The following is a 40,915-nucleotide window of genomic DNA, read 5'->3' on the forward strand; positions in this document are numbered from 1 at the left end:
TTTTCTCTTCAACCGACCGGGTTAACTGTGAAGTGATTCACATCCGCCGTGTCGATGGAGGCGCATTATAGGGAGCTGCCGAGGAATGACAAGCGGAAATATGCATTTTTATTTCGACCGCTCACCTTTTCGCCAAAAAGGCTATTTCTGATGCTTTTTTATCTCTTTTGGCAGCTCTGCCAGACTATTAATCACCCAATCCGCTGCACTTTCTGCTTCTGGTGTTACGGGCTTACCGGTACGCACTAATATTTTGGTACCCACTCCCGCCGCTGCGGCCGCCTGCATATCTTCCAGCTTATCGCCCACCATATAAGAAGCAGCCATATCAATGTGCAAGAACTCCTGCGCAGAGTTAAACATGCCCGGATGCGGTTTACGGCAGTCGCAGGTCTGACGATACTCTTCTACCGTTCCCTGCGGGTGGTGCGGGCAGTAGTAAATGCCATCAAGATCGACCCCGCGATCGGCCAGCGACCAGTCCATCCACTCCGTCAGCGTCTCAAACTGCGCTTCGGTGAACTTACCACGCGCGATGCCGGACTGGTTCGTTACGACCACCAGCGCATAGCCCATCTCTTTTAGCTGGCGCATTGCCTCTATAACGCCGTCGATAAATTCGAATTCATCGATCTCATGCACATAACCGTGATCCACATTAATAGTGCCATCACGGTCGAGAAAAATTGCGGGTACTGATTTTGCCACCGGTTTGCTCCTGAAAAAGGCCTGTTGAGCTAGTATCTCATGAATCGCAGCGCAATAAAGTGCTCATCGTACAGAGTTGGATTGATTTAGACGTCTGGATGCCTTAACATCCGTTTTGTTTACGGTCATCACCCGTATCTGGCAGAAGAAAATGCCACGGCTAACTTACATACGATAAAAATAATCTAATGATTAAACTTTCCAATATCACCAAAGTGTTCCAGCAGGGGAACCGAACCATTCAGGCGCTGAACAACGTCAGCCTGCATGTTCCTGCTGGTCAAATTTATGGCGTCATTGGCGCATCGGGTGCGGGTAAAAGCACGCTGATCCGTTGTGTTAACCTGCTTGAGCGCCCAACCCAGGGCAGCGTAGAAGTTGGCGGTCAGGAACTTACCGCCCTTTCAGAAAAAGAACTCACCAAAGCGCGCCGTCAAATTGGCATGATCTTCCAGCACTTTAACCTGCTGGCTTCCCGCACGGTGTTCGGCAACGTCGCCTTACCGCTGGAGCTGGATAACACGCCGAAAGAAGAAGTGAAGCGTCGCGTTACCGAACTGCTCGACCTCGTGGGTCTGGGTGATAAGCATGATAGCTACCCGGCAAATCTGTCCGGTGGGCAGAAGCAGCGTGTTGCTATTGCCCGCGCGCTGGCCAGCAACCCAAAAGTACTGCTGTGCGACGAAGCTACCAGCGCACTGGATCCGGCCACCACGCGTTCTATTCTGGAACTGCTGAAGGACATTAACCGTCGCCTGGGCCTGACGATCCTCCTTATTACGCACGAGATGGACGTGGTGAAACGCATCTGCGACTGCGTGGCGGTCATTAGCAACGGTGAACTGATCGAGCAGGACACGGTAAGCGAAGTGTTTTCCCATCCGAAAACGCCGCTGGCGCAGCAGTTTATTCAGTCCACGCTGCATCTGGATATTCCAGAAGATTATCTGGAGCGTTTGAAAACCGAGGCAACGGTGGACAGCGTCCCGATGTTGCGTATGGAATTCACCGGTCAGTCCGTTGATGCCCCTCTGCTTTCCGAAACCGCGCGTCGCTTTAACGTGAACAACAACATTATTAGCGCGCAGATGGATTACGCCGGTGGCGTGAAGTTCGGCATCATGCTGACGGAAATGCACGGCACTCAAGAAGAAACCCAGGCCGCAATCGCCTGGCTGCAAGAACATCATGTAAAAGTAGAGGTACTGGGTTATGTCTGAGCCGATGATGTGGCTACTGGTTCGCGGCGTTTGGGAAACGCTGGCAATGACCTTTGTATCGGGTTTCTTTGGTTTTGTGATTGGCCTGCCGGTAGGCGTACTGCTGTACGTGACGCGTCCGGGTCAAATCATTGAGAACGCGAAGCTCTACCGTACGCTCTCCGCGCTGGTGAATATCTTCCGTTCCATCCCGTTTATTATTCTGCTGGTGTGGATGATTCCGTTTACCCGCGTGATCGTCGGCACATCGATTGGTCTGCAGGCGGCTATCGTTCCGCTGACCGTAGGCGCTGCGCCGTTTATCGCCCGTATGGTGGAGAACGCCCTGTTGGAGATCCCAACCGGTTTGATTGAAGCTTCTCGTGCAATGGGGGCAACACCTATGCAGATCGTCCGCAAGGTTCTGCTGCCTGAAGCACTGCCGGGCCTGGTGAACGCGGCAACGATTACGCTTATTACTCTGGTAGGGTATTCCGCGATGGGCGGTGCAGTTGGCGCTGGCGGTTTAGGACAGATTGGTTATCAGTACGGCTATATTGGATATAACGCTACCGTGATGAATACCGTTCTGGTATTGCTGGTTGTTCTGGTTTACTTAATCCAGTTCTCTGGCGATCGCATCGTCCGGGCTGTTACTCACAAATAACGTTACACACAACACAAACTCGATGAGTTAAGGATAAAACATGGCGTTTAAATTAAAGACCTTTGCAGCAGTAGGCGCGCTGATTGGATCTCTGGCACTGGTGGGTTGCGGTCAGGACGAAAAAGATCCAAACCATATTAAAGTGGGCGTTATCGTAGGTGCAGAACAGCAGGTTGCTGAAGTTGCTCAGAAAGTGGCGAAAGAAAAATACGGTCTGGACGTTGAGCTCGTAACCTTCAACGATTACGTTCTGCCGAACGAAGCGCTGAGCAAAGGCGATATCGACGCCAACGCCTTCCAGCATAAGCCATACCTGGATCAGCAGATCAAAGATCGCGGCTATAAGCTGGTTGGCGTGGGTAACACCTTCGTCTACCCGATTGCAGGCTACTCCAAGAAAATTAAATCGCTGGACGAACTGCAGCCGGGTTCTCAGGTAGCCGTGCCTAACGATCCAACCAACCTCGGACGCTCCCTGCTGCTGCTGCAGAAAGTGGGCCTGATCAAACTGAAAGACGGCGTTGGCCTGCTGCCAACCGTTCTGGATGTCACCGAGAACCCGAAAAATCTGAAAATTGTTGAACTGGAAGCACCGCAGCTGCCGCGTTCTCTGGACGATGCGCAGATCGCCCTGGCCGTTATCAACACCACTTACGCCAGCCAGATTGGCCTGACACCAGCGAAAGACGGTATCTTCGTTGAAGATAAAGACTCTCCGTACGTTAACCTGATCGTGACTCGCGAAGATAACAAAGACGCGGAAAACGTGAAGAAGTTCGTCCAGGCCTATCAGTCAGACGAAGTTTACCAGGAAGCCAACAAAGTGTTTAACGGCGGCGCTGTTAAAGGCTGGTAATCTCACCTCAGTGTAATATCATCAGGACGGGCTTATGCCCGTCTTGTCATTTGTGCAGTCACCTGATTCAATATCTGACGTTTTGATTATCCATTGAGGAATTATTATGCGTGCTTTACCGATCTGTCTTTTAGCACTCATGCTGAGCGGCTGTTCTATGCTAAGCAGATCTCCTGTTGAACCCGTTCAAAGCACGGCAACCCCGCCAAAAACAGAGCCTGCAAAACCGAAAGTGGTTCGCCCTGCGCCGGTTCGCATTATCACCAAGGCTGACGAACTGGTCGGCAAACCGTTCCGTGAACTGGGTGAAGTGAGCGGTGAATCCTGTCAGGCAACTAATCAGGACTCTCCACCGAATATCCCGACTGCGCGTAAACGCATGCAGATTAACGCCGCAAAAATGAAAGCTAACGCGGTGCTGCTGCACAGCTGCGAAGTCACCAGCGGCACGCCGGGCTGCTACCGTCAGGCGGTTTGCATCGGTTCTGCGCTGAACATTACGGCGAAATGAGTGCATTTCAGTTTGAGCAAATAGGCGTTATCCACTCTCCGTATAAAGAGAAGTTCGCCGTGCCCCGCCAGCCCGGTCTGGTCACCAGCGGCAGCGGCGAGCTTCATCTTCAGGCACCTTATAACCAGGCCGATGCGGTACGCGGGCTCGAGTCTTTCAGTCACTTATGGGTGGTATTTGTTTTTCACCAGACAATGGAAGGCGGCTGGCGTCCCACCGTGCGTCCCCCGCGCCTGGGCGGAAATGCGAGAATGGGCGTGTTTGCGACTCGTTCGACCTTCCGCCCCAATCCGATCGGGATGTCGCTGGTTGAACTGAAAGGCATACGTTGCCAGAAGGATCAGGTCATCCTTGAGCTGGGCAGCCTGGACCTGGTTGACGGCACGCCGGTTATCGACATTAAACCCTATTTGCCTTTCGCCGAATCCCTCCCGAATGCGCGTGCAAGCTACGCTCAGGACGCACCGCAGGCGGATATGCCAGTCTCGTTTACGCCTGAGATAGCCTTACAGCTGAGTCAGCTGGAGAAACGCTATCCTCGCTTACGGCATTTCATCACTGAAGTTCTGGCACAGGACCCCCGTCCGGCCTACCGTAAAGAAGAGGAAGCAGGAAAGACGTACGCCGTCTGGCTGCTGGATTTTAACGTGCGCTGGCGCGTCACTGGGGCAGGTTTCGAAGTGTTTGCCCTTGAACCCAGGTAATTTTGTTCTCCTCTCTTTTGGCATCTTTGCCACACTGGTAAACTAAACCACTTTTTTTGTGTCAGGCTGGCGTTTCAGCCTGTTCCAATCGTCGAAATGGAACCGTAACAACATGCGTACTAGCCAATATCTGCTCTCCACTCTGAAGGAGACACCTGCCGACGCCGAAGTGATCAGCCATCAGCTGATGCTGCGCGCCGGGATGATCCGCAAGCTGGCCTCCGGGTTATACACCTGGCTGCCGACCGGCGTGCGCGTCCTGAAAAAAGTCGAAAACATCGTGCGTGAAGAGATGAACAACGCCGGTGCTATCGAGGTGTCCATGCCCGTGGTTCAGCCCGCTGACCTGTGGCAGGAGAGCGGTCGTTGGGAGCAATATGGCCCAGAACTGCTGCGCTTCGTCGATCGCGGCGAGCGTCCGTTCGTTCTCGGTCCAACGCATGAAGAAGTCATTACCGATCTGATTCGTAACGAGCTGAGCTCTTACAAACAGCTGCCGCTGAACTTCTTCCAGATCCAGACCAAGTTCCGTGACGAAGTGCGCCCACGTTTCGGCGTGATGCGCTCTCGCGAATTCCTGATGAAAGATGCCTACTCTTTCCATACGTCACAGGAATCGCTGCAAGAGACTTACGACAAAATGTACGAGGCTTACAGCAAAATCTTCTCCCGCATGGGTCTGGATTTCCGCGCTGTGCAGGCTGATACCGGCTCCATCGGCGGTAGCGCGTCCCATGAGTTCCAGGTTCTGGCGCAGAGCGGTGAAGACGATGTGATCTTCTCTGACTCTTCAGACTACGCGGCGAACATCGAATTTGCAGAAGCGCTGGCACCAAAAGAACCTCGCGGCGCGGCAACGCAAGAGATGACGCTGGTTGATACGCCAAATGCGAAAACCATCGCCGAGCTGGTTGAGCAGTTCAGTCTGCCAGTCGAAAAAACCGTGAAAACGCTGCTGGTGAAATCCACCGAAGGCAGCGCTTACCCGCTGGTTGCCCTGCTGGTGCGTGGCGATCATGAACTGAACGAAGTGAAAGCGGAAAAGCTGCCGCAGGTCGCCAGCCCGCTGACGTTCGCCACGGAAGCGGAAATCCGCGCCGTCGTGAATGCCGGCCCAGGCTCTCTCGGTCCGGTGAATATGCCGGTTCCTGTCGTTATTGACCGCACGGTTGCTGCAATGAGCGACTTCTCCGCGGGTGCTAACATCGACGGTAAACATTACTTCGGCATCAACTGGGATCGCGACGTAGCGACACCAGAAGTGGCAGACATCCGTAACGTGGTTGCAGGCGACCCAAGCCCGGACGGCCAGGGTACGCTGATGATCAAGCGCGGTATTGAAGTGGGCCACATCTTCCAGCTGGGTGATAAATACTCTCGTGCGCTGAACGCCGCCGTTCAGGGTGAAGATGGCCGTAACCAGATCCTGACCATGGGCTGCTACGGTATCGGGGTAACGCGCGTGGTGGCTGCGGCCATCGAGCAGAACTACGACGAGCGCGGCATCGTCTGGCCGGACAATATCGCGCCGTTCCAGGTGGCCATTCTGCCAATGAACATGCACAAGTCTTACCGCGTGCAGGAGCTGGCCGAGAAGCTGTACGCCGAGCTGCGCGCTCAGGGTATCGAAGTGCTGATGGATGACCGTAAAGAGCGTCCGGGCGTGATGTTTGCCGATATGGAACTGATTGGTATCCCGCACACCGTCGTCATCGGCGACCGTAACCTCGACAGCGATGAGATTGAATACAAATACCGTCGCAGCGGCGAAAAACAGATGATCAAGACCGGCGATATTCTTGATTACCTGGTGAAAGCCATCAAAGGCTAAACAAAAAACCCCGCTCTGGCGGGGTTTTTTAATGGCTCAACGTCAATTTATTTACTGTTACAGTCTTTACCCGCGACAAACTTCGCGTCTTTATCTGCCACCAGCGTTTTCACCATCTCCCCGCTATCCGGGTTTGGCTCCAGCGTAAAGTGGCCATCAACCGTCAGCAATACCGGCTTGCTGTCATTGCCGCGCGCCACGGCGTAATCACGTTCAAGCTGCGCATTGTTTGCCACGCTGACTTTCTTACCGGTAGCGCAGTCGGTAAAGATCGCCGCATCCGCCATATAGAAATACATCCCCCGCATCGCCATTGGCGTGGCTGGCAGCGTCGCTTTCACCGGCGTCAGCGTGTAGTTGAGCTGGGATTCAATCGGATTGCCTTCCCGGTCGAGCATTTCCATGTTCTCACCTTTAGGGCGGAACCAGGTTTTGTCACCGGAGGTATCCGTCAGGACCAGCTTCTCCGCCGTACGCGCCCATGTCCCGTAGGTGGCAAATGAAGAGGGTTCTTTCGCGCCCTGGTAGCGCTGGTTCATCACCCAAGTACCGTCTTTTTGCAGGAACAGTGACGTTTCAATGCCTTCGCAGTCCGCGCAAGGCAATACGCCGCGCCAGCTCTGCTGCATTGGCTTTAACTCTTCATTCTGGGCTGGCTGCAAAACCTGCGTTTCAGAACGGTTGTTACACCCGAAAAGCGCAAACAATGTACTCACTGCCAGCGCTGAAAATAATGCTTTTTTCACAATGAATTCCTTATGAAAATTGTGTTCCCTTTCGTCACTCCATCGGGCGACGAACTTTACCGCGTAATGCTTTCACTGTGGATTTTTGGGCTTTCGAGGACAGCCGACGCTCTTTCGATGCGCGGGTTGGCCGCGTTGCCCGGCGGCTTTTTTGTACTGCCGTTAACTCTTTGATGACCGCCACCAGCCTGGCTAGCGCCGCTTCCCGGTTTAATTCCTGGCTGCGGTACTCCTGGGCTTTGATCACAATCACACCATCGCTGGTGATCAAGTGATGGCTGGCGGCAAGCAGACTTTCTTTATAATACTCTGGCAGGCTTGAGGCCCGAATGTCAAAACGCAAATGGATAGCCGTCGACGCCTTGTTGACGTGCTGCCCGCCCGCGCCCTGAGCACGGATGGCGGCGATCTCCAGCTCGCTATCAGGGATGCTGACGCTTCGGGACAAGACGATCATGGCGCAGGCTGCCAGGCTGTCAGATGAATTTCCAGATTATTCTGAGAATCAGAAAGCCAGATGGCTCCGTCCTGGATCGTTGCCTGCAGCGCCATCGTCCGGCTGGCGAACTCGCTCAGCTGCGCCAGCTGTTCATCATCCAGATACCAGACGGCGAGATTTTTAAACTGCGCGCATTTATTCTTATTTTGCTGCCACCAAATCTCCGCCGCGCGCTGGTTATAGGCGAATAACGCCACTTCCGCAGACTGAGTACACGCCTTTTTAATCCTGCGCTCGTCCGGCAGACCGAGTTCAATCCATAAATCGATCCCCAGATGGTCGTTGCGCAGCCAGGCTTCAGGCTCGTCTTCCGCGCTTAACCCACGGGTAAACTGCAGACGTTCATCAGCATACTTAATCCACGCCAGCAGGCGCAGCATCATACGCTCCTGTGTTTCGGAGGGGTGGCGTGCCAGCGTAAGCGACGCGTCCAGAAACTGGTTGCGATCAAGATCGGCCACGTTGACCACTGCTTTATAAATTGTCGCTTTCAGCGCCATGAGAGAACTCCATTCGAATCAGCCGCACATTGTAGCGAAAACGGAGGCAAAAGGCTGTTACCGAGTAATAAATACACCGCTATCAAGGCGCTGATATTGCTTAAATGAGTATGGTATAGTCACCTTGCTAAACCGAGTTTATCTTCGTAGGCTTAATGATATCTCACAGTAAGTCAGTGCGCTGGCGGGAGGGGATGTGAATAATTATTGTGAGTTAATTCGCAAACGGTATGCGGAAATCGCCAGCGGAGATCTGGGGTATGTCCCGGACGCGTTGGGCTGTGTATTGAAGGTGCTTAATGAAGTGGCCTCTGATGAGAGCCTTTCAGAGTCGGTCAGGGAAAAAGCAGCGTATGCTGCGGCGAATTTACTGGTGAGCGATTATGTCGATGAATGATACTTATCAACCCATCAATTGTGATGACTATGACAACCTCGAACTCGCCTGCCAGCATCATTTAATACTGACGCTGGAGCTAAAAGATGGCGAAGTGTTGAAGGCGAAGGCCAGCGATCTGCTTTCACGCAAGAATGTGGAATACCTGGTCGTGGAAGATGCCGGTGCGACGCGCGAGCTGCGTCTGGACAAAATAGCCAGCTTCAGCCACCCGCAAATCGGCACCGTCGTGGTGAGCGAATCCTGATGACATTAACGGGCAGCCGGGCTGCCCGTTACGCTTTCCGCCACTCGAAGCTGGCACCCTCTTCTGTCCACCCCTCTTCCGTGATGAACACCCCTGCAGCAGCAATCAGCGTTTCACCGTAGAACAGCAGCGGCGTGGTGTCGCGCAGCCACGGCGGCACGTTGTACTCCTGCCATATCTTTTTCAGCTTCCGTCCCCCGTTGCGTCCGACGATATGCAGCAAGCCGCCAGCCTTAAAGCGCACGCTGACGGGTTCTCCGGGCTTTGGCAGACGCACATGCCCAGTCGGCATCAGAGAGACACTCCCCGCGTCCCGGGGCAATATCAGCGGTGCCTCTGGTGAGGTCCAGTGAAGCACCACATCGGTCAGCGAGGGGGAGTATTTTACCCACCAGAGTTTGCCTTTATAGCGTCTGACCTCATATCCACTCAGGTGTACGCAGGGGGAAGCATCTTCCCGCGCCTGCGCGACTTCGTCCCAGATACGGCTAAGCATTGCCCGCGACGGCATCGCAGCATGATGAGTGGCGAGCCAGCGACGTAACAGCGCGGCCCGACGCGCCGGGCTTATCGCCTCCAGAGGCGCAATTGCCAGCGCACCGTCTTCTGAAATGAGGTCAGACAGCTCCTCGCTGAGTAACTCATCCAGCAGGCTTTCCTGTTCGGCACACAGCATGGCGCTTCTTGCCGTCGCGTCGGCGAAATGCGGCCAGCGCTCGCTTAAAAGCGGGAGGATGCGCAGACGCAGGAAGTTACGATCGTAGCTATCGTCCTGGTTGCTCTCATCTTCGATCCAGCTCAGCTGATGTTCCCGCGCCCAGGCTTCCAGCGACGCGCGTGTCTCGCCAAGCAACGGCCGTAATAATTGCGTTCCGGCAAAATCAGAACGCGCCGGCATGGCGGAAAGCCCCGCGGGTCCGCTGCCCCGCTTAAGCGCCAGCAAAAAGGTTTCGCACTGATCGTCCAGATGCTGCGCCGTGACCAGCGCTTCGCCGGGCAGCAATACGCCTGCAAAAGCGGTATAGCGGGCTTTACGCGCCTGCGCCTCAATACCCAATCCTTCATCAGCAAGCGTGACGCGCTCAACGATGAGCGGGATAGCCCACGCCTCACACAAGGCTTCACAGTGCGCCACCCACTCCTCTGCATGACGGCTTAGTCCGTGGTGGATATGTATAGCCCGAAGCTGGACGCCAGGGTCCCGGTCGCGCCAGAGCTTAAGGCGATGCAGCAACACGGTGGAATCCAGGCCACCGCTAAACCCCACCAGCAGCTGGCGGTACGGTGAAACGGCTTGTGCGATAGCAGGTAAGGTCATAGGAAATTACACATAAAAAATGCCCGAACTGAGCGGGCATTATCACACAGGACAAACATTACTGCTGGTAAAGCTCCAGCGGCAGGCCGTCCGGATCGTTGAAAAAGGTGAAACGCTTATCGGTAAACGGATCGACGCGAATCGCTTCACAGGCCACGCCGTGGGCTTCCAGATGTTTTACTGCGCTATCAAGGTCATCAACGCTGAAAGCCAGATGACGCAGGCCGCAAGCTTCCGGGCGGGACGGACGCGAAGGCGGGAAAGGAAAAGAGAACAGCTCAATCACATACTGCCCGTTTAGCGCGAGATCGCCCTTCCAGGAGTCACGCTCCTCGCGGTAGGCCTCGCTCATGAGCGTAAAGCCAAGAATGTCGCAGTAGAAGGCCTTACTTTTCGCATAATCGGTGGCGATGATCGCAATATGGTGAACCGCTTTTAAACCCAGCATAGCTTCTCCTTTTTATGATGCCTGAACGTTACAACCGAAAACCCACACCTGGCAAGCGGTCAACTTTATTTTAGGACTCGCACCCAGTACACGCCGTTTTCATCGCGTTTCGCGCCGTGGATATCCGTTTCAAAGCCTGGATAGTGACGTCCTACCGAACAGAGCATCAGCAGAAAATCGAGCACCGCCCGGCTCTCCTCGGTGATCATCTCACCCGGCATCAGCAGCGGCACGCCCGGCGGATACGGCAGGATCATGTTGGCCGATACCCGCCCGACCAGATTTTCCAGTTCAACGGTTTCGACTTCGCCTTTCACCTGCCGCTGCCAGGCCTTGTGCGGCGTCAGCTTCATGTCAGGCAGGACGTCAAACGCCTGGAGCATCAGGCGCGGCAGATCGTGCTGGCGGATCAGCCGGTGGATCCCCTGGGCCAGATCCTGAATGCGCATGTTGCGGTAAAAGTCAGGATCTTCCGCGTAGAGATCCGGCAGCATGTTCTTCACCCGCAGGTTGAGATCATAGGCGCGCTTGAACTCCATCAGCCCGCGGAGCAAACCCATCGCCCGTGTTTTATCGATCCCGATGCTGAACAGGAACAGCAGATTGTAAGGACCGGTTTTTTCCACCACCACGCCGCGCTCGTCAAGGAACTTCGCCACCAGTGCAGCAGGGATCCCCTCCTCGCCCATCACGCCCTGTTCGTCCATCCCCGGCGTCAGGATCGTCACCTTAACAGGATCGAGAAACATGTGGTCCGCATCGGCATCCCGGAAGCCGTGCCAGCTCTCTCCCGGCGCGACGGGCCAGCACTCCGCCTCGTCGATCTCTTCCGGCTGCCAGATATCGAAGAACCAGCCGTCGGCCTCATCCTTCAGCCGCTGGACCTCTTTACGGAAATGCAGCGCCCGTTCCACCGAGCGGTTAATCAGGCGTTTACCCGGATTGCCGCGCAGCATCGCCGCCGCCGTCTCGATAGAGGCCACCAGCGGATAGCTCGGTGAGGTGGTGGTGTGCATCATAAAGGCTTCGTTAAACGTATCCTCGTCGTACTCGCCTTTAATATGGATTAACGAAGCCTGCGAAAACGCGGCCAGCATTTTGTGCGTCGACTGCGTTTCGAAAAAGACCTTGCCCGGCACGCGCTCGCCGCTCATCCCGCTTTTGCCCGAGTAAATCGGGTGGAAGTTGGTATAGGGCACCCACGCGGAATCGAAGTGGATCGACGGTACGTCCAGCGTCTGCTTGATCCAGTTCGTGTTATACAGCAGACCGTCATAGGTGGAGTTGGTGATTACCGCATGGACAGGCCAGCTTGCGTCGGGGATCGCCGCAACCTTACTTTCGATGGCCTGGTGCGTGAACTCCCGGCGCGGAATGCCGCCGAGGATACCGAGCGCGTTACGCGTGGGTGACAGCCAGATCGGGACGACGTCGCTCATCATCAGCAGGTGCGCCAGCGATTTATGGCAGTTACGGTCAATCAGCAACGTGCTTCCGGTTGGCGCGGCGTACATCCCGACGATTTTGTTCGAGGTCGAGGTGCCGTTGGTCACCATATAGCTCTGCTCGGCGCCAAAGGTGCGGGCGATATACTCTTCGGCTTCAAGATGTGGGCCGGTGTGATCCAGCAGAGAACCCAGTTCTGTCACTGAAATCGACACGTCTGCTTTCAGGGTGTTTCCGCCGAAGAAATCGTAGAACAGGCACCCCACCGGGCTTTTTTGATAGGCCGTTCCGGCCATGTGTCCCGGCGTACAGAAGGTGTATTTCCCCTCTTTCACATAGGTGAACAGCGCGCGCGTAAACGGCGGCGTGATGTTATCCAGGTATTCACCGGTGTACTGCTGAATGCGGGTCGCAATGTCCTCGGCCACGCCGAGCGCGTATTCGAAGAACCATAGCGCCATGCGCATATCGTGCGCGCTGACGTCCATGGTCGAGTGAGTGTTGATAAAGGCGTAGAGCGGAAGGTATTCATTCAGCCTGTTGATCTCGCTGCACAACTCCATGTCGTATTCGTCCCAGTCGAATATCACGCCACAGATGCGCGGATTATGTTCGATAAATTTCAGCAGATCGGCGCTGTTTTGCGGCCAGATCAGCTGATATCCGCGTGCTTTAAGAGCTTGCTCCAGCTCCTTGATGGGCTCGTCTTTATAAAAGACGCCGTGTGGCCCCATGATGGCAATGATGTTCATGGTTTACCTCCTTGAAAAACATCAGATAAGTATAGTTAAGGTAAACGGCAGGTATAAAAAAAGCCGCAACAATGTGCGGCTTTTCAGATAATTGTGAAGCTTACGCGTAACCGTAGGTCATCAGACGCTGGTAACGACGGTTGAGCAGGTCTTCTTTGCTCAGGACGTCCAGATCGGCCAGGTCGGCCAGCAGCTGTGCTTTCAGGGAAGCAGCCATCACTTCCGGCTTACGATGCGCGCCGCCCAGAGGCTCCGGGATAACGGTGTCGATCAGCTTCAGCTCTTTCAGACGCGGCGCAATGATGCCCATCGCTTCCGCGGCCAGCGGCGCTTTGTCGGCGCTTTTCCACAGAATGGACGCACAGCCTTCCGGGGAGATAACGGAATAGGTGCTGTACTGCAGCATATTCACTTTATCGCCCACGCCAATCGCCAGCGCACCGCCGGAACCACCCTCACCGATAACGGTACAGATGACCGGTACCTTCAGACGAGACATCTCGCGCAGGTTGCGTGCGATAGCTTCAGACTGGCCGCGCTCTTCCGCGCCTACGCCTGGGTATGCACCCGGGGTGTCGATGAAGGTGATGATTGGCATGTTGAAACGCTCGGCCATCTCCATCAGACGCAGGGCTTTACGGTAACCTTCTGGTGCAGGCATACCGAAGTTACGACGGATCTTCTCTTTGGTTTCACGGCCTTTCTGATGACCAATGATCATCACCGGACGTCCATCCAGACGCGCGATGCCGCCGACGATAGCTTTGTCGTCAGCGTAAGCGCGATCGCCTGCCAGTTCGTCAAATTCGTCAAACGCCAGGCGGACGTAATCCAGGGTGTACGGACGCTGTGGGTGACGCGCCAGCTGGGCGATCTGCCATGCGCCGAGATCGGCAAAGATTTTGCGCGTCAGTTCTACGCTTTTTTCGCGCAGACGATGCACTTCTTCGTCGATGTTAATATCCAGTTTTTCATCCTGACGGCTTACCGCTGTCAGAGAATCGATTTTCGCTTCCAGCTCAGCAATCGGCTGTTCGAAATCAAGGAAATTCAGACTCATAGTATTCCTGTATTAGTCAAACTCCAGTTCCACCTGCTCCGAACCAATGAGGCCACGGAGATCGTTCAGTAAACGATCGCTCGGAGAGACACGCCACGTTGCACCAAAGCGCAACCGCGCACGTGCATCCGCCCTCTGATAGTAGAGATGTACTGGAATGGTCCCCGAGCGGTGGGGTTCCAGAGACTGACGGAGTCGGTTTAAAAGCTGGTCATCAATTTGCCTGTCCGTCAGCGAGATAGCAAGCCCGCGAGCATATTTTTCCCGGGCTTCGTCAATGTCCATCACTTCGCGGGCGGTCATTTTAAGCCCCCCGCTGAAGTCATCAAAGCTGACCTGTCCGCTGACGATAAGTATGCGGTCTTTTTCCAGCAATTGCTGGTATTTATCCAGCGCGTCGGTGAACAGCATCACCTCCAGACGCCCGGAACGGTCATCTAACGTACAGATGCCGATACGATTGCCGCGCTTGGTGACCATTACCCTTGCAGCAATCACGAGCCCCGCAGCCGTGGTGATCTTACCACGTTCTGTCGGATGCATGTCTTTAAGCCTGTGGCCGCCGACATAGCGCTCAATTTCTTTAAGATACTGGTTGATCGGGTGCCCCGTCAGGTACAGACCTAACGTTTCCCGCTCTCCATCCAGTACCACCTGTTCTGGCCACGGCTGGCAGTTGGAATAGGACTGCTCGATCTGCTCTGGCTCTTCCGCCAGCACGCCGAACATATCCGCCTGGCCAATGGCTTCCGCTTTTGCATGCTGATCGGCCGCCTTCAACGCATCGCCGAGCGAGTTCATCAGCGCGGCACGGTGTGGCCCCAGCCTGTCAAACGCGCCGGACATGATCAGTTTTTCCAGCACGCGGCGGTTCAGTTTTTTGGTATCGGTACGGGCGCACAGATCGAACAGCTCACGGAAGTAGCCGCCGTTATTACGCGCTTCGATGATCGCCTCGATCGGCCCCTCACCCACGCCTTTGATCGCGCCGATCCCGTAGACGATCTCCCCGTCATCGTTAACGTGGAAATGGTACAGACCCGAGTTAATATCCGGCGGCAGGATCTTCAGCCCCATGCGCCAGCACTCGTCCACCAGGCCAACCACCTTCTCGGTGTTGTCCATATCGGCGGTCATTACCGCCGCCATAAACTCAGCGGGATAGTGGGCCTTGAGCCACAGCGTTTGATACGAAACCAAAGCATAGGCGGCGGAGTGAGATTTGTTAAATCCGTACCCGGCGAATTTCTCCACCAGGTCGAAGATTTTCATCGCCAGTTCGCCATCGACGCCGTTTTTCTTCGCCCCATCTTCAAAGATGGAGCGCTGCTTGGCCATCTCTTCCGGCTTTTTCTTACCCATCGCACGACGCAGCATGTCCGCGCCGCCAAGGGTATAGCCGGAAAGTACCTGGGCGATCTGCATGACCTGTTCCTGATACAGGATGATGCCGTAGGTCGGCTCCAGCACCGGTTTCAGGCTTTCATGCTGCCACTGCACGTCCGGGTAGGAAATCTCTTCGCGCCCGTGTTTACGGTCGATAAAGTTATCCACCATCCCTGACTGCAGCGGGCCCGGACGGAACAGGGCCACCAGCGCGATCATATCTTCGAAGCAGTCGGGCTGCAGGCGTTTAATCAGATCTTTCATGCCGCGGGATTCAAGCTGGAAGACGGCTGTCGTCTCCGAGCGCTGCAGCATGTCGAAACTTTTCTTGTCATCCAGCGGGATGGCCGCGATATCCAGCGGCGGCTCGCCGTTCTTCTCGCGGCGGGCGTTTATCATCTCCAGCGCCCAGTTGATGATGGTCAGCGTGCGCAGGCCGAGGAAGTCGAACTTCACCAGCCCGGCGTATTCCACGTCGTTTTTATCGAACTGGGTGACCGGGTGCTGGCCCGCTTCGTCGCAGTAGAGCGGCGCAAAGTCGGTGATTTTGGTCGGGGCGATAACCACGCCCCCCGCATGCTTACCGGCGTTACGCGTCACGCCTTCCAGCTTGCGCGCCATGTCGATCAGCGCTTTTACCTCTTCATCAGCTTCGTAGATTTCCGGCAGCTGAGGTTCGGCTTCAAAGGCTTTTGCCAGCGTCATGCCCGGATCGGGCGGCACCAGCTTTGAAATACGATCGACAAAACCGTACGGGTGGCCCAGCACGCGGCCCACGTCGCGGATAACCGCTTTCGCCGCCATGGTACCGAAGGTAATGATCTGCGAAACCGCGTCACGACCGTACATATCGGCCACGTGCTCAATCACCTGGTCGCGTTTTTCCATGCAGAAGTCGACGTCGAAGTCGGGCATGGAGACACGTTCCGGGTTAAGGAAACGTTCGAACAGCAGGTCAAATTCCAGCGGATCTAGGTCGGTAATTTTCAGCGCATACGCCACCAGTGAGCCCGCACCCGAGCCACGGCCCGGACCTACCGGCACGCCGTTATCCTTCGACCACTGGATAAACTCCATTACAATCAGGAAGTAGCCCGGGAAGCCCATCTGGTTAATCACCTGGAGTTCAATATCCAGGCGTTCGTCATACTCCGGGCGACGTTTTTTACGCTCTTCTTCATCCGGGAACAGGAATTCGAGACGCTCTTCCAGACCTTCTTTCGATTTCATGACCAGGAAATCTTCCGTGGTCATGTCCCCGGTCGGGAACTGCGGCAGGAAGTATTCGCCGAGGCGCACAGTCACGTTACAGCGCTTGGCAATCTCTACGCTGTTTTCCAGCGCTTCCGGAATGTCGGAGAAGAGCTCGCACATCTCCTCTTCGCTGCGCATATACTGCTGCGATGAGTAGTTCCGCGGACGCTTTGGATCGTCGAGAGTGAAGCCGTCGTGGATAGCGACGCGAATTTCATGCGCGTCAAAATCGCCGGACTCCAGGAAACGCACGTCATTCGTTGCCACCACGGGCAAGCCGCGCTCTTCTGCCAGCGCGACAGCAGCGTGCAGATAGTTCTCTTCATCCTGGCGGCCGGTGCGAATCAGCTCCAGATAGTAACGATTCGGGAAGTACTCTTCATAGAACGAGACGCACTGATCCACCAGCGCGCTGTTACCGCGCAGCAGGGATTTACCGACATCGCCCATGCGGCCGCCGGAGATCAGCAGCAGCCCTTCGTTTAGCTCAGCCAGCCATTCCCTGTCAATCCACGGCCCCAGCGCCCCATAACCGCGCTGATAGGCTTTTGAGATAAGCAGAGTGAGGTTTTGGTAACCCGTATTGTTCATCGCCAACACGGAGATTTGCGTCAGTTCATCGCCGATGAGATCGCTCTGCACATGGAAATCCGCACCGACGATAGGCTTCATCCCCGCGCCATGCGCCGTCCCGTAGAACTTAACCAGGCCGCACAGGTTGGTAAAATCGGTGATCGCCAGCGCAGGCATGCCAAGCGAGGCCGCCTTTTTTACCAGCGGCCCGGTCTTTGCCAGCCCATCGATCATGGAGTAGTCGCTATGCACCCGCAGGTGTACGAAACGTGGTTCAGCCATCTTCAGATCCCGCGTTACTTAATTGCTTGCGTCTTGATTCAGGACACCAGTCCCAGCGCGCGCTTCACCGGGCCAAAGCTGCGCCGATGATGTTCAGTTGCGCCATGTTCAGCCAGCTTTTCCAGATGGAAAGCCGTTGGATATCCCTTATGCTGGGCGAAACCATACGCGGGATAAGTGAGGTCCAGCGCGGCCATTTCGGCGTCGCGCGTCACTTTGGCAATAATAGAAGCTGCACTGATCTCTGCGACGCGGCTGTCGCCTTTAACGACGGCCATCGAAGGCATCGGCAGCGCCGGGCAACGGTTACCGTCGATCAGCACATATTCAGGCACAACCTTCAGGCCAGCAACGGCTCGCTGCATTGCCAGCATCGTGGCGTGCAGAATATTCAGATCGTCGATTTCATTCGGCTCTGCGCGCCCTACGCTCCACGCCAGCGCCTTCTCTTTAATTTCATCGAACAGCGCCAGGCGGCGCTTCTCACTGAGTTTTTTTGAGTCGTTCAGACCCATAATCGGGCGCGTTGGATCGAGGATCACCGCCGCGGTCACCACGGCACCGACCAACGGGCCGCGCCCGACTTCATCCACTCCGGCAACAAGGTGCGTGTGGGGATAAGTAAATTCCATCATTTTGCTAACTCCAGCACTGCATCAGCCGCCTGCTCATCAGCATTACAGCGGATCTGCTGATGCAGTTCACGGAAAGTATCGTGCATCTGGTGGCTGGTCTTGCCGTTGGCCAGCAGCGGCAGCAGGGCATCCGCAAGCGCCTGCGGCTGGCACTCATCCTGCAACAGCTCTTTCACCAGCTCGCGCCCGGCAAGCAGGTTTGGCAGGGAGACATAATCCGTTTTCACCAGACGTTTTGCCAGCCAGAAGGTAAACGGCTTCATGCGATAACCGACCACCATCGGGCATTTCGCCAGCATACACTCCAGCGCTGCCGTGCCGGAAGCCAGCAGTGCGGCATCGCTTGCATACATGGCTTCCCGCCCTTTCCCGTCGAGAAGACGAACGTGAAGATCCGGGGCAACGTCGGCTTTGATACGCTCGAACTGCTCGCGGCGTTTGGCATTCACCAGCGGCACAACCACTTCAAGATCGGGCCAGGTCTGGCGAATAATTTGCGCGGTCTTCAGGAAATCAGCGCTCAGCATCTCGACCTCTGCGCCACGGCTGCCCGGCAGCAGCGCCAGACAGTGCACATCATGCGGGATACCCAGCACGTCGCGCGCCGCGTTTTTATCCGGATCCAGCGGCATCGCATCCGCCATGGTATGACCGATAAAACGGCACGGAACATTAAATCTGTCGTAAAACGCTTTTTCGAAAGGCAGGAAAGCCAGCACCAGGTTGGTGGACCGTCCGATTTTGAAAACGCGTTTCTGTCGCCACGCCCACACGGACGGACTGACATAGTGAATGGTTTTGATGCCCTGCTTTTTCAGGTTACCTTCGAGGGTAATGTTGAAATCAGGTGCATCGATACCGACAAACACATCGGGTTTGAGTTCGGTAAAGCGGCGGGTGAGATCGGCACGAATATGCAGCAGGCGTCGCAGGCGCCCCAGCACCTCGACGATGCCCATCACGGCCAGCTCTTCCATTTCATACCAGGCTTCACAGCCTTCGGCCTGCATCAGCGGGCCAGCCACGCCAACAAAGCGAGCATTGGGTACGCGCGCCTTAAGCGCCCGGATGAGACCTGCACCAAGAATATCGCCGGAGGTTTCTCCGGCGACCAGGGCTATCGTAAGCGGACGACTGTCGACCATTAACGAATCAGACCCCTCGTGGAACGGTCAAAGAATTCCATGAACGCGTTCACTTCAGGATGCTTATTCGCCAGCTCGGCAATTTCCGGCTTCGCCTCTTCCAGCGTTTTACCGCTACGGTACAGCAGCTTGTACGCGTTGCGGATAGCAGTAATCGCTTCGCGGCTAAAGCCACGACGCTTGAGGCCTTCGATGTTCACGCCAAACGGCGTGGCATGGTTGCCCTGCGCAATCACATACGGCGGGACGTCCTGCGCCACACCGGAGCATCCGCCGACCATCACGTGTGCACCAATGATGCAGAACTGATGGACTGCGGTCATGCCGCCAATAATTGCGAAGTCATCAACCGATACGTGTCCTGCCAGCGTTGCGTTGTTGGCAAGAATACAGCGATCGCCCACGGCACAGTCGTGCGCAATGTGCGCATTCACCATGAACAGGTTGTCGCTGCCCACCTTCGTCAACCCACCACCCTGCACTGTTCCACGATGAATGGTGACGCTTTCGCGAATACGGTTACGATCGCCAATTTCCAGACGGGTCGACTCACCAGCATATTTCAGATCCTGGTTAACTTCGCCGATGGAAGCGAACTGATAGATCTCGTTATTGCAGCCAATGGTCGTGTGACCATTCACGACAACGTGAGATTTCAGTACTGTACCCTCACCAATTTCGACATGGGGTCCAACAATACAGAACGGGCCAATGTGGACGTTTGCGCCAATGATGGCACCGGTTTCCACAATAGCGGTAGGATGAATAAAGGCGGATTTATCAATCACGTATCAGGACTCCCGGCTACGAGCACACATCATCGTCGCTTCGCAAACAACTTTGCCGTCAACCAGCGCTACGCCTTTGAAGCGAGTCAGGCCACGACGCGTTTTTTCAAAAGTGACTTCCATGATCATCTGATCACCAGGCACGACAGGACGCTTGAAGCGTGCTTCATCAATACCTGCGAAGTAATACAGTTCACCCGGCTCCAGCTTACCGACGCTTTTAAACGCCAGAATACCGGTAGCCTGAGCCATCGCTTCCAGAATCAACACACCCGGGAAGATAGGCTTACCCGGGAAGTGTCCCTGGAAGAACGGCTCATTCACGGAAACATTTTTCACTGCGCGCAGAAAACGACCTTCTTCAAAATCCAGCACACGGTCTACCAGCAAAAACGGGTAGCGGTGCGGCAGAAGTTCTAAAATCTCTTCAATATGCAGAGTATGAGTGTCAGTAGTCAAAATACTCTTCCTGTCAAAATGTACTGATAACAATAATAACACGGCCTGCCGGTTTATTAGAAAGCCGACAGGCCGGGAAAGATAGCGTTAAACGGGTGACGTTTAGTCTTGTTGATCGATCTTACGCTCAAGAGACTTGAGTCGCTTGCTCATATCATCAATGTTCATCACCAGAGCTGCTGTTTTACGCCATACCTTGTTGGGTTGCAGCGGAATACCGGAGGAATAGACGCCAGGTTCAGTGATAGGACGCATTACCATACCCATACCCGTCACCGTCACCTTGTCGCATATTTCCATATGGCCATTAATCACGCTCGCGCCGCCAATCATGCAGTAACGACCAATTTTCAGGCTGCCCGCCATGATGACGCCCCCCGCAACCGCGGTATTGTCGCCAATCACAACGTTATGCGCAATCTGGCACTGGTTATCGATGATAACACCATTACCAATGATCGTGTCGTCGAGTGCACCACGATCGATCGTGGTACAGGCTCCGATCTCCACGCGATCGCCAATAATAACGCGACCAAGCTGCGGGATCTTAACCCAGTTACCGCGATCGTTCGCGTAACCAAAGCCATCAGAACCAATCACGGTACTGGACTGGACGAGGCAATTTTCGCCGATTTCAACTTCATGATAAACGGACACATTGGCCCATAAACGGGTGCCAGCACCGATTTTCGTATTTTTCCCAACGAAGCATCCGGGGCCAATGACGACGTTATCGCCCAGCTCAACGCCAGATTCAATAACCGCATTCGCGCCAACGGCCACGTTGTTACCCAGCTTAGCCGTCGGATCAATCGCTGCACTGGCAGCAATGTTCTGCGCCGGCTGCGGCGTGGTATCAAGAATTTGAGCCATGCGTGCATACGTCAGGTAGGGATTTTTCACTACCAGCGCGCTTCCAGTGGCAAAAGGAAGATCGTCCTGCGTCAGAACAACAGCTGACGCCTGGCATTGAGCCAGTTGTTCACGGTACTTAGGGCTTACCATGAAGGTAATCGTGCCAGCTTTAGCAGATTGCATGGACGCAACAGCGGTGATGACGATATCGCCATCACCGTGTAATTCTGCATCCAACTGCTGAGCTAAATCAGCCAGTCGAATTGAAGGCATTACTTATTTAACCTGTTTCAGAACATCAGCGGTGATGTCTTTAACATCGCTGCTGTTGAAAGCAACGGCGTTCGCATCAACAACCAGATCGATGCTCTGATCGGCAGCAACTGCTTTAACAGCAGTCTGAATGCGAGTCACCAGCTTGCCACGCTCTTCGTTAGAACGACGCTGACGATCCTGCTCGAAAGCCTGCGCTTTCTGGGAGAAGGTCTGGCGCTGAGCCATAACGTCTTTTTCCAGTTTGCTGCGATCGCTTGCTTTCATGGTAGAACCATCACGCTGCAGACGCTGCATTTTGGACTGAAGATCGCCTTCCATACGCTGCAGTTCGCTCGCACGGCCTTTGAATTCGTTTTCCAGAGTCGCAGAAACACCTGTTTTCTGAGCGACCTGCTGGAACAAATTACCCATGTTGACGATTGCGATTTTGTCTGCTGCCTGAGCAGAAGTTGCCATCGCTAAACCGAGACCTGCAGCTAATAACCACTTTTTCACAATTAACTCCTTACCATCCCATTGGCACCAGAAAGTACCGTTCTTTGCGTGGCAAGGCGACCGTTTTACCGATCGCCGGTTGTCAGCGCTACACTGCCAACGCATTCCATTGCAGCGAATTATTACCAGGTTTTACCAATGTTAAACTGGAATTGCTCCGCTTTGTCTCCATCGTATTTCTTAAACGGCTGGGCGTAGGAGAAGACCAACGGCCCCAGCGGTGACATCCATTGTAATGCGATACCGGCAGACATGCGAATATTGCCCGGATCGCTATAGTCTGGAACGCCAGCCGCGCGCATCTGGGCAGTATTCTCCCAGTTGGTATCCCACACCGTACCCGCATCCCAGAAGAAGGACGTACGTACGGAGTTCGCGTATTTATCACTGATAAATGGCGTTGGGGTGATGAACTCCAGGCTGGCCACGGCCATGGCGTTACCGCCTACCGCATCATCAGAGCTACATACTTGTTTTGGATCACGGCTTGCGCAGTTATCTTCATCATTACCGCCGTAATAAACCGCTTTCGGACCAATGTTGTTAGACTGGAAGCCACGCACGGTGCTTGAACCACCCGCGTAGAAGTTCTCATAGAACGGCAACTCTTTACTGCCGATACCGTCACCATAGCCCCAACGGGTACGACCCAGCACCACCCACTTGTGATCGTCATCAATCGGGAAGTAGGACGCGGTATCCAGCGTCACCTTGTAGAACTCGTTATCGGAACCAGGAATGGTCACCTTACCGTTCAGGTTGACGCGAGAGCCTTCCGTTGGGAAGAAACCGCGGTCAAGACGGTTGTAGGTCCAGCCATAGTTGAAGGTGAAGTCATCTGCAGCAAAACCGTTGTCATCGCTGGAGGTACTCGCCGACTGGCCGATGGAATCCAGATAACGCCACATCGCCACCTGCGGCTGCATGTTGGACAGGTCGTTATGCACGTAACCTAAGCCCGCTCGCAGGGTGTTGTATTCGTTAACCGGGAAGCCAAGCGTTCCGTCCACACCGTAACTTTTGTTGGTGTAGGAAGACAGATCTGCATCATCCGCTTTAAAGTCGTTATAGAAGATACGACCGCCCAGGCTCACACCGTCAACGGTGAAGTATGGGTTGGTAACGGAGAACTCAGAGTAGGTCTGGTAGTCGTTTTTGGTACCGTTAATACCAACAGAGTAACCCGTACCCAGCCAGTTATCCTGCTGGACGCCTACCTGGAAACTCACGCCGCTTTCCGTGCCGTAGCCCACGCCGAAGTTAAAGCTACCGGTGTTACGCTCTTTCACTTTATAAACGACATCAACCTGATCCGGGCTGCCCGGTACACGCTGAGTTTCAGTATCTACGGTTTCAAAATAGCCCAGACGGTTCAGACGCTCTTTACCCTGGTCGACCAGGTCGCTGCCCAGCCACGCCCCTTCCATCTGACGCATTTCACGACGCAGAACGGAGTCTTTAGAGGTGTCATTACCGACGAAGCGGATCTTACGCACGTAGAAACGGTTACCCGCATCAACGTTAACGTGCAGCTTAACGGTTTTATCCGCATCGTTGATTTCCGGCTGAGTTTGTACGCGCGGATAGGCATAACCATAGCGGCCGAGCAGCTTCTTAATGCTGTCTTCCATTTTGGTGACTTTGGATCCGCTGTACAGATCGCCCGGCTGAATTTTGGTCAGCGATTCGATCTCAGCAGAATGCCCCGCCAGGTTACCACTCACTTCAACACCAGAAAGCTTGTACTGATCGCCTTCAGTAATGTTAACCGTAATGTAGATACCTTTCTTGTCCGGAGTCAGACTGACCTGAGTCGAGTCGATGTTGAAGCGGGCATAACCGCGATCCAGATAGTAGCTGCGCAGGGTTTCAAGGTCGCCCGCCAGCTTTTGTTTCTGGTATTTACGATCGCCAACCACGTTCCACCACGGCACTTCATCGCGCAGCTGGAAGGTCGAGATCAGTTCGTCGGTGCTGAACGCGTGGTTACCCACGATGTTGATCTGCTGGATCTTCGCAGAAACACCTTCCTGGAAGACCAGCTTCAGGTCAACACGGTTACGCGGGAGCGGAGTGACAACCGCTTTCACGCTGGCGCTGTATTTACCGACGCTGTAGTAGAAGTCTTCCAGACCTTTTTCAATGTCTGAAAGGGTTGTGCGGTCCAGAGATTCACCCACACGAACACCCGATGCTTCAAGGTTTTGCTTGAGCATGTCATCTTTCACCGACTTGTTGCCGGAGAAAGTGATACTGGCGATCGTTGGACGTTCTTTTACCTGTACCAGCAGCGTATCACCATCGCGCAGGACGCGGACGTCCTCGAAGTTGCCGGTGGCAAACAGAGCACGGATGGTGTTACTGATATCTTCATCATTAACCGTATCGCCGGGGCGCACAGGCATACTGAGGAGGGCCGCACCAACGGCGACACGCTGAAGGCCTTCGAAATGAATATCTTTCACTACGAACCCGTCAGCACCGTATACGGTGGCGCTGCTAAACAGCAGCGACGCTATGAGCAACTTTTTCATCGCCATCGTTATTATGCGTTCTTCCTAACTAACTCTCTTACAACCGAGAGAAATCATTGAAAAGTGCAAGCCCCATTAACAGCACCAGCAAAATCGAGCCAATGCGATAACTAAAGTCTTGAACTCGCTCGGATACCGGCCCGCCTTTTAGCTTTTCAATCGCTAAAAACAGCAGATGACCCCCGTCTAAAACGGGAAGCGGGAACAGGTTGATAATCCCAAGGTTCACGCTAATAAGCGCGAGGAACATGAGATAGTAAATCACCCCGAACTCCGCTGACATCCCAGCCCCCTGAGCAATCGAGATTGGCCCACTGAGGTTGTTCAGTTTCACATCACCGGTTATCAATTTCCCCAACATGTTGACCGTCAGCTTCATCAGTTGCCATGTTTTATCCGTGGCTTCAAGAATGGCGCTGAACGGCCCATACTGGCGTATTGTCTTGTACTCATCTGGCAGCGGGATCACTTTTGGCACAACGCCTGCAAACCCTTCTGCCTTTTTGCCGACCGACTTCGTATCCGGGATCAGCGTCAGCGAAAGCGGACTGCCTTGCCTTTCAACTTCCAGCGCGAGGGACGTCCCCGGATTATCGCGCACCAGAGTAACAAAGGTCATCCACTCTGTTAATGGTTGACCATCGACTTTAACGATCCTGTCGCCAGCTTGCAAACCCGCTTTGCTCGCCGCCGAATTTGCCTGTACTTCGGCTAATACCGGCTCAATCTGCGCGCCGCGGGGACGAATGCCCAGCGCAGCGACGGGATCCTCTTTGTCTGGCTCGAAACGCCAGTGGCGTAAATCCAGTACTTTGTCCTGACGCGCGTCTGACCCAAACGGCGATACGCTGATAGTTGTCTGCGGATCGCCAATTTTGGCTACCAGCTGCAGTCGCACGGCATCCCAATCAGGGGTTTCGATGCCATCAATCGCTTTAAGTTCCATCCCGGAGGTAATTTGCGCACTCGCCGCGATGGAGTCAGGGGCAATATCCCCCACTACCGGACGCACGCCAGGGACGCCGATGATAAACACCAGCCAGTAAGCGAAAATCGCAAAGATGAAGTTGGCTACCGGTCCGGCAGCGATGATAGCGGCGCGTTGTCCAACGGTTTTGTTGTTAAACGCACTGTGTCGCAGTTCGGGAGCGACAGGCTCAACACGTTCGTCGAGCATTTTGACGTAGCCGCCAAGCGGGATAAGGGCGATGACAAATTCCGTGCCGTGACGATCGGTGCGCGTCCAGAGTGATTTGCCAAAACCAATGGAGAATCGCTCTACCCGCACACCACAACGGCGAGCAACCCAGAAATGGCCAAATTCATGCACGGTAATCAGTACACCCAGTGCAACAATGAACGCCGCCAGATTCCAGAGAATGCTCAGCATAAAACCTTCCGTTAAATCGTCCCGAATACCAGTAAAAGCAGGCAAGCAAATACTGGAACAGCCGCAGTCAGGCTGTCAATGCGATCCAGTATACCGCCATGCCCTGGAATAAGATGTCCGCTGTCCTTAATCCCTGCTTCACGCTTAAACATACTTTCGGTTAAATCACCGAGCACTGAGGCAAGTGCAGCAAAAATCGAGCACACCAGCAGTATTGACGGTGCCACGGCCAGATCTGCCCAGACGCCATAGCCCCAGGAGATGATCGCTGCCGTAAACAAGCCGCCGATGAAGCCTTGCCAGGTTTTCCCCGGCGAAACTTTTGGTGCCAGCTTATGTTTGCCAAACAGTTTACCAAACATATAGGCCCCGGAGTCAGCCCCCCAGACGAGAATCATCACATAAAGCAGCCAGATCGCACCGCTGTAGTGATTTTCGTCATAGTGCCAGGCGCGCAGCGCGACCATGCCCCAGAAAAACGGAACAATGGTGAGCAAACCAAAAATCAGTCGCAGCACCTTTGAATGACGCCAGATTGCGGCCGAACCTGGATAAAAAAGCACCAGTAACAGCGCAACAACCCACCAGGCCAACGACATCCACAAGGAGCCGGCAACCAGCGGTTGATGAATATCATGGTGATACTCAGGCAACGTAAACAGCATTATGGCCAGGATAAAGCCACAGAGTACCGCAAGCCATACTCGCTGGCTGCGCGAGGTAAAGCCGCTAAACTGTCCCCATTCCCACGCGGCAAGCATGCACACTACCAGCGTGACAATGGCGAATCCCACCGGGGGCAGTAAAAACAGCGCCGCAATGACAATGGGTATTAAAACAAAAGCGGAAATCAGGCGATACTTCAGCAAAAGCTACCCCCATCAGGCTTTGTCGCCACCTGGCTCGGTGCCGCCGAAACGACGCTCTCGATTGGCAAAGGCATGCAGCGCACCTTCAAAGTCTTGTTCATCAAAATCGGGCCAGAGAACATCTGTAAAGTAAAGTTCAGCATAGGCAATTTGCCATATCAGAAAGTTACTTATGCGATGTTCCCCCCCTGTCCTAATTACCAAATCCACAGGTGCCAGTTCATTCATGCAGATTTGCTTGCTCAGCGCCTCTTCATCAATCTGGTCGGGTCTCAACAGCCCTTCCTGAACCTGTTCGGCCAGATGCCGAACGCCCTGGATAATATCCCAGCGTCCACCGTAATTCGCCGCAACGTTGAGCGTCAGACCGGTATTATTTTCCGTCAGCGCTTCTGCTTTACGAATCCGCTCCTGCAAACGTGAGTTAAAACGACTGGTATCGCCAATGATGCGCAGGCGAACGTTGTGGCGGTGCAGGCTTTTTACTTCGCTGTCTAGCGCCCACACGAACAATTCCATCAACGCAGTCACTTCCTGCGGAGGTCGATTCCAGTTTTCACTGCTAAAAGCATAGAGCGTTAACGCATCAATGCCGTTATTGGCGGCAAAAGAGACGGCGCGGCGAACAGATTTCGCTCCCGCTTTATGCCCAAAGGCTCGTATTTTCCCTTGTCTTTTCGCCCAGCGCCCGTTGCCATCCATAATGATTGCTACATGACGGCAGCCATGAGCTGGCAAGTTTTCGCTTATTGGTTGATTCGCAGACAACATAACGCGTTTTTTGTCCCTGAAAGGATTTAACGGTACTCAGGAATACTTAAGCCTGTACATAAAAAAGCCGTGTCAAACCACGGCTTACCTGACCACATAAAGTCAAATTCCTGCGATCAGGTGGCGCAGACTATATCACTGAAGCCCAACGCTAACAAATAGCACGACCACTAGTGCTTGCTTTATCACCAGCTTGCGAGACGTGTCACCTGTTTACGCGCAATATCACGAGCAGCTGTATCCACCGCCAGCACCTCTTCCACGCTTAGTGGCTCACGCAAATCAATCATTTCCAGTACCGATAAATTTAAGGTCGCGATATCGGTAAAACGGATCTGCTGATTCAGAAATGCGTCAACGGTAATTTCATTGGCTGCATTCAGTGCCGTCGTCGCCGCCTGCCCCTGGTCAAAGGCGTTCATTGCAAGCTTCAGACAAGGATAACGATCGTAGTCTGGTTCACTGAACGTCAGAGAACTGAGCTTACAGAAATCAAGCGGCTTCACGCCGGATTTCACCCGGTTCGGCCATGCCATTGAATGAGCAATAGGCGTACGCATATCCGGCTCGCCGAGCTGTGCCAGCACGCTGCCATCCTGATAGCGCACCATCGAGTGAATCACCGACTGCGGGTGGATCAGTACTTCCATCTGTTTCGCCGACGCATTAAACAGCCAGCGCGCTTCAATGTATTCCAGACCTTTGTTCATCATGGTGGCAGAATCCACGGAGATTTTACGCCCCATTGACCAGTTCGGATGACGGCACGCCTGATCCGGCGTCATTGCGCGCAGTTCAGAGAGTGGCGTTTCACGGAACGGGCCACCAGACCCGGTAAGCAGAATCGACACAACGCCATTCTGCTCCAGGTCAGCGTACCCCAGGTTCTGTTGAAAAGGTTGCGGTAAACTCTGAAAAATGGCGTTGTGCTCGCTGTCGACCGGTAAAAGACGCGCCCCGCGCTGTATTACCGCGTCCATAAACAGACGTCCGCAGGTCACCAGCGACTCTTTATTGGCGAGCAAAACATCTTTACCGGCATCGATCGCAGCAAGTGTCGGCAGCAGCCCGGCCGCGCCGACAATGGCCGCCATAACCTGGTCAACCTCATCCAGCGCCGCCATCTCGCAGGCCGCCTGCTGGCCACTCAGCACCTCGGTTCGGCTGCCCTTCTCACGCAGTTGGGCTTTTAGCAGGCGCGCGCCCTCTTCGTCATCCATCACCGCATAGCGGGGCATAAACTCCAGGCACTGCTCGACCATACGCTGCACATTCTTACCGGCCACCAGCGCTGTCACGGTGTAAAGTTCAGGATTATGGCGGACGACGTCGAGAGTACTGCAACCAATGGAACCGGTTGAGCCGAGGAGTGTTAAATGCTTCATGAGATGCCCGAAAAAAGTTAGACCAGATAAAAGCAAAACGCCGCCAGCAAGACCCGAAGTCCCTCTGAACGGCGTTTATCAGTGTACGACAGAAATCAGAACTGCATCAGTTCCGCTTCTTTTTCTGCCAGCGCCGCATCAATTTTCTTGATGGCAGCGTCGGTCATTTTCTGAATGTCGTCCTGAGAACGACGATCGTCATCTTCGCTGATCTCTTTTTCTTTCAGCAGTGCTTTCACTTTATCGTTCGCATCGCGACGCACGTTACGCACGGAAACACGACCCTGCTCAGCTTCACCGCGAACCACTTTGATGAGATCTTTACGACGCTCTTCCGTCAGCGGAGGCAGCGGAACGCGGATGTCAGCACCCGCTGAGCTTGGGTTCAGACCCAGGTCAGAAGCCATGATCGCTTTCTCAACGGCCGGGCTCATAGAGCGATCGAAGACGTTGATTTTCAGCGTACGGGTATCTTCAACCGTCACGCTCGCGAGCTGACGCAGCGGGGTTGGCGTACCGTAGTATTCTACGATGATGCCATCCAGCAGGCTTGGGGAAGCACGGCCAGTACGGATTTTGCTGATTTGGTTTTTGAACGCTTCTACGCATTTGTCCATGCGTACTTCAGCATCTTTTCTGATGTCGTTAATCACGTTACGAATCCTTGAAAACTTGTCTCAGGCAGACTATCCGCCAGCACAGCGCTACAGGTGTGCTAAGTATAGTCGCGTTTAATTCATGACAACGCCAAAGGCGCGTCCAGGTAAGATACCACTACAAAGTAAAGCGGAATCTTACCTGTATTTATCGTCGACGGAAATTATTCCGTGATCAAAGTGCCTTCTTTTTCGCCCATGACCACGCGACGCAGTGCGCCAGGCTTGTTCATGTTGAAGACACGGATCGGCAGTTTGTGGTCGCGAGCCAGCGTGAAGGCGGCAAGATCCATCACTTTCAGCTCTTTATCCAGCACTTCGCTGTAGCTCAGCTGATCGTACATGGTCGCAGAAGGATCTTTTGCCGGGTCGGCAGTAAACACGCCGTCTACTTTGGTCGCTTTCAGCACCACGTCGGCTTCAATTTCGATACCGCGCAGGCAGGCAGCGGAATCGGTGGTAAAGAACGGGTTACCCGTACCGGCGGAGAGGATCACCACGCGGTTGTTGCGCAGCAGGCTGATGGCCTCTGCCCAGCTGTAATTATCGCATACGCCATTCAGGGGAATCGCGGACATCAGGCGGGCATTCACGTAGGCGCGATGGAGCGCATCACGCATTGCCAGGCCATTCATCACGGTTGCCAGCATACCCATGTGGTCGCCCACAACGCGGTTCATCCCCGCTTTCGCCAGACCAGCACCACGGAAAAGGTTGCCACCGCCAATGACCACGCCAACCTGGATACCCAGTTCGACCAGTTCTTTGATTTCCTGTGCCATGCGATCAAGGATGCTTGCGTCAATACCGAAGCCTTCCGATCCCTGCAGCGCTTCGCCACTCAGCTTAAGCAGAATGCGTTTGTACACGGGTTTTGCATTGGTAGCCATGTTTCTTTCCTGAGACTGTCAACGATTAAGATGGGAGTTAATTCTGGCGACATAATATGCCGCAAATCAGCACGGCGATACTGGAGCCTGTCTGATTTCCTGTGACGGGTGACAAAAAGAAGCCGCCCTCAGGCGGCTCCTTTTCAATCATTAAGACTGCTTGGACATTGCAGCAACTTCTGCTGCGAAGTCAGTCTCAACTTTCTCGATGCCTTCGCCCACTTCGAAGCGGATGAAGCCAGTTACGTCAGCGTTGTGCTCTTTCAGCAGCTGAGCAACAGACTTGCTTGGATCCATAACGAAAGGCTGGCCAGTCAGAGAAACTTCGCCGGTGAATTTCTTCATGCGGCCTTCAACCATTTTCTCTGCGATTTCTTTTGGCTTACCAGACTGCATCGCGATGTCCAGCTGAACCTGGTACTCTTTTTCTACCACTTCAGCAGACACGTCTTCTGGCTTAACGAATTCTGGTTTGCTTGCAGCGATGTGCATTGCCAGCTGTTTAACCAGCTCTTCGTCAGCGCCTTTAGCCGCAACCAGAACACCGATACGTGCGCCGTGCTGGTAAGAACCCAGTACTTCGCCTTCCAGGGAAGATACGCGACGGATGTTGATGTTCTCACCGATTTTAGCAACCAGCGCAACACGTTCTTCTTCGAACTGTGCTTTCAGAACTTCAACGTCAGTGATTTTGCCAGCAACAGCTGCGTCCAGAACTTTGTTCGCAAATGCCTGGAAACCGCCATCTTTAGCAACGAAGTCAGTCTGGCAGTTAACTTCCAGAATGATGCCGTAGGTGCCGTCGATTTTAGTGATGATCACGCCGTCAGCAGCAACGTTGCCTGCTTTCTTAGCTGCTTTGATCGCACCGGATTTACGCATGTTTTCGATTGCCAGCTCGATGTCGCCGTTCGCTTCAGTCAGCGCTTTTTTGCAATCCATCATGCCTGCGCCAGTACGCTCGCGCAGCTCTTTTACCAGGGATGCGGTAATTTCAGCCATTCTTAAATCCTCGGGAGATGTGAACTGCCCGGCCGGAGGCCAAACAGTGTAAATTGAAAAAAGGGGCCGATAATGGGCCCCTATTCATACACGGTACTAATAAGGGGTAAAACCTTATTATTCAGCTTCTACGAAGCTTTCTTCCGCCTGAGAAGCCAGATCCTGGGAACGGCCTTCACGAACGGTAGCAGCTACAGCGCTCAGGTACAGGCTAACAGCACGGATTGCGTCGTCGTTACCCGGGATAACGAAGTCAACACCGTCCGGATCGGAGTTGGTATCAACGATAGCGAATACCGGGATACCCAGGTTGTTAGCTTCTTTGATAGCGATGTGCTCGTGGTCTGCATCGATTACGAACAGCGCGTCTGGCAGGCCGCCCATATCTTTGATACCGCCCAGGCTGTTTTCCAGCTTGTCCAGTTCACGAGTGCGCATCAGCGCTTCTTTCTTAGTCAGCTTGTCGAAAGTACCGTCCTGAGACTGGGTTTCCAGATCTTTCAGGCGCTTGATGGACTGACGAACAGTTTTCCAGTTGGTCAGCATGCCGCCCAACCAGCGATGGTTCACGAAGAACTGGTCGCAGCTGTTAGCAGCATCTTTCACAGCTTCGCTTGCAGCGCGCTTAGTACCAACGAACAGAATCTTACCTTTACGGGAAGAGATCTTGTTCAGCTCAGCCAGGGCTTCGTTGAACATTGGTACAGTTTTCTCAAGGTTGATGATGTGAACTTTGTTACGCGCGCCGAAGATGAAAGGCTTCATTTTCGGGTTCCAGTAACGGGTCTGGTGACCAAAGTGAACACCAGCCTTGAGCATGTCGCGCATGGAAACAGTTGCCATGTTTTAAAACCTCTATATTGAAAGTTGGGGTTATGCCTCCACGTATCCCATATTACCGACCCCGAAGGGCACCCCGGAATATGTGCCGATACGTGTGTGTTGTTACACAAAGTGAGATTTGTCGCTTCCGTCCAGCCTGTGTATCTGAGATGGATCGGAAGTCCGGCGCGCTTTATACCACAAAACACGACCAGAAACCAACAGTTGTTGGCGGAGTGTGCTGTTAATGATTCTCAATTTGGCACGGGGCGTGCCTGACTGATACCATTGACGACACTTAGACTAGTATTGTCGAAAAAATCGACACCGATGGACAGATTACATGGCTATCTCTATTAAGACACCTGAAGAAATTGAAAAGATGCGCGTCGCCGGTCGTCTGGCCGCGGAAGTGCTGGAAATGATCGAGCCGTTCGTGAAGCCGGGCGTCAGCACCGGCGAACTGGATCGCATCTGTAATGACTATATCGTTAACGAGCAGCACGCGGTTTCCGCCTGTCTCGGCTACCACGGTTTCCCGAAATCCGTCTGCATCTCTATTAATGAAGTGGTTTGCCACGGTATTCCGGACGACGAAAAACTGCTTAAAGATGGCGACATCGTCAACATCGACGTGACCGTCATTAAAGACGAGTACCACGGTGACACCTCGAAGATGTTCATCGTTGGCAAACCAACGATTCTGGGCGAGCGTCTGTGCAAAGTGACGCAAGAGAGCCTGTACCTGGCGCTGAAAATGGTTAAGCCGGGCATCCGCCTGCGCACCCTCGGTGCCGCAATTCAGAAATTCGTGGAAGCGGAAGGTTTCTCCGTGGTGCGCGAATACTGCGGTCACGGCATTGGCCGCGTCTTCCATGAAGAGCCGCAGGTTCTGCACTATGATGCCGATGACGGCGGCGTGGTGCTGCAAAAAGGGATGACCTTCACCATCGAACCGATGGTCAACGCCGGTGACTACCGCATTCGCACTATGAAAGACGGCTGGACGGTGAAAACCAAAGACAGAAGCTTGTCTGCCCAGTACGAGCATACTATTGTGGTAACGGACAACGGCTGCGAAATTATGACGTTGCGCAAGGATGACACCATCCCGGCGATACTGACGAACATTGAGTGATAAGAAGCCGGCAAATGCCGGCTTTTTTAATGGCGATAGCTTTTTCTTATGGGTGGCGCACGATGAGTAATCTATTACCCGAACAGTATGCTAACACAGCACTTCCCACCCTCCCCGATCAGCCCGATAACCCGGGCGTCTGGCCGCCGCACGAGCTGACCTGCGCGCACATAAAAGCCCATATGGATGTTTTCCACCGCTGGCTGGGCAGCGCGTTCGACGCGGGCGTCTCTGCCGAGCAGCTCATCGAAGCGCGCACCGAATTTATCGACCAGCTCCTGCAGCGTCTGTGGATCGACTACGGTTTCGGGCAGGTGAGCGACGTCGCGCTGGTTGCCGTCGGGGGCTATGGCCGCGGGGAGCTGCATCCGCTTTCCGATATCGACCTGCTGATCCTGAGCCGCAAAAAGCTGCCGGACGAACAGGCGCAGAAAATAGGCGAACTGCTGACTCTGCTGTGGGACGTCAAGCTTGAAGTGGGCCACAGCGTGCGCACCCTGGAAGAGTGCCTGCTGGAGGGGTTATCTGACCTGACCGTCGCCACCAACCTGATTGAAACCCGCCTACTGATTGGCGACGTCGCGCTGTTCCTGGAACTGCAAAAGCATATTTTCAGCGACGGCTTCTGGCCATCTGAGAAATTCTTCGCCGCCAAGGTCGAGGAGCAAAACCAGCGCCACCAGCGCTACCACGGCACCAGCTATAATCTTGAACCCGATATTAAAAGCAGCCCCGGCGGCCTGCGCGACATCCACACGTTACAGTGGGTCGCCCGTCGCCACTTTGGCGCCACCTCGATGGACGAGATGGTCGGCTTTGGCTTCCTGACCGAGGCCGAGCGTAACGAGCTAAACGAGTGTCTGCACCTGCTGTGGCGCATCCGTTTTGCCCTGCATCTGGAAGTTACCCGCTACGATAACCGCCTGCTGTTTGACCGTCAGCTCAGCGTAGCGCAGCGGCTGAACTATCAGGGCGAAGGCAACGAGCCGGTTGAGCAAATGATGAAGGATTTCTTCCGCGTCACCCGCCGGGTCACCGAGCTGAACCAGATGCTGTTGCAGCTGTTCGACGAGGCCATTCTGGCCCTGACTGCCGACGAAAAGCCGCGCCCGATTGACGATGAATTCCAGCTGCGCGGCACGCTTATCGATCTGCGCGACGAAACGCTGTTTATCCGCGAGCCGGAAGCGATCCTGCGGATGTTCTATACCATGGTGCGCAACAGCACCATCACCGGGATCTACTCCACCACCCTGCGCCATCTGCGCCACGCGCGTCGCCATCTGACGCAGCCTTTGTGTTACATCCCGGAAGCGCGCTCGCTGTTCCTGAGCATGCTCCGCCATCCGGGTGCCGTCAGCCGCGGGCTGCTGCCGATGCACCGCCACAGCGTGCTGTGGGCCTATATGCCGCAGTGGTCGCACATCGTCGGGCAGATGCAGTTCGATCTGTTCCACGCCTACACGGTGGATGAACACACCATCCGCGTGATGCTCAAGCTGGAAAGCTTTGCCAAAGAAGAGACGCGCTCCCGCCACCCGCTGTGCGTGGAGCTGTGGCCGCGCCTGACCCATCCGGAACTGATCCTGATTGCCGCTCTGTTCCACGACATCGCCAAGGGCCGCGGCGGCGATCACTCGGTGCTGGGCGCACAGGACGTGCTGAAATTTGCCGAACTGCACGGTCTCAATTCGCGCGAAACGCAGCTGGTCGCCTGGCTGGTGCGCCATCACCTGCTGATGTCGGTCACCGCCCAGCGTCGCGATATTCAGGACCCTGAGGTTATTAAGCAGTTCGCCGAAGAAGTTCAAACGGAAAACCGTCTGCGTTATCTGGTCTGCCTGACGGTGGCCGATATTTGCGCCACCAACGAAACCCTGTGGAACAGCTGGAAGCAGAGCCTGCTGCGCGAGCTGTACTTCGCCACCGAAAAACAGCTGCGACGCGGGATGCAAAACACCCCGGACATGCGCGAGCGCGTGCGTCATCACCAGCTGCAGGCGCTGGCGCTGCTGCGGATGGATAACATTGATGAAGAAGCGCTGCATCAGATTTGGGCCCGCTGCCGTGCCAACTATTTTGTGCGCCACAGCCCAAACCAGCTTGCCTGGCACGCGCGGCACCTGCTGAAGCACGATCTGTCTCAACCGATGATCCTGCTGAGCCCGCAGGCCACGCGCGGTGGAACGGAGATATTCATCTGGAGCCCGGACCGGCCTTATCTGTTTGCTGCCGTCTGCGCCGAGCTGGACAGACGTAACCTTAGCGTTCACGACGCGCAGATTTTTACCACCCGCGACGGCATGGCGATGGATACCTTTATTGTGCTGGAGCCGGACGGCAGCCCGCTGTCCTCGGACAGGCATGAAGGGATACGCTTCGGTCTGGAGCAGGCAATCACGCAGCGCAGCTGGCAGCCACCGCAGCCGCGCCGTCAGCCGGCGAAACTGCGTCATTTTACTGTCGATACCGAGGTCAACTTCCTGCCGACCCACACCGACCGTAAATCGTTCCTGGAGCTGATCGCGCTCGACCAGCCAGGGCTGCTTGCTCGCGTCGGCCAAGTTTTTGCCGATCTGGGAATTTCGCTTCATGGGGCCCGAATTACAACCATTGGCGAGCGAGTAGAAGATTTATTTATAATCGCCACCGCCGACCGGCGTGCCCTTAATAATGACCTGCAGCTTGAAGTGCAACAACGGTTGACAGCAGCCCTCAATCCAAACGATAAAGGGTGACGTGTTTTTTAGTGAAATGGAAAGAGTAAACAATGCAGCAGTTACAGAACGTTATTGAGTCCGCTTTTGAGCGTCGCGCCGAGATCACTCCGGCAAATGTGGATACCGTGACCCGTGAAGCGGTAAACCAGGTTATTTCCCTGCTGGATTCCGGCGCCCTGCGCGTGGCAGAAAAAATCGACGGTCAGTGGGTCACTCATCAATGGCTGAAGAAGGCCGTGCTGCTCTCTTTCCGCATCAACGATAACCAGGTTATCGACGGAGCAGAAAGCCGCTACTTCGATAAAGTGCCAATGAAATTCGCGGATTACGACGAAGCGCGTTTCCAGAAAGAAGGTTTCCGCGTGGTGCCACCGGCAGCAGTTCGTCAGGGTGCATTCATCGCACGCAACACCGTGCTGATGCCATCCTATGTGAACATCGGTGCGTACGTTGACGAAGGCACCATGGTCGATACCTGGGCAACCGTCGGTTCCTGCGCGCAGATCGGTAAAAACGTTCACCTGTCCGGCGGCGTCGGCATCGGTGGCGTTCTGGAGCCACTGCAGGCTAACCCGACCATCATCGAAGACAACTGCTTCATCGGCGCGCGTTCAGAAGTGGTTGAAGGCGTGATCGTGGAAGAAGGCTCCGTGATCTCCATGGGCGTTTACATCGGCCAGAGCACCCGCATTTACGATCGCGAAACCGGCGAAGTGCACTACGGTCGCGTTCCGGCGGGCTCCGTGGTGGTTTCCGGTAACCTGCCGTCAAAAGACGGTAAATACAGCCTGTACTGTGCCGTTATCGTGAAGAAAGTGGATGCGAAAACCCGCGGTAAAGTGGGCATCAACGAACTGCTGCGCACCATCGACTAATCCCCGACGCGTTGATAAACCGGGACGCGCCTGTGCGTCCCGGTATAATCATCAAAAACGTCCGTTTCCGCAGTCGCGATTGCCATTCCCTTTTTTCTCAACCCTGCGATATCCGCCGCCATACGCTGGCTCCCCAGCCAGAAAAGCCCGTCGAGAGCCGTCACGGCCAGTCCCGACTCAAGCGCCAGCTTCAGTCGCTCACGCGGCGCTTTTACCTCTTTGGCGATCTGCCGGAAGGGCTCTGCAGTAAGCCCGGTGGGATCGATCCGCCGAATGCGGGTGCTCATGCGGTACTGAAAAGCCTCAGGAATCGCATTGAGATCGGCTTTCAGGCTGTAGACGCAGCCAAAGCGCTTGCCGTTAAAGATGACGTTCTTCTGGCTTAGCTGAAACTCATCGCGCAGCCCGGCGATAAGCTGAGGGGCGCGGGTCAGCACCAGTCGGAACGGCAGTTCGAAGCTGGTGACATAATCCACGTTCAGTAAGGCAATACGTAAACGCTCTTCCGCACCCGCCTTTAGCTGGCGGCACTCTGCGGCAACTTCTGCCCACTGGTGCGCGAGCCTTGGGCTCTCATCTGCGGCGCCAAAGCTGTATTTTTCGATCTGATAATCAATGCGTCCTGACATGTCATTATCCCCGCGGGCTACGCTTTTGTGCGATAACTTTGCCTCATTTCCCCGCTTTTGAATACCCGTCTCGCTCGCCTTTTCTCAGCTGAAGTAACAATGATGAATCTCTTTACAAGCAAGTTAACCTCGTTACTTAATGCAAATTTTTTCTTTTAAAACATAGCTTTGTTGAAAAACAGGATTAACGATATTATTCGTGAACAGCAAATAATAATCTGGCCTTGAGGGCAATAAACGGGAATCGTGCAATGAGTCATTACGGCAAAATAATTGGTGCGGGGATCGCAGGTCTGGTCACTCTGGCCGGGACGTATTTATGGGGAAAAAATAACGGCAAAGACGAAGGGATTGCTGAAGGGCAGCAGATCGCAAAAGCTGAATACGCCGAAAAGATCAAAAAACTCCAGACTGAACTGGCGGACAAGATGCGCGATATCAGTAAACGGGATGACTTTATCCTCGCGGCGTATGCGCTGGGGACATGCTGCATCAAGGCTAATGGCAAGACCCCAGCGGAAAATATTGCCCTGCTGGATGATGCAGTGTCTGGTCTTGTTCCGCGGGAAAAGTTACCTCAAGCCGTTCAGCAGAAAATCGTCGAGATGGTCGAAACACCGCCCAATCTGCCAACGGTTTGGTCACTTATAAATGAATATCAGCTTAACGATGCGAAAAGCCTGGAGAGGTTTAGCCTCATTGTTGGCATGATGGCAAGTCAGGATGAGCTAAGAACACAAAGCGAAAGTGATTTTATGGCCTCCTGGAACTTACTGGTTGCGGCCTGAGGACGACGGATGACAAATCTTAATGCACATCTCGCCAGAATGAAAAAGCTGCAACAGGTGCGGAATGCCCCTGCGCTAAAATCCGTGGCGACGGCGTCCGCCATCGAAGCTCATCTGACCGGAGAAGTCGATGCTGCATTTATAAAGGGGTGCGATACCGGCAGCATTTACCGCGAAGCGATCATGGGGGCCAACCTGACGGTCAGCAACGACGACGTTATGGCCCGCCTGGACGTAATCTCAACGGGCAGCGCCATCGACAATATCCTCGAACCCGTGTTTCTCAGCCTGCTCGACGGCACAATGCGCGCCTGCAATATCGGCACCCGACAAGGTGTTACCCCGTCCCGCCTGTACCAGGAGTGCCGGGCGTTCAGTTACGAAGCGCCCGAAAGAAATGCCTTTATGCTGGATAGCTACAGCGAGCACTTGAACGAGCGTCAAAACATTGACCGTTTTTCTGAACAATCGTCGTTTAACGGCGGCGAAATGACGCGCAACAACGACTCTCTGAACATGCGCGATGGTGCAAAAATGGAGGCCCGTAAAGAGAACCATTTCTCCGGTAATCTGCGCGCTGAGGATGAATATGGTAACGGCACGATCTACCAGTACAAAAAACATGCGAAAAGCGAGGGAGAGCAGAAGCAGGCTGCCGAAGTCGATCATGTCGTCTCCTGCGCCGAAGTATGCAACAACCTCAAAAGCAACAAGGCTCTGAAGCTTGATGACATCAAAAATATTCTCAATATTGACGAAAATTATGCTGTTACCAGCATGCAAAACAACCGTGGCGAGAAAACCGGTAAGTTCGCTAAAACCCGCGAAGAACTCCAGCAGGAGATCGATCAGGGCTTTGTAGTTGTCAAAAAAGGGAAAAAAGATGTCGCGCATCCGCTAACAGAAGAGGAAATCAAAACGCGGCAGGTGATGGTCGAGAAAATGGACATCGCACAGCAAACGATGGATACCAAAACCAATGAAACCGTATTTGATAATATCCGCAAGGATCGCGACGTCCAAAAAGTTCTGGCGAAAGATGCGGCCCAGGCATCAGGTCATCAGTCGCTGGGCGATCTCATTCTCTTCATTATCAAGCCTCTTTACTATGAGCTGCGCAGCTGTTTAACGCACGGTATTGAAGCTGGCGTAGGTGCGAGCGATTTTTCGCAGGCTCTGTCGATTCGTCTTGGTCGCATGAAAGATCACATTCTCAAAAATGCTGTCGTTTTATTAAAAGATGTTGCCGTCGGCTTTATTAAAAATTTCGTGTCGATGCTGCTGGAAGGGATGGTTAACTGCTTCGTTGGCGTGTTCAAAAACATCATGCGGATGGTAAAAGAAGGCTTTAAGGTCCTGATGCAGACGGCACCGATCCTCAGGGATAAACACAGCAGTATGGCCCAAAAAGGCGATGCCATTCTTAAGCTTGTAGCAGGTTCTCTTTCCGTCTTTGCGGCTATTGGCCTTGAGTCATGGCTCAGCGGCCTTGGTCTACCAGGACCGCTCCCCATTTTACTCTCATCGGTCCTGACCGCCGTGATTACGGCGCTGGTGATGTTCCTGCTGGATAAGCTCGATCTGTTCGGCGTCAATCAGGCAATCAAAAAACAGCGGATCGACGAACTGTTGGAACAGGAAATTAACACCACGGAAAGCGAAATGCTGGCCTCCATCGCCTTATTGCGCTAGCGCTCAGATCGTCAGGTTTTGGTATTAAATTGATTTCCACTTGACGTAGTCGTTAAAAACAACAATAAACGAGTGGGGGCAATGCACCTTCCCTGCCCGGTAATTTCAGTGAAATGTAATCAGGATCGACCCCGCTTTTTTTGTATATGAGGGTGGCAAAAAGGAATTTTTTCATTAATTATTCAAAGGTTATGTTGAGATAAGGGTACCGCTATGTACGATAATCTGAAAAGTCTGGGCATTACCAATCCTGATGAAATCGATCGTTACAGCCTTCGCCAGGAAGCCAACAACGACATTTTAAAAATCTATTTTCACAAGGATAAAGGAGAGTTTTTCGCCAAGAGCGTGAAGTTTAAATATCCACGCCAGCGTAAGACCGTCGTCGCTGACGGCGTAGGACAAGGGTACAAAGAGGTGCAGGAAATCAGCCCTAACCTGCGCTATGTGATCGATGAACTCGATCAGATTTGCCAGCGCGATCGCACCGAAGTCGATCTCAAGCGTAAGATCCTCGACGATCTGCGTCACCTTGAAAGCGTTGTCACCAACAAGATCAGCGAGATTGAAGCGGATCTTGAGAAATTAACGCGGAAATAAAAGCAAAACGGCAATCCCTGATTGCCGTTTTTAGTGTTTGCGCCCTCTCCCCGTGGGTGTACAGTCCGGGGACATGGTAGACAGGTGTTCGGGGACATGGTGAACACTTTTTAACAT

The 40,915-nt window shown here is 54.1% G+C and carries 39 protein-coding genes; 14 read left to right on the top strand and 25 right to left on the bottom strand.

Features of this window, described 5'->3' with window-relative positions; genetic code table 11:
- Positions 1–141: 141 nt before the first annotated feature.
- Entirely contained in the window at positions 142–708 is a 567-nt protein-coding gene (gene gmhB, locus IM294_RS21340; RefSeq protein ID WP_028015601.1) for a D-glycero-beta-D-manno-heptose 1,7-bisphosphate 7-phosphatase, read from the bottom strand.
- A gap of 188 nt (positions 709–896) precedes the next feature.
- Between gmhB and metN the strand changes: the two genes are divergently transcribed.
- The 6 genes from metN (at position 897) to proS (ending at position 6,476) form a co-directional block, all read left to right on the top strand.
- A complete protein-coding gene (gene metN / locus IM294_RS21345; RefSeq protein WP_059357911.1) occupies positions 897–1,928 on the top strand; it encodes a methionine ABC transporter ATP-binding protein MetN in 1,032 nt (343 codons plus the stop codon).
- Entirely contained in the window at positions 1,921–2,574 is a 654-nt protein-coding gene (locus tag IM294_RS21350) for a methionine ABC transporter permease MetI (protein WP_003856130.1), read from the top strand. Before metN ends, IM294_RS21350 begins: the two co-directional genes overlap by 8 nt.
- A gap of 40 nt (positions 2,575–2,614) precedes the next feature.
- Positions 2,615–3,430 (top strand): methionine ABC transporter substrate-binding lipoprotein MetQ, encoded by an 816-nt coding sequence (gene metQ / locus IM294_RS21355; RefSeq protein ID WP_014168729.1) that lies wholly within the window; start codon positions 2,615–2,617, stop codon positions 3,428–3,430.
- Positions 3,431–3,536: 106 nt separating this feature from the next.
- A complete protein-coding gene (gene rcsF, locus IM294_RS21360) occupies positions 3,537–3,941 on the top strand; it encodes an Rcs stress response system protein RcsF (protein ID WP_008501883.1) in 405 nt (134 codons plus the stop codon).
- Positions 3,938–4,645, top strand: a complete 708-nt coding sequence (gene tsaA, locus IM294_RS21365; protein ID WP_041911179.1) for a tRNA (N6-threonylcarbamoyladenosine(37)-N6)-methyltransferase TrmO — start codon at positions 3,938–3,940, stop codon at positions 4,643–4,645. Before rcsF ends, tsaA begins: the two co-directional genes overlap by 4 nt.
- Before the next feature lie 112 nt (positions 4,646–4,757).
- Positions 4,758–6,476 (top strand): proline--tRNA ligase, encoded by a 1,719-nt coding sequence (gene proS / locus IM294_RS21370; protein ID WP_028015597.1) that lies wholly within the window; start codon positions 4,758–4,760, stop codon positions 6,474–6,476.
- A gap of 47 nt (positions 6,477–6,523) precedes the next feature.
- On the opposite strand, the gene nlpE is transcribed toward proS, so the two are convergent.
- Genes nlpE through IM294_RS21385 form a run of 3 tightly spaced genes read right to left on the bottom strand, consistent with a single transcriptional unit; the run spans position 6,524 to position 8,221 of the window.
- Positions 6,524–7,222, bottom strand: coding sequence for an envelope stress response activation lipoprotein NlpE (nlpE, locus tag IM294_RS21375; protein WP_126818810.1), 699 nt, complete (start codon positions 7,220–7,222; stop codon positions 6,524–6,526).
- 34 nt (positions 7,223–7,256) lie between these two features.
- Positions 7,257–7,679 (bottom strand): alternative ribosome rescue aminoacyl-tRNA hydrolase ArfB, encoded by a 423-nt coding sequence (gene arfB, locus IM294_RS21380; protein ID WP_028015595.1) that lies wholly within the window; start codon positions 7,677–7,679, stop codon positions 7,257–7,259.
- Entirely contained in the window at positions 7,676–8,221 is a 546-nt protein-coding gene (locus tag IM294_RS21385) for a YaeQ family protein (protein ID WP_028015594.1), read from the bottom strand. Before IM294_RS21385 ends, arfB begins: the two co-directional genes overlap by 4 nt.
- 196 nt (positions 8,222–8,417) lie before the next feature.
- Between IM294_RS21385 and IM294_RS21390 the strand changes: the two genes are divergently transcribed.
- Both IM294_RS21390 and rof read left to right on the top strand, forming a co-directional pair.
- Positions 8,418–8,618 (top strand): YaeP family protein, encoded by a 201-nt coding sequence (locus IM294_RS21390; protein ID WP_008501889.1) that lies wholly within the window; start codon positions 8,418–8,420, stop codon positions 8,616–8,618.
- Positions 8,605–8,865, top strand: a complete 261-nt coding sequence (gene rof, locus IM294_RS21395) for a Rho-binding antiterminator (protein ID WP_028015593.1) — start codon at positions 8,605–8,607, stop codon at positions 8,863–8,865. Before IM294_RS21390 ends, rof begins: the two co-directional genes overlap by 14 nt.
- Before the next feature lie 28 nt (positions 8,866–8,893).
- Here rof and tilS read toward each other — a convergent pair whose 3' ends face one another.
- The 20 genes from tilS to rpsB form a co-directional block, all read right to left on the bottom strand.
- On the bottom strand, positions 8,894–10,183 hold the full coding sequence (gene tilS, locus IM294_RS21400; RefSeq protein ID WP_126818809.1) for a tRNA lysidine(34) synthetase TilS: 1,290 nt from the start codon (positions 10,181–10,183) through the stop codon (positions 8,894–8,896).
- A gap of 58 nt (positions 10,184–10,241) precedes the next feature.
- Positions 10,242–10,631 (bottom strand): VOC family protein, encoded by a 390-nt coding sequence (locus IM294_RS21405; protein WP_047367363.1) that lies wholly within the window; start codon positions 10,629–10,631, stop codon positions 10,242–10,244.
- Between the two features lie 65 nt (positions 10,632–10,696).
- Positions 10,697–12,829, bottom strand: a complete 2,133-nt coding sequence (locus IM294_RS21410; protein WP_048960343.1) for a lysine decarboxylase LdcC — start codon at positions 12,827–12,829, stop codon at positions 10,697–10,699.
- Between the two features lie 100 nt (positions 12,830–12,929).
- Entirely contained in the window at positions 12,930–13,889 is a 960-nt protein-coding gene (gene accA / locus IM294_RS21415; RefSeq protein WP_013095666.1) for an acetyl-CoA carboxylase carboxyl transferase subunit alpha, read from the bottom strand.
- Between the two features lie 12 nt (positions 13,890–13,901).
- Positions 13,902–17,384, bottom strand: a complete 3,483-nt coding sequence (gene dnaE, locus IM294_RS21420) for a DNA polymerase III subunit alpha (RefSeq protein ID WP_041911187.1) — start codon at positions 17,382–17,384, stop codon at positions 13,902–13,904.
- Positions 17,385–17,422: 38 nt separating this feature from the next.
- Positions 17,423–18,019, bottom strand: coding sequence for a ribonuclease HII (rnhB, locus tag IM294_RS21425; protein WP_028015588.1), 597 nt, complete (start codon positions 18,017–18,019; stop codon positions 17,423–17,425).
- Positions 18,016–19,164 (bottom strand): lipid-A-disaccharide synthase, encoded by a 1,149-nt coding sequence (lpxB, locus tag IM294_RS21430; RefSeq protein ID WP_193052992.1) that lies wholly within the window; start codon positions 19,162–19,164, stop codon positions 18,016–18,018. Before lpxB ends, rnhB begins: the two co-directional genes overlap by 4 nt.
- Entirely contained in the window at positions 19,164–19,952 is a 789-nt protein-coding gene (gene lpxA / locus IM294_RS21435) for an acyl-ACP--UDP-N-acetylglucosamine O-acyltransferase (RefSeq protein ID WP_041911189.1), read from the bottom strand. The genes lpxB and lpxA overlap by 1 nt, the downstream gene beginning before the upstream one ends.
- Positions 19,953–19,955: 3 nt before the next feature.
- The gene (gene fabZ, locus IM294_RS21440) at positions 19,956–20,411 is read right to left on the bottom strand and encodes a 3-hydroxyacyl-ACP dehydratase FabZ (RefSeq protein ID WP_010426706.1); all 456 of its coding nucleotides are present in this window, start codon (positions 20,409–20,411) and stop codon (positions 19,956–19,958) included.
- A 102-nt stretch (positions 20,412–20,513) separates the two neighbouring features.
- On the bottom strand, positions 20,514–21,539 hold the full coding sequence (gene lpxD, locus IM294_RS21445; RefSeq protein ID WP_041911190.1) for a UDP-3-O-(3-hydroxymyristoyl)glucosamine N-acyltransferase: 1,026 nt from the start codon (positions 21,537–21,539) through the stop codon (positions 20,514–20,516).
- Positions 21,540–21,542: 3 nt separating this feature from the next.
- A complete protein-coding gene (gene skp / locus IM294_RS21450) occupies positions 21,543–22,037 on the bottom strand; it encodes a molecular chaperone Skp (RefSeq protein ID WP_014882635.1) in 495 nt (164 codons plus the stop codon).
- A 122-nt stretch (positions 22,038–22,159) separates the two neighbouring features.
- Positions 22,160–24,577, bottom strand: coding sequence for an outer membrane protein assembly factor BamA (bamA, locus tag IM294_RS21455; RefSeq protein WP_028015584.1), 2,418 nt, complete (start codon positions 24,575–24,577; stop codon positions 22,160–22,162).
- A 31-nt stretch (positions 24,578–24,608) separates the two neighbouring features.
- Positions 24,609–25,961, bottom strand: coding sequence for a sigma E protease regulator RseP (gene rseP / locus IM294_RS21460; RefSeq protein WP_041911192.1), 1,353 nt, complete (start codon positions 25,959–25,961; stop codon positions 24,609–24,611).
- An 11-nt stretch (positions 25,962–25,972) separates the two neighbouring features.
- Complete coding sequence (cdsA, locus tag IM294_RS21465) at positions 25,973–26,830, bottom strand: phosphatidate cytidylyltransferase (RefSeq protein ID WP_041911193.1); 858 nt, start codon at positions 26,828–26,830, stop codon at positions 25,973–25,975.
- Between the two features lie 12 nt (positions 26,831–26,842).
- Entirely contained in the window at positions 26,843–27,601 is a 759-nt protein-coding gene (gene ispU / locus IM294_RS21470) for a (2E,6E)-farnesyl-diphosphate-specific ditrans,polycis-undecaprenyl-diphosphate synthase (protein WP_028015581.1), read from the bottom strand.
- Positions 27,602–27,786: 185 nt separating this feature from the next.
- Complete coding sequence (gene ispC, locus IM294_RS21475; RefSeq protein ID WP_126818807.1) at positions 27,787–28,986, bottom strand: 1-deoxy-D-xylulose-5-phosphate reductoisomerase; 1,200 nt, start codon at positions 28,984–28,986, stop codon at positions 27,787–27,789.
- 95 nt (positions 28,987–29,081) lie between these two features.
- Positions 29,082–29,639 (bottom strand): ribosome recycling factor, encoded by a 558-nt coding sequence (gene frr / locus IM294_RS21480; protein ID WP_003856180.1) that lies wholly within the window; start codon positions 29,637–29,639, stop codon positions 29,082–29,084.
- A gap of 167 nt (positions 29,640–29,806) precedes the next feature.
- Positions 29,807–30,532, bottom strand: a complete 726-nt coding sequence (gene pyrH / locus IM294_RS21485) for a UMP kinase (RefSeq protein ID WP_008501910.1) — start codon at positions 30,530–30,532, stop codon at positions 29,807–29,809.
- Positions 30,533–30,682: 150 nt separating this feature from the next.
- On the bottom strand, positions 30,683–31,534 hold the full coding sequence (tsf, locus tag IM294_RS21490; RefSeq protein ID WP_028015579.1) for a translation elongation factor Ts: 852 nt from the start codon (positions 31,532–31,534) through the stop codon (positions 30,683–30,685).
- Between the two features lie 117 nt (positions 31,535–31,651).
- Positions 31,652–32,377 (bottom strand): 30S ribosomal protein S2, encoded by a 726-nt coding sequence (gene rpsB, locus IM294_RS21495; protein WP_003856207.1) that lies wholly within the window; start codon positions 32,375–32,377, stop codon positions 31,652–31,654.
- 322 nt (positions 32,378–32,699) lie between these two features.
- Between rpsB and map the strand changes: the two genes are divergently transcribed.
- The 3 genes from map to dapD all read left to right on the top strand — a co-directional run bounded on the left by map (position 32,700) and on the right by dapD (position 37,089).
- Positions 32,700–33,494: a type I methionyl aminopeptidase gene (gene map, locus IM294_RS21500; protein ID WP_028015578.1), complete on the top strand. Its 795-nt coding sequence runs from the start codon at positions 32,700–32,702 to the stop codon at positions 33,492–33,494.
- A 62-nt stretch (positions 33,495–33,556) separates the two neighbouring features.
- Positions 33,557–36,232, top strand: coding sequence for a bifunctional uridylyltransferase/uridylyl-removing protein GlnD (gene glnD, locus IM294_RS21505; RefSeq protein WP_008501914.1), 2,676 nt, complete (start codon positions 33,557–33,559; stop codon positions 36,230–36,232).
- A gap of 32 nt (positions 36,233–36,264) precedes the next feature.
- The gene (dapD, locus tag IM294_RS21510) at positions 36,265–37,089 is read left to right on the top strand and encodes a 2,3,4,5-tetrahydropyridine-2,6-dicarboxylate N-succinyltransferase (protein ID WP_008501915.1); all 825 of its coding nucleotides are present in this window, start codon (positions 36,265–36,267) and stop codon (positions 37,087–37,089) included.
- Here dapD and IM294_RS21515 read toward each other — a convergent pair.
- On the bottom strand, positions 37,086–37,718 hold the full coding sequence (locus tag IM294_RS21515; protein ID WP_063943775.1) for a DNA-binding protein: 633 nt from the start codon (positions 37,716–37,718) through the stop codon (positions 37,086–37,088). The genes dapD and IM294_RS21515 overlap by 4 nt on opposite strands.
- A gap of 251 nt (positions 37,719–37,969) precedes the next feature.
- Between IM294_RS21515 and IM294_RS21520 the strand changes: the two genes are divergently transcribed.
- The 3 genes from IM294_RS21520 (at position 37,970) to IM294_RS21530 (ending at position 40,798) form a co-directional block, all read left to right on the top strand.
- Positions 37,970–38,506: a hypothetical protein gene (locus tag IM294_RS21520; protein ID WP_047363662.1), complete on the top strand. Its 537-nt coding sequence runs from the start codon at positions 37,970–37,972 to the stop codon at positions 38,504–38,506.
- Positions 38,507–38,515: 9 nt separating this feature from the next.
- Positions 38,516–40,198 (top strand): hypothetical protein, encoded by a 1,683-nt coding sequence (locus tag IM294_RS21525; protein WP_126818805.1) that lies wholly within the window; start codon positions 38,516–38,518, stop codon positions 40,196–40,198.
- A 213-nt stretch (positions 40,199–40,411) separates the two neighbouring features.
- On the top strand, positions 40,412–40,798 hold the full coding sequence (locus tag IM294_RS21530; protein ID WP_014168696.1) for a DUF3461 family protein: 387 nt from the start codon (positions 40,412–40,414) through the stop codon (positions 40,796–40,798).
- Positions 40,799–40,915 lie beyond the last annotated feature (117 nt).

It is taken from the genome of Enterobacter cloacae complex sp. P43RS (assembly GCF_014930585.1).
Lineage (GTDB): Bacteria > Pseudomonadota > Gammaproteobacteria > Enterobacterales > Enterobacteriaceae > Enterobacter > Enterobacter bugandensis.

Coding starts and splice junctions, on each gene's coding strand:
- metN (WP_059357911.1), top strand. CDS start 897: ATGATTAAACTTTCCAATATCACCAAAGTGTTCCAGCAGGGGAACCGA.
- IM294_RS21350 (WP_003856130.1), top strand. CDS start 1,921: ATGTCTGAGCCGATGATGTGGCTACTGGTTCGCGGCGTTTGGGAAACG.
- metQ (WP_014168729.1), top strand. CDS start 2,615: ATGGCGTTTAAATTAAAGACCTTTGCAGCAGTAGGCGCGCTGATTGGA.
- rcsF (WP_008501883.1), top strand. CDS start 3,537: ATGCGTGCTTTACCGATCTGTCTTTTAGCACTCATGCTGAGCGGCTGT.
- tsaA (WP_041911179.1), top strand. CDS start 3,938: ATGAGTGCATTTCAGTTTGAGCAAATAGGCGTTATCCACTCTCCGTAT.
- proS (WP_028015597.1), top strand. CDS start 4,758: ATGCGTACTAGCCAATATCTGCTCTCCACTCTGAAGGAGACACCTGCC.
- arfB (WP_028015595.1), bottom strand. CDS start 7,679: ATGATCGTCTTGTCCCGAAGCGTCAGCATCCCTGATAGCGAGCTGGAG.
- IM294_RS21385 (WP_028015594.1), bottom strand. CDS start 8,221: ATGGCGCTGAAAGCGACAATTTATAAAGCAGTGGTCAACGTGGCCGAT.
- rof (WP_028015593.1), top strand. CDS start 8,605: ATGTCGATGAATGATACTTATCAACCCATCAATTGTGATGACTATGAC.
- tilS (WP_126818809.1), bottom strand. CDS start 10,183: ATGACCTTACCTGCTATCGCACAAGCCGTTTCACCGTACCGCCAGCTG.
- IM294_RS21405 (WP_047367363.1), bottom strand. CDS start 10,631: ATGCTGGGTTTAAAAGCGGTTCACCATATTGCGATCATCGCCACCGAT.
- IM294_RS21410 (WP_048960343.1), bottom strand. CDS start 12,829: ATGAACATCATTGCCATCATGGGGCCACACGGCGTCTTTTATAAAGAC.
- accA (WP_013095666.1), bottom strand. CDS start 13,889: ATGAGTCTGAATTTCCTTGATTTCGAACAGCCGATTGCTGAGCTGGAA.
- dnaE (WP_041911187.1), bottom strand. CDS start 17,384: ATGGCTGAACCACGTTTCGTACACCTGCGGGTGCATAGCGACTACTCC.
- rnhB (WP_028015588.1), bottom strand. CDS start 18,019: ATGATGGAATTTACTTATCCCCACACGCACCTTGTTGCCGGAGTGGAT.
- lpxB (WP_193052992.1), bottom strand. CDS start 19,164: ATGGTCGACAGTCGTCCGCTTACGATAGCCCTGGTCGCCGGAGAAACC.
- lpxD (WP_041911190.1), bottom strand. CDS start 21,539: ATGCCTTCAATTCGACTGGCTGATTTAGCTCAGCAGTTGGATGCAGAA.
- bamA (WP_028015584.1), bottom strand. CDS start 24,577: ATGGCGATGAAAAAGTTGCTCATAGCGTCGCTGCTGTTTAGCAGCGCC.
- rseP (WP_041911192.1), bottom strand. CDS start 25,961: ATGCTGAGCATTCTCTGGAATCTGGCGGCGTTCATTGTTGCACTGGGT.
- ispU (WP_028015581.1), bottom strand. CDS start 27,601: ATGTTGTCTGCGAATCAACCAATAAGCGAAAACTTGCCAGCTCATGGC.
- ispC (WP_126818807.1), bottom strand. CDS start 28,986: ATGAAGCATTTAACACTCCTCGGCTCAACCGGTTCCATTGGTTGCAGT.
- pyrH (WP_008501910.1), bottom strand. CDS start 30,532: ATGGCTACCAATGCAAAACCCGTGTACAAACGCATTCTGCTTAAGCTG.
- tsf (WP_028015579.1), bottom strand. CDS start 31,534: ATGGCTGAAATTACCGCATCCCTGGTAAAAGAGCTGCGCGAGCGTACT.
- rpsB (WP_003856207.1), bottom strand. CDS start 32,377: ATGGCAACTGTTTCCATGCGCGACATGCTCAAGGCTGGTGTTCACTTT.
- map (WP_028015578.1), top strand. CDS start 32,700: ATGGCTATCTCTATTAAGACACCTGAAGAAATTGAAAAGATGCGCGTC.
- glnD (WP_008501914.1), top strand. CDS start 33,557: ATGAGTAATCTATTACCCGAACAGTATGCTAACACAGCACTTCCCACC.
- dapD (WP_008501915.1), top strand. CDS start 36,265: ATGCAGCAGTTACAGAACGTTATTGAGTCCGCTTTTGAGCGTCGCGCC.
- IM294_RS21515 (WP_063943775.1), bottom strand. CDS start 37,718: ATGTCAGGACGCATTGATTATCAGATCGAAAAATACAGCTTTGGCGCC.
- IM294_RS21520 (WP_047363662.1), top strand. CDS start 37,970: ATGAGTCATTACGGCAAAATAATTGGTGCGGGGATCGCAGGTCTGGTC.
- IM294_RS21525 (WP_126818805.1), top strand. CDS start 38,516: ATGACAAATCTTAATGCACATCTCGCCAGAATGAAAAAGCTGCAACAG.
- IM294_RS21530 (WP_014168696.1), top strand. CDS start 40,412: ATGTACGATAATCTGAAAAGTCTGGGCATTACCAATCCTGATGAAATC.